The sequence below is a fragment of the Sphingomonas sp. AP28 genome, assembly GCF_056680455.1.
Genome location: NZ_CM155283.1, coordinates 2,959,112 through 3,016,339, shown reverse-complemented (window position 1 = coordinate 3,016,339; position 57,228 = coordinate 2,959,112). Strand labels below are relative to the sequence as shown.

Here is a 57,228-nt window from a genome sequence, read left to right as displayed (position 1 = left end):
GAGGCATAGGCCAAGGCCGCCACCAGCAGGTCGACGCCCCACATCGCCGCAAGCGACAGCATCACGAGCCGGACGCCGCCCCGCGATGTCGGCGCGGCCTGATACAGGTGATGCGTAAGTACGAGCGCGCTCACCGCCCCCATCATGCCGAGCATCGCGCGGGCGGACGCGACTGCGGCGAACGCCTCGTCATGCACCACGGCCATTTCCACGAACGCGAGCAGTGCCGCCGCTCCGGCAAGCGTCATCACCACCAGATACACCGCGTCCAGCGCCCGGTTGCCCGTACGATCGCGCCGCACCATTGCCAGCATGAACCCGAGCCAAGCGACATCGCGAACGCTGGCCGCGACGCGAGTCGCGATGTCCTGCGCCCCGATCCCCGCGACCGCGAGCGCCCAAAGACTCGTCGCGATCAGCCCCGCCAGCAACGCGCGATGCGGCCAATGCCCGCTCGGCCGCCGCATCTGCCCGAGCGCCACCGCGCCGAACAGCAACGCGGCAAGCGCATGGCTCCACAGGACCAAGGTCGTGATCACGCGCGGTCAGCTACAAAAATCACCGCGCGCCCGCCGGCCACAACACCACGCGGAGAGTCTGCAACAGGATCAGCATGTCGAGGAACGGCGAATAATTCTTCGCGTAATACAAATCGTATTCCAGCTTGTGCCGCGCATCCTCGATAGACGCGCCATACGGATAATTGATCTGCGCCCAGCCCGTGATCCCGGGCTTCACCATGTGCCGCTCGGCATAGAATGGCAGTTGCTCCTCGAGCTGCTGGACGAACTGCGGCCGCTCCGGACGGGGGCCGACGAAGCTCATCTCGCCCTTCAGCACGGTCCAGGTCTGCGGCAGCTCGTCGATCCGAACCTTCCGGATGAACCGACCGATACGCGTGATCCGCGGATCGTCCTCCGCCGCCCAGACCGCCTTGCCCGCGACCTCCGCATCCTGCCGCATCGACCGCAGCTTCAGGATGTCGAACCCCTCGTGATAAAGCCCGACACGACGCTGCCGATAGAAAGCGGGACCCTTCGATTCGAGCTTGATCGCGACCGCGGTGATCAGGATGATCGGCAGCGTGACGATCAGCAGCAGCCCGCTGGCGACGATGTCGAACGCGCGCTTGAATACGCTCGACAGCATCCGGCTGGAGGCGAACCCGTCCGAGAAGATCAGCCAGGACGGATTGACGCTCTTCAGGTCGATTCGCCCCGTCTCGCGTTCGAGGAAGCTCGATATCTCGCTCACCTGCACGCCGGTGGTGCGAACCCGGAGCAGATCCTTCATCGGCAGCGCGTTGCGGCGTTCGTCGAGCGCCAGCACGACCTCGCTCGCATTCTGATCGACGATATGCGCGGCGAGATTGGGGATGTCGGCGCGCGGCATCGCGCCTTTGACGACGGGGTCCGCCTCGCCCATCAGGACGAAGCCCGCGACGACGAAGTTCACGCCGGGCTGTTCGGCCAGCATCTCGATCCGCGCGGCACGCGTGCCCGCGCCGAGCACGACGATCCGTCGCTTGAACGTCTCGCCCCCGAGCGTCTTGCCGAGCAAGGCGCGAACCGCAACCATCAGCACCGTCGCGATCACCGTCGCGTACAGCAGGTTCGATCGCCACAGCGCGAGCGGGGGGACGAGGAAGAAGATCAGCGACAGGAACATCACGCCGAGCGACAGCGCCACCGCCAGCCGCGCGGCGGCAAAGCGCAGCGACAGGAACGACGCGACGCCGTACGCCCCGACCGCGACCAACGCGACCTGCAACGCGAGCGCGAACGTCAGCAACTGTGCGATTCGCGTATGGATCGGGGCCACGACCATGCCGATCTGGTGCGCGCGGATGATCCAACCGATCTCCGCCGACGCGATCAACAGCACCGCATCGACAAGGCCGAGCAGGAGGACCGCATAGGGTACGTAATGCTTGAAGAGCCGTATCATCGTTCGCTATCCCGACGCACCAATGTAAACGCTTCCGACACCTGATCGCTACGTTTCGCAGTAAAACACCAAAAAAGCCTGAAGACGGCCTGCCAATCCGATCATTCGGCGATTGGCGCGCGAAATTGCCGCGTTATAGCTCGGCGCCAGCAGGAGGCATCATGACCGCACGTAAGATCGTTCCCGTTATTCTGTCAGGCGGTTCGGGCACGCGCCTCTGGCCGATGTCGCGCCCCGAAATGCCCAAGCAGATGCTGGCGCTGACGGCGGACGAGACGATGCTGCAACTGACCGCGGGTCGCGCGTTCGGCGATCGCTTCGCCGCGCCGATCGTGGTCGCCAATGCCCGTCACGCCGACCTGGTCGAGCAGCAGCTGGCCGAGGCCGGCGCAACGCCGCAGGCACTGATCCTCGAGCCGATCGGCCGCAACACCGCGCCCGCCATCGCGCTCGCCGCGATCGCTGCGGGCGGTGGCGGCGACGCACTGCTGGTGATGCCGTCCGACCACGTCATCGGCGACGTTCCGGCCTTCCACGCCGCGATCGAGGCGGCGATGCCGCTCGTCACGCAAGGCTGGCTCGTCACGTTCGGTATCGCGCCGGACGCACCCGAGACCGGTTATGGCTGGATCCAGATCGGCGACGAGCTCCAGCCCGGCGTCAATCGCGTCGCGCGCTTCGTCGAGAAGCCCCCGCTCGACAAGGCGCAGTCGATGCTGGCGAGCGGCGATCATGCCTGGAACGGCGGCATCTTCCTGTTCCTCGCCGACGCCTATCTCGAAGCACTCGCGCAGTTCGATCCGGGCATCCTGACCGCCACGCAGGAGGCGATGGACAAGGCGCGTACCGAAGGAACTCGCATATACCCCGACGCGGTCGCCTTCGCCGCCTCGCCGGACGATTCGATCGATTACGCGGTGATGGAAAAGGCCGACCGGGTCGCGGTCGTGCCGGTCGCGATGGGCTGGAACGACGTCGGCAGCTGGGATGCGCTCCACGCGATCAGCGACACCGACGACGACGGCAACGCGCACCGCAGCCACGGCGACGGCGATGTGCTCGCGATCGATACGAAGAACTGCTTCGTCCGCAGCGACGGCGTCCGCATCTCGCTGGTCGGGGTCGAGGACCTGATCGTCGTCGCCAGCGGCAACGACATCCTGATCATGCCACGCGGCCGCAGCCAGGAAGTGAAGAAGCTGATCGAGGCGATGAAGAACGCAGTGCCGAAGAGCTGAGAACCGGAAACGGGCATCGGTCCGGTCGCGCGCCGGACCGATCGGACTACGGTTTTTTGCGGGTCTTCGGCACCTGAGACAGCCGCGTCAGCAGCGTCGGGATGTCCTCGGTGATCATCGTGTCGGTCGGCGTCTGCCAGGACGAGCGCAGCGTTTCGCCGACATCGTGCAATCGTGCGCCGGCTTCACGCCTGGATGTCTCGTTTCGCACGTCTACCTCACCTACGCATACACCCGACGGCATCCTTCGGGGGGTAAGGACACCGCCGGGCTCTCGGGTCAAACCGACGATACGCGCTGCGGTTCCGGCGGTTTCGCCATGGCCGACTGTTCCGCGCCGGTTCTTGTCGCAGACGCGCCGGGATCCTGGGTCGGGAAGCGCTGGCGGTCCGCGTGGCGATCGGCTTAGATGCGCGAAAGTTCACGGGAGAGTTCGTCATGGATCGTCGTCAGTTCCTCGCGTCGGGGGGTGTGGCCGCACTCGCCACCACGCTGCTGCCGTCGTCGGCCTTCGCGCAGTCGAGCGGCGACACCGCGCTCAACGCCGATTTCGAGCGGATATTCCAGCGCAGCGTGGCGCGGTCGCCCGAACTCGCGACGTCGCTGGGTCTCGACAAGGGGCCTCTCGCATTGCTGAAGGGGCAACTGTCGCCACGCACACCCGACAAGCGCGCACGCGACATCGCCGAGACGAAGGCGGCGCTCACCAGCCTGGCGCGCTATGACGGCGCGGGCCTGTCGCCTGCCGCCAAGCTGAACCTCGAAGTCGTGCGCTAGTCGCTCGCCACACAGATCGCCGCGCCCGAGAAATTCGGCATGGACAGCCCGATCCGCCCCTACCGGATCTTCCAGCAGGGCGGCGCCTATTTTCAGGTCCCGGACTTCCTCAACACCGCCCATACGATCAACGCGACGCCCGATGCCGAGGCGTATCTGTCGCGGCTCGACCAATTCGGCACGGTCCTGGATCAGGAAAGTGCGATGCAGCAGGCGGAGGCGGCACGCGGCCTGCTCGCGCCCGGTTGGTCGCTCGACCTGACGCTCGGCCAGATGCGCAAACTACGGAGCCAGCCGGCGGCCACGTCGAGCATCGTCCAGTCGCTGGTCAAGCGCGCCGCCGCCAAGGGCCTCACCGGCGACTGGCAGGCGCGCGCCGCCAAGATTGTCGACAGCAAGGTGTATCCCGCGCTCGACCGCCAGATCGCGCTGATCGAGCGATTGAAGCCGACCACCAAGCCCGGCGACGGCATCTGGCGCGTTCCCAACGGCGACGCGATCTACGCGATGGCGCTGAACCAGGCGACCACCACGACGATGAGCCCGGACGAGGTCCACCGCATCGGCCTGGCGCAGGTGGCGGAAATCACCGCGCAGCTCGACACGATCCTGAAGTCGCAAGGCTTCGCGACCGGTACCGTCGGCGAACGGCTCGCCAAGCTGAACGTGACGCCGGACCAGCTCTACGCGAACACCGCGGAAGGGCGCACCGAGCTGATCGCCGGCCTGAACGACGGCATCAAGGCGATGTACGCGAAGCTGCCCCAGGCGTTCTCCGAAGTGCCGACCCAGCCGCTCGAAATCCGTGCGGTCCCGGTCGAGATCCAGGACGGGGCATCGAACGGCTATTACAACCGCGCCTCACTCGATGGCAGCCGTCCGGCGATCTACTTCGTCAATCTGAAGGACGTCGGCGACTGGCCGAAATACACGCTGCCGTCGCTCACCTATCACGAGGGCGTGCCGGGACATCACCTCCAGATCAGCCTCGCGCAGGAATCGAAGGACATCCCGACGCTGCGCAAGATCGGCTTCTTCTCGGCCTATTCGGAAGGCTGGGCGTTGTATGCGGAGCAACTCGCCGACGAACTCGGTGCCTATGCGTCGCCGCTGGAGCGCGCCGGGTATCTCCAGTCGTTCCTGTTCCGCGCGACGCGACTGGTGGTCGATACCGGCATCCACGCGAAACGCTGGAGCCGCGAGAAGGCGACCGATTACATGGTCGCGACGACAGGCTTCGCGCGGCCGCGCACGCAGCGCGAGGTGGAACGCTACTGCACGCAGGCAGGCCAGGCGTGCAGCTACAAGGTCGGCCACATGGCATGGACGCGCGCACGGATGAAGGCGAAGGCCGCATTGGGCGACACATTCGACCTGAAGCAGTTCCACGATATCCTGAAGGAAGGGGCGATGCCGCTCACGATCTTGGAACGCCGCGTGGACGAACGGATCGCAGCGGTTCGCGGGCGGGCGTAAAACGGCGTGAAGGCCGCGATCATCGGGATGGCGGCGGTGCTGTCGGGGGCCGGTGCTCGCGACGATCCCCCGCGGCCATCCCCGTCGGACGCCATTCTCGAGGCCGAACTGATCGACGCGCACGCCCCCTACCCGCAGGCGCACGCCTCGACGATCGTGCAACTCGCCGACGGCAGCCTGATGGCCGCCTGGTTCGCGGGATCGGGCGAAGGCGATGCCGACGTCCGCATCTGGACGTCGCGCAGCAACGGCGGCGCGGGCGGCGAATGGACTGCCCCCAAGCCGGTAGCGTCGGGTGTCGGCCCCCACGGTCGCCGCCTTCCCACCTGGAACCCGGTCCTGTTCCAGCCCGCCCCCGGCGATCTCCGCCTGTTCTACAAGGTCGGGCCGAACCCGCGCGCATGGTGGGGCATGGTGATCCGCTCGACCGACGACGGCCGGAGCTGGAGCAAGCCGGAACGCCTGCCCGACGGCGTCCTGGGGCCGATCAAGAACAAGCCCGTCGTGCTCCGCGACGGCAGCTGGCTTGCACCGTCGAGCCGCGAGGAAGGCACCGCGGAGGCCAATTACTGGTCGCTCCGCATGGAACTTAGCACCGATCGCGGCGCGCACTGGACGGTCGAGCCGCCGATCGCCTCGCCGATGCATATCGAGGCGATCCAGCCCAGCGTGCTGTCCTATCCCGACGGGCGGCTCGAACTGATCGCCCGTACCCGCCAGGGCGCACTCGCGATGAGCTGGTCGAAGGATACCGGTCGGACCTGGTCGCCGCTCGCCGCGATCGACCTTCCCAACCCGAACGCGGGCACCGATGCGGTGACGCTGCGCGATGGGCGACAGCTGATCGTGTACAACCACGCCGGTCATTGGCCCGACCGTCCGGGCGACGGACCGCGCTGGCCGCTCAATCTCGCTTTGTCCGACGATGGCGTGCGGTGGCATCCGGTGCTGACGCTGGAGAGCGAGCCGCTGCCCGACGGCTATGCCTATCCCGCGGTGGTCCAGACGCGCGACGGGCTCGTCCGGATCACCTACACCTATGATCGCAAGCACATCAAATACGTCGTGGTAGACCCGCGCCTGCTGCACTGATGGGGGGCGGCGTTTAACACCGCACCCCAAACATTCAGATGCCGATCACTTGCCGCTCGCGCCGAGCGTCTGCGCGGCCACGCGGACCGTTGCCGTCTGCACGATATCCGCCGCCGACGTCGCCAGCATGACCTTGTAGTCGCCAGCGGCGATCTTCCACCCGCCGCTGGCGACGTCGAACGTCGCGAGCAGCCGCGGATCGATCGTCACCGATACCGTCTGGCTCTTGCCGGGTGCCAGATCGACCTTGCGGAACCCGCCCAGCCGCTTGGGCGCTTCCCAGCCCGCACCCGACACATAGATCTGCGCAACCGCCTTGCCCTGCACCGCACCCGTATTCTGGACGGTAAAGTCCGCCTTGACGCCCTTGCCGGCGGGCGCCGCGGTCAGGCCGGTCATCGCGAAGTTCGTGTAGGAAAGGCCGTAGCCGAACGGGAACAGCGGTTTGGCGCCGGTCTTGTCGAACCACTTATAACCGACCGCGGCGCCCTCGATGTCGTAATTGCCCATCGGATGCGAATCGCGGTCGAGCTTGGGATCGCCTTCGAGCTTCGGGCGCGGGATCTGCGCGAGCGACGCCGGGAAGGTCGCGGGCAGATGCCCCGACGGGTTTACCTCGCCGGTCAGCACGCGCGCAATCGCCTCGCCGCCAGCCGTACCCGGATACCACGCCTCCAGCACCGCGCCGACCTTACTGAGCCACGGCATCACCACCGGCCCGCCCGTTTCGAGCACGACAACCGTCTTCGCGTTCGCCCCCGCGACCGCGTCGATCAGCGCGTTCTGGCCAGCCGGCAGGTTCAGGTCGGGCACGTCGAACGACTCCCCGGTCCACTGCTCGCCGAACACGATGACGACGTCCGCGTTCCGCGCCGCCGCGGCGGCCGCCTTGACGTCCTTGCCGTCGAGATACGTCACGCTCGCGCCGGTCCGCGCCTGCAGCGCCTTCATCGGTGACGACGCGTGATAGGTCTTGGGCCCCGGGAACCCGCTCGGGAACTCGTCCGCCACGATCAAACCGTTGGCCGGGGCATTGTGCGAATAGACCTGGCTCGAACCGCCACCCGACAACACGCCGACATCGGCATGCGCGCCGATCAAAAGGATCGACTTGGCCGACTTGGCGATCGGTAGCAGCCCGGCGGTGTTCTTGAGCAGGACGATGCCCTCTTCCGCATCCGCGCGAGTCACCGCAGCATGCGCGGCATAGTCGATCCTGGTCGCCTGGTCGCCGCTCACGACCGTGTCGAACGCGCCCACGGAGAACATCCCCCACAGCACGCGACGCGCCATGTCGGTCGCGCGCGCTTCGCTGACATGGCCGTTGTTGACTGCCTCGCGCAGCGCATCCGCGAAGTACGCCGAGCGATCGAACGCCCAGCCGGACTGCTGGTCGAGCCCGGCATTGGCCGCCTCGCTGGTCGAGTGCGTCGCGCCCCAGTCGGACATCACATAGCCCTTGAAGCCCCAATCACGTTTCAGGACTTTGTTGAGCAACCAGTCGTTCTCGCACGCATAATGGCCGTTCACGCGGTTGTACGAGCACATCACCGAGCCGGGCTGGCCGACCTCGTTGGCGATCTCGAACGCGAGCAGGTCGGACTGGCGCGCAGCCTGTTCGCCGATCTTGTGATCGATGTTGTTGCGGTTCGTCTCCTGCCCGTTGAACGCGTAATGCTTCATCGTCGACACGACGTGCTGCGACTGGATCCCCTTGATCTCGTGCCCGGTAATGACGCCCGCCAGCAACGGATCCTCACCGCCATATTCGAAATTGCGGCCGTTCCGCGGCTCGCGCGTCAGGTTCATCCCGCCCGCAAGCTGCACGTTGAAGCCCGACAGGAACGCCTCGTTGCCGATCATCGCGCCGCCGGCCTGCGCCAGCTCGGGATTCCAGGTCGCCGCGGTAGCGATCCCCGACGGCAGCGAGGTACGCAGCCGCGGCGTCGGCCCGCGCTGGCTGGCGACACCGACGCCGGCATCCGTCTGCCACTGGCTGGGGATACCGAGCCGCGGGATGCCGGGCACGATCCCGGCGGACGCGGGCAAGCCGTCCTTCGGGTAGACCCAGTTCTTGACCGGCGTCTTGAGCCAGTCGGCATTGGTCGCAAAGTATCCGAAGGTGAGTTGCAGCTTCTCGTCGAGCGTCATCTCTTTCAGCAGGAGGTCGACACGCGCATCGGCGCCCAGCGCGGTGTTCATCCACGGCCGCGCCTTGGGAGCCTCGGTCCGCGCCGCCGCCGCACCGGGTGCGTTGTTGGTCGTCTGCGCCACGGCGGGCGCTGCGATCGCCAGCACCGATCCCGCGAGCAAGCGGACGAACAGGGCGCGGGAACGGAATGCGGTCATGGGCTTCACTTTCACGAGAATCTAGTATGCCGTGTGTGCCGCGTTCGTCGCGTTACCGCAACCAGCCGTCGCACGCCGCGTGTACGCTCACGCCTGGCCAAAGCCACCCCCGCCGGGGGTCCCTATAACGAACACGTCACCCGCGTGCATGTCGACTTTGGCCGTCGAGCCGAGCCGTTCGACGCTGCCATCCGCGCGCTCGACCGTCGCCGAGCCGAGCCCGCCACTGTCACCGCCGGCCATCCCAAACGGCGGGATGCGGCGGCGGTTGGCGAGGATGCAGGCGGTCATGTCCTCGAGGAAGCGCACGCGCCGCGTCGCCCCGTCGCCGCCGTGGTATGCGCCCGCGCCGCCCGAGCCGGCGCGGATCGAGAACTCTTCGAGCAATACCGGGAAGCGCGTCTCGAAGATTTCCGGGTCGGTGAGCCGGCTGTTGGTCATGTGCGTCTGGATCACCGACGCGCCGTCGAAGCCGGGACCCGCACCTGCTCCCCCCGCGATCGTCTCGTAATATTGGTGCGTGTCGTTGCCGAAGGTGAAGTTGTTCATCGTCCCCTGACTCGCCGCGATCGCACCGAGCGCACCGAACAGCGCGTCGGTGACGACCTGGCTGGTTTCGACGTTGCCCGCGACGACCGCGGCCGGATAGCGCGGGTTGAGCATCGAGCCTTCGGGCACGCGGATCGTCACACCGCGCAGGCAGCCGTCGTTGAGCGGTACCGCCTCGTCGATCAGCGCGCGGACGACGTAGAGAACGGCCGCGCGGACGATCGAGACGGGGGCATTGAAGTTGGTCGGGCGCTGGTCGCTGGTACCGGCGAAGTCGACCTCCATCGTCGCAGCCTCGCGATTGACGCGGACTGCCACGCGCACGACTGCGCCGTCGTCCATCTCGTAGGCAAACGCGCCGTCATCGAGCGTTGCTATCAGGCGCCGGACGGCGGCGTCGGCATTGGCCTGGACGTGTTCCATGTAGGCCGCGACGACGTCGGTGCCGTACTCATCGGCCAGTCGCGCGAGCCCTGCCGCCCCGCGCGTGCAGGCTGCCAACTGTGCGGCGAGATCGGCAATGTTCTGGTCGATGTTGCGCGCCGGATAGGGCCCGCCAGCGAACACAGCGCGCAGTTCGGCTTCGAGGAACCGCCCTTCGTCGACCACCAGCACGTCGTCGAGCAGCACGCCTTCTTCCTCGACCGACCGGCTCTCGGGGGGCATCGATCCTGGGGTAATCCCGCCGACGTCCGCGTGATGCCCGCGGGCCGCTACGAAGAACGCGGGCGCATCGCCGTCATCTGCAAAGACCGGCATGATGACAGTGATGTCGGGCAGGTGCGTGCCGCCACGATACGGCGCATTGAGTGCGTAGGCGTCACCGCGGCGGATACCGCGGCCGTCTGCACCGCCGCCCCGCGCGTCGATGATCGTGCGGATGCTCTCGCCCATCGAGCCCAGATGGACCGGGATGTGCGGGGCGTTGGCGACGAGGTTGCCGTGCGCGTCGAACAGCGCGCAACTGAAGTCGAGGCGCTCGCGAATGTTGACCGAGGCGGCGGAGCGCTGGAGCGCGGCGCCCATCTCCTCGGCGATGCTCATGAACAGACCGGCGAATATCGCCAGTCGGACCGGGTCGGTCTCGGTGCCTATGCTCGCGCCGACACGGGGGGCGATGCGGTCGAGGATCAGATTGCCGATCGGATCGACGCGCGCGCGCCAGCCGGGCTCGACGATGGTGGTCGAGACGCTGTCGAGGATCAGCGCGGGGCCGTCGATGGCGTGACCGGCGGGCAGGCCTTCGCGCGCTAGGACGGGCGTGTCGTGCCATACACCGGCCATATAGACGGGGGCGACGGACAGGGGCGCGGCTGGCTCTTCGGGGAGCGCGACGAGCGCGGCGGCAATCGGCGGACTCTCGGCGATGGCTTCGGCAACGATACGGTCGGCGATCAGCGGTGCTTCGCTGGCAAAGCCGAACTGCACGATATGCGCGGCGTCGAACGCGACGATCATTGCTGCCGGGTCGTCGAGATCGAGTTCGATAGTGTGGTCGGTCTGGCCTCGCCGCAGATGCACGCGGAGTTCGATCCGAACGTCGTCCGCCGTGACGCCCTGGGCTACCAGTGCTTCGCGCGCAGCCTCCGCTAGCCCCTCCAACGCTTTGACGATCTCAGCGTAATTCGTGAACGTTGCGCCCGAGGTCGCCTCGCGCAGAACCCGGCGATCGGCCAACCCCATCCCATACGCCGACAGCACACCGGCCAGCGGGTGGATCATCACGCGGTCCATCGCCAGCGCATCCGCGACCAGGCACGCATGCTGCCCCCCGGCTCCACCGAAGCACGCCAGCGTATAGCGCGTCACGTCATGCCCGCGCGCGACGGAAATCGTCCGGATCGCATTCGCCATATTCGCCACCGCGACCGCGACGAACCCTTCGGCGGCGACTTGCGGATCGAGCGGCAACTCCGCGAACCGGGCCGCCACCGCTTCGGCATCGAGGGGCTGGTCTCCTGCCGGTCCGAACAGCGCTGGGAAGAATTCAGGGCGCACTTTTCCGAGCATCACGTTGCAGTCGGTGACGGTCAGCGGCCCACCGCGGCGGTAACACGCCGGCCCCGGCACCGCACCCGCGCTCTCGGGGCCGACGATCAGTCGCTCGCCGTCGAACCGGCAGATCGAACCGCCGCCCGCCGCGACGGTGTGGATCCGCAGCATTGGCGCGCGGATGCGGGCGCCGGCGATCAGCGTCTCGGTGTCGCGTTCGTACGTGCCGGCGTAGTGCGAGACGTCGGTCGAGGTGCCCCCCATGTCGAAACCGATGATGTGCGCGAACCCGGCCTCGCGCGCGGTCGCGGCCATGCCGACGATACCGCCCGCCGGCCCCGACAGGATCGCGTCCTTGCCGCGAAAGCCTGCGCCGTCGACCAGTCCGCCCGACGACTGCATGAACAATGCACCCTGCCCCAGCGCCTCACTAAGTCCCGCGACATAGCGATCGACGACCGGCGACAGATACGCATCGACGACGGTCGTATCACCGCGCCCAATCAGCTTGATCAGAGGTGCGACGCGGTGGCTGACCGAAATCTGCGTGAAGCCGATCTCGGCCGCGATTGCCGCCAGCGCCTCCTCGTGCGCCGTGAAGCGATAGCCGTGCACAAGAACAATCGCGACGGCGCGCAGTCCGCTATCAAAAGCAGCCTGCAAGCCCGCGCGCGCCGCGTCGACGTCGAGCGGCCGGAGCACGTCGCCCTCCGCGCCGACCCGCTCGTCGATCTCCACCACATGCGCGAACAGCGGCGGTGGGCGGTTCACGTCGCGCGCGAAAATATCGGACCGCTCCTGGTGCCCGATCAGCAGCGCATCGCCAAATCCGCAGGTGATCGCGAGACACGTCGGCTCGCCCTTGCGCTCGAGCAGCGCGTTGGTCGCGACCGTAGTCCCGATCCGCAGTTCGAGCGGCACGTCCGCCCCCTCGGTCAGTCGCCGAATCGCCTCGACCGCGGCATCATCATAGCGCTCGGGATCTTCCGACAGCAACTTGGCGGTGACGATCCGTCCGTCGGGTTGCCGCGCGACGACATCGGTGAACGTGCCGCCGCGATCGATCCAGAACTGCCATGTGGTCATCGGTTACTCAGCCCAGAAATTGCGTCATCCGCCCCGCCGCCCCGGTCCACGCGACCCCGCGATCGCCGAGCCATGAATTGTCGTAATAGGTGCAGCCATAGCGATCGCCGCCATCGCACAACAGCGTGACGATGCTGCCCGTCTCACCCGCTGCCGCCATCTCCTCGACGATCTGCGCGCACGCCCAGAGGTTGGTCCCGGTCGAGCCACCGACGCGCCGGCCGAGCCGCTCGGACAGCGCCCGCATCGCGCCGATGCTGTCGGCGTCCTCGACCGCGATCATCCGGTCGATCACGCTCGGCACGAAGCTCGGCTCGACGCGCGGCCGTCCGATCCCCTCGATCCGCGACGCGCACCCTTCCGGCAACGCGACCACCGATCGGTCCTCGAAATGCCGGTGGAAGACCGAGTGGACCGGGTCCGCGACGCACAGTTTGGTGTCGTGACGGCAATAGCGGATGAAGCGCCCGATCGTCGCCGACGTGCCCCCGGTCCCCGCGCCGCAGACGATCCAGGACGGGCACGGATGCTCCTCCTCAGCCATCTGCGCGAAGATGCTTTCGGCGATGTTGTTGTTGCCGCGCCAGTCGGTCGCGCGCTCGGCATAGGTGAACTGGTCGAGATAATGCCCGCTGGTTTCGGCCGCGAGGCGGTGCGAGACCGCATAGACGGTGCGCGGGTCGTCGACCATGTGGATCTCGCCGCCGTGAAAGCGGATCGCGTCAAGCTTGGGCTTGGCGGTCGTCGCGGGGACCACCGCAATGAAGCGCAGCCCGAGCATTTTCGCGAAATACGCCTCCGACACCGCGGTCGACCCCGAGGAGGATTCGATCACCGTCGTCTCCGGCCCGATCCATTCGTTGCACAGCGCGTACAGGAACAGCGACCGCGCGAGCCGGTGCTTGAGGCTGCCGGTCGGGTGCGAACTCTCGTCCTTCAGGTACAGCACGATGCCGGGGTAACGCGGCAGGTCGACGCGGATCAGGTGCGTGTCGGCGGACCGGTTATAGTCCGCCTCGATCCGCCGCACCGCCTCCGACAACCAGCGCCGGTCGACGCGCTTCGTCACCCTTGCAGCCCGTGACGGACCAGCATCGCGGTCGGCTCGGGGTCACGCCCACGGAACGCACGGAAGCTGTCCGCCGCGGGTCGCGTGGCACCGCGCGCGAGCACTTCCTCGCGGAACCGGTCGCCGGTCTTGCGATCGACGAGGCCGGCTTCCGCGAACGCCTCGAAGCCATCCGCCGCCAGTAATTCGGCATAGAGATAGCTGTAATATCCCGAGGCGTATCCGCCTGCGAAAATGTGGCTGAACGCGTGCGGGAAGCGGTGCCATGCGGGCGGGCGGATCACCGCCACCTCGTCGCGCACCGCCTCGATCACCTCGATCGGATCGCTGCCCATCGTGCCGAGATGCAGCAGCAGGTCGAACAGCGCGAACTCGACCTGGCGCAGGATGAACATCCCCGCTTGGAAATGCCGCGCCTTCACCATCCGCTCGAACAGGTCGGCGGGGAGCTTCTCGCCGGTCTTGTAGTGGCCGGACATGCCGGTCAGCACGTCCTTGTCCCAGGCAAAATCCTCCATCAGCTGGCTCGGCAGCTCGATCGCGTCCCATTCGAAGCCATTGGTGCCGGCGATGCTCGGTCGGTTCACCTTAGTGAAGAGCAGGTGGATGCAATGCCCGGTCTCGTGCAGCAGCGTCGTCACGTCGTTGTGGCTCAGCAGCGACGGCGTCTCGCCGCCATCAGGCGCAAAGTTGCAAACGAGATACGCGACCGGCACCGTCACGGTGTTGCCGTCGTGCAACCGCGGCCGCGCCTGCGCCATCCACGCGCCGCCACGCTTGCCGGTGCGCGCATGCAGGTCGAGATACAGCCCGGCGAACACCGTCCCGCTTTCGTCGACCACGTCGAAGAACCGCGCATCGTCGTGATACAGCGACACGTCGTCACGCTCGACCAGCTTGATCCCGAACAGCCGCTGCATCAGCGTCTGCCAGCCCTCCATCACGCGCTCGACCGGGAAATACGCCTTCACCACCTGCGCATCGACCGCATAGCGATCCTGCCGCAACCGGTTCGACGCGAAACCCGCATCCCACGGCTCGAAATCGGCGATCCCAAGCTGTTCGGCGGCAAACGTCTTCAGCTCGGCCAAGTCACGCTCCGCCGCCGGCTTAGCACGGCGCGCCAGATCGCGCAGGAACGCGATCACCTCGGCGCCATTCGGCGCCATCTTGGTCTCCAGCGACCAGGCGACCGGATCGGTGAAGCCGAGCAGCTTCGCGCCCTCGTGCCGCAGTTCGAGGATACGCGCGATCCGCGCGCTGTTGTCGAACTCGCCAGCGTTCGGCCCCTGGTCCGACGCGCGCGTCGCGAACGCGCGGTACATGCGCGCGCGCAGGTCGCGGTTCTCGGCGAAGGTCAGCACCGCGTTGACGCTCGGCTGTTGCAGCGTGACCAACCAGCCCGCCTGCCCCTTCGCCTTGGCGGCATCCGCGAACATCGCCTTGTCCGCATCCGAGATCCCGGCGAGATCCGCCTCGTCCGTCACCAGTTCCGACCACGCATCGGTCGCATCGAGCACCGCGCTACCAAACTCGTTCGACAGCCCCGAAAGCTCGACCGAAATCTCGCTGAACCGATCGCGCGCCTCGGGCTCCAGCGCCACGCCCGACAGCGTGAAGTCGCGGATCGCCTGCTCGACCGCGACCCGGTCTTCGACGGCCAGGTCGGCGAACTCGGGCGACACGCTCAGCGCCACGAACACCTCGTACAAATCGCGGTTCTGCCCGACCTTCATGTCGTTTTCGACGAGCCGCTTCTGCCCTTCCGAATACGCCGCGCGCAGTTCAGGCGTGTCCGCCACCCCGTGCAGATGCGACACCGCCGACCAGATCGCGCCGATCTCGGTATTCGCGCGCTCGTACGGCAGCCACGCGCCCGCGAAATCGGTCGGCCGCGCGGTCGTCAGCGCCTCGACCATCGCTTCATGCCGCGCGATCGACTCGTCCAGCGCAGGCGCAATCTGGTCGGGCGACAGTTCGGCGAAACGGGGCAGCGACAGCGTATCGAGAAGCGGGTTCGTCGGGGCAGTCATGGGAAATCCTTCAGCATTCAACGACGTTGACGGCCAGGCCACCAAGCGACGTCTCCTTATATTGCGAGCGCATGTCCTCACCGGTCTGGCGCATCGTCTCGATCACCGCATCGAGGCTGACGATATGGCGACCGTCCCCCCGCAGCGCCAGATACGCCGCGTTGATCGCCTTGATCGCACCCATCGTGTTGCGCTCGATGCACGGGATCTGGACCAGTCCACCGATCGGATCGCAGGTCAGGCCGAGATTGTGCTCCATGCCGATCTCGGCCGCATTCTCGATCTGTTCGTTGGTCCCGCCAAGCGCCGCGACCAGCGCGCCGGCCGCCATCGAGCACGCGACGCCAACCTCGCCCTGGCACCCCATCTCCGCCGCCGAGATCGACGCGCGTTTCTTGTAGAGGAAGCCGATCGCCGCCGCGGTCAGCAGGAAGTCGTGTGCGCCCTTCGCCGTCGGGTCCTTGGTGAAGGTCTCGTAGAACCGCAGCACCGCCGGCAACACACCCGCCGCGCCATTGGTCGGCGCGGTCACGACACGGCCACCCGCGGCGTTCTCCTCGTTCACCGCGAGCGCATACAGGCTGACCCACTCGAACACCGCGGAGGGGTCGGCCGCGGTATCACGCGCCTGCAACCCCTCGAACAACGCCTTCGCGCGCCGCGGCACCTTCAGCCCGCCCGGCAGGATACCGCCCTGCCGACACCCGCGATCGATCGACGCGAACATCGCACCCCGGACAGCATCGAGGAACGCGTCGGTCTCACTCTCCGGCCGCCAAGCGATCTCGTTCTCGCGGACGATGTCGGCGATCGTCATCCCCGTCGCGTCCCCGGTCGCGAGCAGTTCCGCCCCCGACGAGAACGGCCTAGGCAACAGGATGTTGGCCTTGACCGGCCCCGACCCCGCCTCGACGATCGCGCCGCCGCCAATCGAGAAATAGGTCCGCTCGACACTGCGCCCGTCGCCAAACGAGGCGGTGAAGGTCACCGCGTTGGGATGCCCCGGCAGGAAGGTCTTCGAATGAAACAGAAGGTGCTGGCTCTCCTCGAACCCGATTTCTACCCGCTCGGCCAGGATCAGCCGACCGCTAGACCGGATCGCTGCCAGCCGCACCGGGATCAGGTCCGGATCGATCGTCTCCGGCTGTGCACCGCTCAGGCCCAACATCACCGCACTGTCGGTCGCATGCCCCCGCCCGGTCAGCGCCAGCGAACCATAAAGGTCGACGCGCACCGCCACCGGCTGCTCGTCCGCGACCAGGTCGGCGAACAACCACGCAGCACGCATCGGCCCGACGGTATGCGAACTCGATGGCCCGATCCCGATCGTGAACAGGTCGAGGATGCTGATCGCCTGGTGGCAATCGGGGCGAGCGCGGGTCTGCTCGTCCGGGCGATCAAAGGTCAGCGGAGTCATGCATCGCCGTTACGAGACTATACCCCGCGCCGTCCATCCGAAGCTGACGCAGCGCCTATTCCCCCGCCCATTCCTTGAGCAGCGTGTAAGCGATCGCATAGGGCGGCGGCGCGACGAACGGCCCCTCCTCCCCACGCAACACCGCGCGCACCATTTCGCGCGGTACCCACATCGCATCCTCGAGTTCGTTCACGTCGAGCGTGATCGCATCGTCCTCCGCCTCCGCAACGCACGCCATCATCAACGAAGACGGAAACGGCCAGGGCTGGCTCGCGACATAGCGCACCTTGCCGACCCGAACGCCAGATTCCTCGAGGATCTCGCGCGCGACGGCTTCCTCGATCGACTCGGCCGGCTCGACGAAACCAGCCAAGGCGGAATACCGCCCCGGCGGCCACCCCTTGCCGCGCCCGAGCAGCGCACGCCCGTCATGCTCGGCGATCATGATCACCACCGGATCGACGCGCGGGAAATGCTCGGTCCCGCAGTTCGGGCATTTCCGCGCCCACCCGGCCCGGAACACCTCGGTCGGCGATCCGCATTTCGCACAGAAGCCGTGCCGGACATGCCAGTCGATCACACTCCGCGCACCAGCGTACGTCGCCGCCTCACCGGGCGCGAGCGCAGCGAGCACCGCCATCAGCGCAGGTGACCGCATCGCCGGCGCGTTGTCGACGCGCATGCCCGCCAGCAGCGCCGCGAAATGCGGCCGCCCGGTCTCGTCGAGCCCGAGCAGGATCGGCTCGGCATCGTCCGGCATGTCCGCCATCGACGTCCAGGCCAGGTGTCCGTCGTCGGTCGTGCCCGGCAGCAGCCCGTCGAGCACCAGCAACCGCGCGCGCCAGTCGCGCTGCGCCGCTGCCAGCCCCTCCGGATCGTGCCGCAGCGCATCGGACCGGTCGAGCGTCCCACCGGTAAACCCAGGTGCGTCCATCACACTCATCGGCGCAACCTCGCCGCATCCTGCATCAGCGCCGCGACCACCTGCTGGCGGAGCGGTATCCGGTCCGCCGGGAAGTAATTGACCATCACGTTGCCGCGCGAATGCTTCGACGGATCGACCCATGCGATCGTGCCCGCCGCACCACCCCAGGCATAGGTGCCCTTACCCGGTCCGTTCGGCGTATCCGCGAGCACCACGGAACCGCCCGCGCCGAAGCCCATGTTGCTCCCCTGCGTTCCCCCGGTGCCGCCGCCAACTCCGCCGAACACGACGCCCGCAGGCAGCAGGTTCGACGTCGCCAGCGCGATCGTCTCGGACTTCATCACGCGCACGCCGTCGAGCATGCCGCCGTCCTGGATCATGTGCAGAAACCGGTCGTAATCGCGCGCCGACATCACGAGGCCGGCACCGCCATACGGAAAGCTCGGCTTCTGCAGGAACACCGAGTTTGCTGCCGGATCGAGCGGCGTCCGCGTGTCGCCGACGAACGCATAGTTGGTCGCCAGCCGCCCGACCTCGCTCTGCGGCACCTGCCAGAAGCTCGACCGCATCTTGAGCGGATCGAACAGCCGAGTCTGAACGAACCGCTCGAAGCTCATGCCGCTCGCAACCTCGATAACGCGCCCCATCACGTCGAGCCCGATCGAATAGCTCCACTTCGTCCCCGGCTCGGCGATCAACGGCAGCGTCGCGACGCGGTTGGCGAACTCCTCGAGCGATTTCGGCCGCACGGGCCGCATCTTCTCTTCCATCGCCGCGCTGACCGACAGTGGTAGGATGCCGAGCCGCTCATATTCCTTGAGCAATGGCCCCTTGGTGACGATCGTGTAGCCGAGCCCCGCGGTGTGCGTCAGCAAATTGCGGATCGTGATCGGCCGCACGGCGGGCCGCGTCGCGAGCGACGTGTCGGGGCTGGTCGCGACCTTCATGTCCTTGAACGCCGGGATATATTTGCTGACCGGATCGTCGAGGTCGAGCTTGCCGTCCTCGACCAGCATCATCGCCGACATGCCGGTGATCGGCTTCGACATCGAATAGACGCGCCACAGCGAATCGGGGCCGGCGGCGGGTGCATTCGGGGCGTCGCTTATCTTCCCCGCCGACGGGAACAGCGTGGGACCGTCGCCGGCGCCGAACGCACCGACGATCCCCGGCATCTTGTCCTGCGCGACATAGCTGTCGAACAGCGCGGACGTGGCAGGCAGCAGCGCGTTGACCGGGATCGTCATCCGCGGCGTCGGCCGAGCCTGCGGGCTCACCTGCGGACGCGGCTGCGCCTGCTGGGCATAGGCCGTGGCGGCGGCCAGCGCGGCAAGTCCGCCCGTCGAAATCCAGTGCACCAGTTTCATGCAGCTCTCCGTATGGCCCCGTTCCGAATGGCTTTGCCGGCCTTGGCGAAAACGGTCGGGAGGCCGGCGGTATCCAGCTCGTCGATCGGCCACCATTCGCTTGCCGTTGGAACGCGCGGTTGATGCGCCTCGACCGTCGCCACCGCAAGCGTCAGTTGCAGATCGAAATGCGTAAATCCATGCGCGACGGTGACGTCCAGCATCCGCCATTCCGCCTGCGCCGGTGCATCCTCGAAACCGGGGGGAACATCACCCCAAGGCCCGGTCGGAAACGCCCGCATCCCGCCCAGCAGACCCTTGTCCGGCCGCCGCACCAGCAACACCTGCCCATCGCGCTCCAGCCAGAAGATCGTCCCGTAGCGCTGAGGCTTGGCCGCCTTCTTCGCCTTCACCGGCAACCGCTCGGGCGCACCCTGCTTGAAGCCCTCGCAAAATTCACGGATCGGACACAACAGGCACTTCGGCGCGCGCGACGTGCAGGTCCCCGACCCCAGATCCATCATCGCCTGCGCGAAATCGCCCGCCCGAGCATCCGGCGTGATCGAGTCCGCCGCCACCCGAATCGCAGGACGCGCCGCGGGCAAAGGCGTCTGAATCGCGAACAGCCGCGCAACCACCCGCTCGACATTCGCGTCGACCACCACCGCCCGCTCGCCAAACGCGATCGCCGCCACTGCCGCCGCGGTATACGCACCCAGCCCCGGCAGCGCGCGCAGCTCCACCTCGGTCCCCGGAAACACGCCGTCATGCTCCGCGACGACAGCCTTCGCCGCCTTCACCAGATTGCGCGCCCGAGCATAATAGCCAAGCCCCGCCCAGGCCGCCATCACATCGGCATCATCCGCCGCCGCCAGACTAGCGAAATCCGGCCACCGCGCGGTCCACGCGAGGAACCGCGGCGTCACGGCCGCCACAGTCGTCTGCTGCAACATCACCTCGGATAGCCACACCCGGTACGGATCGACCACCTCGCCCGGCTTCGCGCGCCACGGCAAGTCGCGGCGATGCGCGTCATACCAGTCGAGCAGGGCCCCGGAGACCGAAGAGCGCTTGGCGTTCACGCGTCGCCTATGGCATGGGTTCGCAGATGAGCAAGCCGCCCGTTTCTGTGCCTAAATCTGCGACGCCCAAGCCGGCGACCAAGCGCATTAAAGGCAGGACCGACCCCGACGCCCCGCGCGAGAACCGCTCACGCGCGGTCGCCGAGCTGTTGCCCGCGATCGGCGGCGCGGCATTCCGGCGATTCGGCTTCGTCCAGTCGTCGATCGTCAGCCGCTGGCCCGAGATCGTCGGCGCGAAACTGGCGGGCGCGAGCATCCCCGAATCGATCCGTTTCCCGGTCGGCAAGAAACAGGACGGCGTCCTCACCCTTACCGTCCGCGGCGCGCACGCACCGATGATGCAGCACATCGCGCCCGAGATCATCGAGCGCGTGAACCGCTTCTTCGGTTACGCCGCGATCGTTAAGGTCGCGATCCGCCAGGGCGAGGTCCCCGCCCCCGTGCCGCGCAAAGCCCCGCCTTCGATCCGCCCGGTCCCCGTCGATCTCGGTATGAGCCTGAAGGGCATCGCCGATCCGGAACTGCGCGCCGTCCTCGAATCCCTCGCCGCCGGCGTCGCCTCGACGCACGGCCTTCCCAGGATCAACTGATGCGCGTCCTCTTTGCCGTCTTCGCCCTCTTCCTGCTGACCGGCGCCGCGCCGAAACGCGACTGGTCGCAGACCGCGCGCATCCTCCCCTCGGGCGCGTACCTGATCGGCAACCCCGCCGCGCGCGTGAAGCTCGTCGAATACGCCAGCTACACCTGCTCGCACTGCGCCGACTTCTCGGTGAAGTCCGAACCCGTGCTGAAGCGCCAGATGATCGCATCGGGCTCGACCAGCCTCGAATTTCGTCACTTCATCCGCGACCGGCTCGACCTGTCGGCGGCCATGCTCGCGCGCTGCACCGGCCCGATGGGCTTCTCCGCCACCTCGTCCGCGATCTTCGCCGCACAGCCGCAATGGCTGGAGCGCGGGATCGAATACCAGCAGGGCAACGCCGCGCGCCTGAACATGTACCCGGCCGCCGCCCAGATCCGCGCCAACGCCGACGGCTCCGGCCTGACCGCGTTCGTCAAGGCACGCGGTCTGTCGGACGCGGCGATCAACGCGTGCTTCGCCAACCAGCCCGAGATCGACCGCATCGTCAAACTGACCGCCGACGCGCCGAAGGAGATCGATTCCACCCCGACCTTCTACCTCAACGGCAAGATCGTCCCCCATGTCGGCTGGGAACAGCTCGAACCCGCGCTCCGCAAGGCAGGCGCCCGCTAATTCACGTGATCCACTGGAGTAACCCGATGAAGTTCCTGACCACGCTCGCCGTCCTGCCGCTCGCGCTCGCCGCCTGCTCGAAGAACGATTCGACCGGTAACGTCGACCAGCCCGCCGCCGCGCCGGTAGCAGCCGCCGCAGCCCCCGCCGGCCAGAACTGGACCGAGACTGTCGTGAAGACGCCCGAGGGTTACCTGATGGGCAACCCCAACGCACCGATCAAGCTCGTCGAATACGGCGCACGCTCGTGCCCGACCTGTGGTGCGTTCGGTCGCGAGGCGTACAAGCCGCTGACCGAAAAATACGTCTCGACCGGGAAAGTCAGCTTCGAATTCCGCGACTTCCTCGTCCACGGCGCGCCCGACGTGGCGCTGACTTTGCTCGGCCAGTGCGGCGGCGTCGCGCCGTTCTTCCCGATCCTCGAGCAGATGTACGGCAACCAGATCGCCTTCCTCGACAAGCTCCAGGCGATGACCCCCGACCAGCAAAAGGCGCTCGCCAACCAGCCGCCGACGGTCGTCGCGACCAAGCTCGCCGAGCAGATGGGCGCGATCGATTTCGTCAAGCAGCGCGGGATCCCGGAAGCGAAGGCGCGCGCGTGCCTCGCGGATCAGAAGCAGCTCGAAGTGATGGCCAAGCCGACCGAGAACGCGATGCAGGCGGGGACGGTAACGGGCACGCCGACGTTCCTGATCAACGACAAGAAGCTCGATCAGGTCGTGAGCTGGGATCAGATGGAGAAGGCGCTGAAGGCGGCTGGGGCGTAAGCTAACCGCTCCACAAGTAACTACCACCCCGGCGAAGGCCGGGGCCCAATTGGGGGACGTCGCTGATCAACGCTGCGTTCCGTTACTGCCACCTCTCCAACTGGGCCCCGGCCTCCGCCGGGGAGGTGGAGTTCGGCCTAACGGCAGCTCCTCCTTGTTCTCCCGCGAAGGCGGGAGCCCAGTCTGGGTCCCCGCCTTCGCGGGGAAACAAGGTTTAGGGTTCCGTTCGCGATAGGATCCAACATCAGTCGTCGGGGGGCGCAAGAATGCAGATCAAGCGCCTCCGCATCACCGGCTTCAAGAGTTTCGTCGACCCCGCCGACCTTCGCATCGAACCCGGCCTCACCGGCGTCGTCGGCCCCAACGGCTGCGGCAAGTCCAACCTCCTCGAAGCGCTCCGCTGGACTATGGGCGAGGCCAGCGCGAAATCCCTGCGCGGCGCCGGCATGGAAGACGTTATCTTCGCCGGCACCGCGACCCGCCCCCCGCGCGACTTCGCCGAAGTCTCGATCCTCGCCGAAATAGCCGGCGACGAGCGCGAGATCGTCCGCCGGATCGAACGCGGCGCCGGCTCCGCCTACCGGATCGACGGCCGCGACGTCCGCGCGAAAGACGTCGGCCTGCTCTTCGCCGACGCCGCCACCGGCGCGCACTCCCCCGCGCTCGTCAGCCAGGGGAAGATCGGCGCGGTCATCGCCGCCAAACCCGCCGACCGCCGCGCGATGCTCGAGGAAGCCGCCGGGATCGCCGGCCTCCACGTCCGGCGGAAAGACGCCGAGGGAAAACTCCGCGCCACCGAAGCCAATCTCGCCAAGCTCGACGAGATCATCGCCGATCAGGACGCCCGCGCCGCCACGCTGAAGCGCCAGGCCCGCGCCGCCGAACGCTACCGCCTCATCTCCGTCCAGATCCGCGTCGCCGAAGCGCGCACGCTCTTCGCCCGATGGCGCGAAGCCGCCACCGCAGCCGACGCCGCCAAAGCCGAAGCCACCGCTGCCGAAACCCGCGTCCACGCCACCGCCGAAGCCGAGCGCGCAGCCGCCGCCAACCAGCATCGCGCGATCGAAGCCGTCGCCACCGCCCGCACCGCAGCGCTCGCCGCGCGCGACCTCGTCGGCGATCTCGCCCACCGCCTCGCCGCGCTCAGGACCGAAAAGGCCAGCGTCGAGCGCAGGATCGCCGACCTCACCGACGCCCGCGCCCGCATTGCCGACGACCGCGCCCGCGAAGGATCGCTCGCCAGCGACGCCGCCGCCGCGCTCGCCCGCCTCGCCGACGAGGCCAAGACGCTCGACACTGCGATCGCCGACGCCACCGCCGCGATTCCCGATCTCGACGCCGCACTCGCCGAAACCGAACGCAGCGCCCGCGACGCCGAAGTGGCGCTCGCCCAGGCGCTCGCCACGCAAGCCCGCGACGCCGCCGAAGTCCGTGTCGCCAGCGCAGCGCTCGCCGCCGCCCGCACCCGCGCAGACCGCGCCGATCGCGACGCCGCGCAGATCGCCGCCGCCCTTCGCGCCCTCGGCGACCCCGCCCCGCTAGCCGCAGAGCGCGAGACCGCCGCCGAAGCCCGACGCGCTGCAACCGCCGCAGCAGAGTCCGCCCGCCAGGCCATCACCCAGGCAGACACCGACGAAGCCACCGCGACCAGCGCGCGAGACGCCGCCGAAACCACCCGCGCCACCGCTCGCGCAGACCTCGCCGCGATCGACAGCGAAGTGACCGCGCTTACCAAGGCAACGCAGCGCAGCGGTCGCGACCGGCTGCTCGACCATGTCTCGGCCAACACCGGCTACGAACGCGCGCTAGCCGCCGCGCTCGGCGACGATCTCGACACCGGCCTCGATGCATGGGCAGGCGCCGAGCCCCGCGAAGACGACCCCGCTCCGCCCACCGACGCCGAACCGCTGGCAGAGCATGTCGACGCGCCCCCCGCCCTCGCCCGCAGGCTCGCGCAGGTCTTCGTCGTCGACACCGACGGCCAGCAACACCTCGCCGTCGGCCAGCGCATCGTCACCCGAGACGGCCAACTCCGCCGCTGGGACGGCTTCACCGCAACCGGCACCGGCGCGGCCGCCGCCGAACGCCTCGTCCGCCGCAACCGCCTCGCCGCGCTCCAGGCTGCCCGCCCCGCTGCGGCCAAGGCGCTGGACGACGCCGAACAAACCCGCGCCGCGATCGACGAGCGCATCGCCCAAGCCCGAGGCCAGGCGCAAACCGCCCGCGCCGCCCTGCAACGCGCCGAGACCGCCGCGCGCGACGCCCTCCGCCAGGAAGACCGCGCCGCCGCCGCGCTCGAACGCCTCGCCACCCAGCTCGCAGACCTCGACATCCGCGCGCACCGCATCGCCGACGACGTCGCCGACGCGCACGCCGACCGCATCCGCGCCGAAGCCGCGATGGCCGCCGTCCCCGACGGCACCGCCAACGCGCGTCAGGTCGCCAAGCTCCAATACGACGCCGAACGCGCCCGCACCACCGTCGCACAGGCCCGTGCCGATCGCACCACGCTCGACCGCAGCATCGCCACCTACCGCGAACGCCTGTCCGCCGCGCAAGCCGACACCCGAAGCTGGCGCGCGCGCGCCGGTGAAGCCGCCAAGCGCATCGCCGCCATGGACGCGCGCGAAACGACGCTCGGCACCGACCTCGCCGCGATCGCCGCTCGCCCCGCCGCGCTAGACGCTGAAATCGAGACGCTCGACGCCGAACACCAGGAAGCGCGCACAACCGCCGACGCGCTCCTTGCCACCGAACGCACCGCGGAGACCGCCGCCCGCACCGCCGACGACGCCCACCGCGCCGCCACCGAAGCGCTCGCCGTCGCCCGCGAGGCCCGCGCCGGGGCGATCGCCCGCGTCGAGAACCACGAAGCGCGCCGCCTCGATCTCGGCCGCCTCTCAGGCGAGCGCTTCCAATGCCCCGCCCCCGTCCTCCCCGAACGTCTCGGCTTCGCGGTCGCCGACGTCCGCGCGCCAGCCGAAGAGTCCGCCACACACGATCGCCTCACTACCGACCGAGAACGGATCGGCCCGGTCAACCTCGTCGCCGAGGCCGAACTCGCCGAACTCGAAGAGTCCGCGCGGGGCAACGCGGTCGAGCGCGACGAACTCGGGCAAGCCGTCAACCGCCTGCGCGGCTCGATCGGCACGCTCAACCGCGAAGGCCGCCAGCGCCTGCTTGCCGCGTTCGAGGCGGTCAACGGCCATTTCCAGCGGCTCTTCACCACGCTGTTCGACGGCGGCAGCGCACATCTCGAACTGATCGACTCCGACGACCCGCTCGAAGCCGGCCTCGAAATCATGGCGCAACCACCCGGCAAGCGCCTCCAGTCGCTAACGCTGCTATCGGGCGGCGAGCAGGCGCTGACCGCGGTCGCGTTGATCTTCGGCCTGTTCCTCACCAATCCCGCGCCGATCTGCGTCCTCGACGAGGTCGACGCGCCGCTCGACGATGCGAATATCGAGCGTTTCTGCGACCTGCTCGACCGCATGTCGCGCGACACCGACACGCGCTACCTCGTCGTCACGCACAACGCCGTCACGATGAGCCGCATGCACCGCCTGTTCGGCGTGACGATGATCGAACGCGGTGTCAGCCGTCTCGTCTCGGTCGACCTGCAAGCCGCGACCGGACTCATTGCAACGGCGTAGGGAGACAATCCACGTTCGCGACGTTGACCCTCGATGTTCCTCGACGAATCCAGCATCTGGCCGCGCAAGGAGGACCTGCCTCCCCGCAAGCCCGTGTATCGGCACGAGAAGGCGCTCACCCGCCTGATCTTCGTCTATCTCTTCCTGTTGCTGCTCCTGCCCGTGAGCCTCGGCGGCATGGTCGACCTGATCCGCTATCTGTTCGACTGACTTTCGGGTGTCCTACACAACCCGATCCTGCCACCGTCGTGAATCCGCAATCGTGCTCGTCTGGGCTTAAGTGCAGACATCGGAAAAATGCTCCCAGCGTCTGCACTTTGTGCACTTCCGGCATCGGGGCCGACCCGAAAGTCGGCCAGTACAACGACATAGCGACAAGTTGATCTCCATCACTCGACACCTCTTTTCGCGGAACGTAAGACGAACGAATGGCCCAACTCGACACCCGTGAAAAGCTCGAGATCCTCGCCGATGCAGCCAAATACGACGCGTCCTGCGCGTCGTCGGGTACGACCAAGCGCAATTCGAAGGACGGCAAGGGGCTCGGCTCGACCGAAGGCATGGGCATTTGCCACGCCTATGCGCCAGACGGCCGCTGCATCTCGCTGCTGAAGATCCTGCTGACCAACAGCTGCATCTTCGACTGCCATTACTGCATCAACCGCAAGAGCTCGAACGTGCGGCGTGCGCGGTTCACAGCGAAGGAAGTCGTCGATCTCACGATCGCCTTCTATAAGCGCAACTACATCGAGGGCCTGTTCCTCTCCTCCGGCATCATCGCCTCATCGAACTACACGATGGAGCAGATGGTCGAGGTCGCGCGCTCGTTGCGCGAGGATCACCATTTCCGCGGCTACATCCACCTCAAGACGATCCCCGACGCCGATCCCGAACTCGTCCACCAGGCCGGGCTGTACGCGGACCGCGTCTCGATCAATGTCGAGCTGCCGACAGCGAACGGTCTGAAGCGTCTAGCCCCCGAGAAAGACGGCGTCCGCATCGAGACCGCGATGGCGGAGGTGAAGGCCTCGATCATCGACGGCAAGGACGCCAAGGCCAAGTACAAGTCCGCGCCGAAGTTTGCCCCGGCTGGCCAATCGACGCAGATGATCGTTGGAGCGGATGCCGCGACGGACGGCGATATCGTCCGGAAGGCATCGACCTTGTACGACCGCTTCGGCCTTCGCCGCGTGTATTATTCGGCGTTCAGCCCGATCCCGGATGCGAGCGCAGTGTTGCCGCTGCAACGCCCGCCGCTGATGCGAGAGCACCGATTATACCAGTCCGACTGGTTGATGCGCTTCTACGAGTTCCAGCCGCACGAGGTGGTAGCCGCCGCCAACGACGCGACCGGGATGCTACCGCTCGACATCGACCCCAAGCTCGCCTGGGCGCTCAAATTTCGCGAATCTTTCCCGGTAGACGTCAACCGCGCCCCCCGCGAAATGCTCCTCCGCGTCCCCGGATTGGGCGTGAAGGCAGTCAACGGCATCCTCACCAGCCGCCGCTGGCGCCGCCTGCACCTCGCCGATATCGCACGGTTGACGGTATCCGTCGCCAAGCTCCGCCCCTTCATCATCGCCGAGGATTGGCGCCCGGTAGCTTTAGCGGACAAAGCCGAACTCCGCCCCATGGTCGCCCCAAAACCCAAGCAGATGGAAATGTTCGCGTGAGCCCCGCGCACGACCTGCTCCCCTCCCTGAAAGGGAGGGGTTGGGGGTGGGTCGGCCCGAGGCTCACACAGCATTCCCTCGAAAGCAACCAGCCCCCTCCCTTCCAGGGAAGGAGGTAAAGGTGCGCGTCGTAACCCTCTCCGAACCCGACGACTTCGACGGCTGGCGAGACGCCGCGCGTGGCCTGATCGCCGAAGACGTCCCCCCCGACGACGTCGTCTGGCAAGTCGGCGACGAACCCGTCGATCTGTTCGCAACCGTAGCCGAACCAGCCCCCGCCCCACCCCCAGGCGCGTTCTCCGTCCCCCGCGCCTTCATCGACCTAGCCCGTAGCGCGATCCTCGGCAGCGATCCCGAACGCTTCGCCCTGCTCTACACGCTGCTTTTCCGCCTCCGCCGCGAACAAAAACTGATCGAGGACCGCGCAGACCCGCTCGTCCGCCGCCTCGACCGGATCGCCAAGGACGTCCGCCGCGACATCCACAAGATGCGCGCGTTCCTGCGTTTCCGCGAGGTCGAGGAAGACGGCACGACGCGCTTCGTCGCGTGGTTCGAGCCCGACCATCACATCGTCCGCGCCAACGCAGCCTTCTTCGTCAACCGCTTCGCCAGCATGCGCTGGTCGATCCTGACGCCCGAAGTCTCGATCCACTGGGATGGCAAGGCGCTCAGCGAAGGCCCCGGTGCGAGCAAGGCGGATGCCCCCGACGGCGATCCGACCGAGGAGGTCTGGAAGACCTATTACGCCAGCATCTTCAACCCGGCGCGCGTGAAGATCGGCGCGATGCTAAAGGAAATGCCGAAGAAGTACTGGAAAAACATGCCCGAGACCGCGCTGGTGCCGGGCCTGTTGGCGGCGGCACAGGCGCGGGAGAGCGGCATGATCCAGAGAGCGCGCGACACGGTCGGCGGCAACAGCCAGATCGCATGGGAGGCCCTACGCGACGAGGCGTCGGGCTGCACCCGCTGCCCGCTGTACAAACCGGCAACGCAAACCGTGTTCGGTGAAGGGCCGGTCGATGCGCCGCTCATGTTCGTCGGCGAGCAACCAGGCGATCAGGAGGATATCGCAGGACGCCCGTTCGTAGGCCCTGCCGGCCAGATGTTCGACAAGGCGATGGCGGAGGCGGGCGTCGACCGTTCGCGCGCCTACGTCACCAACGCGGTAAAGCACTTCAAGTTCGAACAACGCGGCAAACGGCGCATCCACGCCAAGCCCGGCGCCGGCGAGATCGACGCCTGCCGCTGGTGGATCGAGCAGGAGCAGATGTTGATCAAGCCGAAGGTAACGGTTGCGCTGGGCGCGACCGCAGCGCGATCGCTGTTCGGCAAGGTCATGACGATCGGCCGAGAACGCGGCCGTGCGTTGCAATTGCCGGATGGCGGCGAGGCCTGGATCACGGTGCATCCTAGCTACCTGCTGCGATTGCCGGATCCCGAACAGGCTGCCGAGGAATATGCGCGGTTTGTCGAGGACCTGCGCGTTGTAGGCGGGCGTATAGGCTGATCTTTCCCGGTACGGGGAGAGTTACCACGCAGCTGGTGGAGGGGGCTAACCGCGAGCGTAATTACGATGGAGAATCCCTTCGACTCGGCCACATCGCGTCTTCGTCCCCCTCCCCAATACGGGGAAAATTACATGCTGCTCGGCTCCGGACCCAAGCGTCCTGCTGCATCGTCGAGCGCTTCAATTGCAGCCATGTCTTCGTCGTCCAAGGTCAGGTCCAAAGAAGCGTGATTGTCGGCAAGATGCTCGGCATCCGACGCCTTCGGTATGACAGAGAAGCCGTTAGCCAAATGCCACGCCAGGATAATTTGTGCCGCGCTTCGCCCATGCTTGCCGGCAATCCTAACGATGGCCTCGTCCTGTAACAGAGTCTTCCCCTGCCCCAACGGGCTCCAGCTCTGCGTCACTATCCCATGCGCCTCGTGATACTTTCGCTGTTCGCGCTGCTGGAAGTTCGGATGCAGTTCGATCTGGTTGACCGCCGGCGTCACGCCGGTCGCCGCGACGATTGCGTCGATATGCTCGGGCAGGAAGTTCGACACGCCGATCGACTTGGTCTTCCCAGCATCCCGCAACGCAATCATAGCCTTCCACGCATCGACAAACTTGTCTTCACTCGGCACTGGCCAGTGCATCAGGTAAAGATCAACCGCCTCGACACCGAGCAAGGCGAGACTTTCGTCCATTGCGGCTTCGGCATCGCCCTGCCGGTCGTTCCACAGCTTGGTCGTCAGGAACGCATCCGAACCCTTGTACCCATCGCCGACGCCGCGCTCGTTCTCGTAGATGGCGGCGGTATCGACAAGCCGGAAGCCGATATCCAGTCCCGAGCGGACGATCGCCGCAACCTGGCTATCCGGGATTTGCCACGTGCCCATGCCGAGCTGGGGCATCGTGCGGCCGTCGTTGAGTGTAAGATCTGTCATGCCGCATCAGCGAACGACGCGCTGGGCGGTTCCGATGCGCCAGTTCGGTTTTGGGCTTCCCTTCGTCGCCCCGTTCGCGCAATCGACCGAGCCATGTTCGAAAAGATTCTGGCCGTGCTGGCCACCTTCACGATCGGCGTCATTTCGTCGGGTGGCTATGTCGGCATCGCGTTGCTGATGGCGATCGAGAGCGCATGCATCCCGCTGCCATCCGAGATCATCATGCCGTTCGCCGGCTACCTCGTCTCGACCGGGCGTTTCGACCTGTACCTCGCCGCGACAGCCGGTGCGATTGGGTGCAATCTCGGCTCGATCGTCGCGTACGAGATTGGCAAGCGCGGCGGGCGCCCGATGGCCGAACGCTGGGGCCGCTACTTGCTGATCGGACCGGGCGAGCTCGATGCCGCGGATCGGTTCTTCGCGCGCTGGGGCTCGATGGCGGTACTGATCGGCCGCTTGCTGCCGGTGATCCGTTCCTTCATCGCCTTCCCCGCCGGCGTCGCGCGAATGAAGCTGGTGCCGTTCCATGTCTACACCTTCGTCGGGTCGTGGCCGTGGTGCTTCGGGCTCGCCTGGGTCGGCATGAAGCTCGGCGACAAATGGGATAGCGATCCCCGCGTCAAGGCTGCGTTCCACAGCGCCGACCTGCTGATCGGCGTCGTCCTGATCGCGCTGGTCTGCTTCTACATTTGGCACCGAGTCCGCGGGCTGAAGCGTCACCCTTAAGTGCCTCGTACGTAACCGCGAGGCTTAGCCAGCGCGAAGATCCTCGTCGCGGGTGGGGTTAGGTTGCGAGGTTCTCCGCTTGACCGCTGCAAGGATGTCAGCACCGACCTTGTCGGGCGCGCTGTCGAATTTCGGCTGCCCCGGGGTAATCTTTGAGACCGGTTATACCGCTTAGGCATGCCCTCGAGGCAACCGGGGACCGACGTGCGCCCCTCTCTGTAAGGAAGGGCGGAAGTAGGGCGCAATCGCTTATAACGGCGTTATGGGAGGACGGGTACTTCCGCCGCGCGCGTCTTGTTTTCCAAACGCGACTCGCGAACACGCTGGCCAAAGCAGCCGGTGGCGCCGCCCGCGCCGACCGCGGAGCAGCTGCCGATCGTGTTGACGCCCGACCCTGCGTCCATCGTGCCCTGTGCCTTCGTGGCCCAGCTTGCGTTCTCGGGCGTGACGACGAACTCGCGGAGCTCCTTGGGGACGCGGTATTGCTCCTGCGCGCTGCGACGAACGCAGACGACGATTTCTTCACCGTTCGCATTTGTTGGGCAGCGTTCGTTGCCGAACAGCGTCAGGACGCCGTTGATCGGCGCGTTGCGCGAGACCTGCGGGGGCGCAACGACTGGCTTCGGCTTGACGGTCGCGCCAGGAAGCGCGGGAGCCTTTGCCGGCAGCTGTGCCAGCGTCGGCCCCGTATTGGCACTCGAAGTTGGTTGCGCCGTCTGTGCGACCGCGGGTCCGGCGACAAGCAACGCCGCCGCAAAAAGCATCTTCATACGCATCACTCCCACAATCCGTATTCTCTTGTCACTGTCGGATCTCAGATCCGCTTGGCGGTAGCGATCGCGACCTTGCAGCCCAGCCGGATCACCGCGCTCAGCACAGGGTAACCCGGCGTTTCCTCGGCACCCGCGGCGATCGCGGTGTTCTTGTGCTCGAGTTCCTCGGCCTGGAAATCGAGGATCGCTGCGGATAGCTCAGGGTCGCTGGCGCCAAGCTGAACGAGTTGTTCCTCGTAATGCTTGTCGATCTCAGTCTCGACCGCCGCGGTGCATGCCATCGCCGCGCGCGGGCTGATCGCCGCCGTCACCGCGCCGAGCGCAAAGCCTGCAACCTTCCAGATCGGTTGCAGTACCGTCGGCCGCACACGGCGCTCGACGATCATCTTGTCAAAGAACGCGCGATGGCGTTCTTCCTGCTGCGCCATGTGATGGATCGATCGCGACGCCGGGTGGCGGTCACCGAGCACGGCCAGCTGCCCTGCGTATATTCGGATCGCACCAAATTCGCCTGCCTGATCGACCCGTATCATCGATTCGACATCGCGCTTCGCCCGGCCTCTGGCGTCGCCCGGCTTCCAGCCGCTCATCTCGTCTTCCTCATGAGTGCGAATATGGTGAACGCACCGACGAGGGAAAAGATGGCGTTGAACCCGGCAAGCGAAATACCTAGCAATTTCCATTGCGGCGAGTCGCAGCGCACCATCGGCGCATTCATGATCGCGGCGAGGCGTTCGGCCGCGGTGGTGCCGGCCATCGAAACGGTCGTCGTGCAGGCGGTGAAGCCGTTCCACCAGTGATATTCGACGCCAGCGTGCGCCACGCCGATCAGCCCGCTGAGCCCGATCAGCAGCCCGGCGATGATAACGAGCGACGCGCGAAGCGATCGTCCGGGGACAAAGAACGCCGCCCCGGCGATCAGCACCGCGGAGTAATGCGGCCAGCGTTGCCAGTGGCACATCTCGCATGGGTACAGCCCGCCGAGATATTGCGAGCCGAGCGCGCCGAGCAGCAGGAACGCCGGCAGCAACAGCGCGATGGCGCGCGCAATCTCTTCGTTCTTCGTCATGCCAAGACCGCGACGCACGCTCACTTGAGGGGCGCCTTGGTTGCATCGGTAGGATCGGGCTTGATCGGCCGTGGCTTGGTCGCAGCAGCAACCTGCACCGGGCCGCCGAGGCGCGCGACGGTCTTCAGCGCGTAATAGAGCTGGAAGTCGTCAATGCCCTGCTTCTTCAGCTGGTCGGGCGTCTGCGAGAAGCGCGGATCGGTCTTGGTATCCTCCTCGAGCACCGCGTTGTCGGCCTTCACCTCGTTGATCAGATGCTTGCGCAGGTCGGCCTCGCGGAACACCGGGCGCGACTTGTAGTCGGGATCGGTGAGTTGCGGCACCTTGACGTCGGGCTCGATCCCGCCCTCCTGCACCGACCGGCCGGACGGCGTGAAGTAGCGCGCGGTGGTCAAGCGGAGCGCGGTCTGGGGCCCGAGCGGAAGCACGGTCTGGACCGAGCCCTTGCCGAAGCTGCGTTCGCCCATGATCAGCGCGCGGTGGTGATCCTGCAGCGCACCGGCGACGATCTCGGACGCGGACGCGGTGCCGGGATCGGTGAGGACGACGACCGGCAGCCCATGTGCGTCGTCGCCGGGCTTGGCGTAATAGCGCTCGATATCGGTCTTCTCGCGACCGCGCTGCGAGACGATCTCGCCGTGATCGAGGAACGCGTCGCTGACTTCGATCGCCTGCGTCAGCAAGCCGCCGCCATTCTCGCGAAGGTCGACGACATAGCCAAGCGGACGGTGGCCGAGCGACTTGTCGATCGCCATGATCGCCGCGCGGGTGTCGGCGCCGGTGTTCTCGCTGAAGGTGTTGATGTTGATATAGCCGACGTCGCCGCGGACTTCCCACTTCACCGGCTTCTGGACGATGATCTCGCGCATCATCGTCACGTCGAGCGGCTTGTCGCGGCCGGGACGGACGAGGCCGAGCGTAATCTTGCTGCCGGGCTTGCCGCGCATCTTGCCGACCGCCTCGTCGAGCGAATCGCCGTAGATCAGCTTGCCGTCGATATGCGTGATGTAGTCGCCGGATTTGACGCCTGCGCGGGCCGCGGGCGAGTCTTCCTGCGGGGCGACGACCTTGATCGCGCCGTCCTCCATCTGCACTGTCAGACCGAGACCTCCGTAATTGCCTTCGGTCATGATCCGCAGGTTCTCGTAGTCGAGCGCGTCGACGTAGCTCGAGTGCGGATCGAGGCTGGCGAGCATGCCCTGGATCGCGCCCTTGATCAGCGTCTTGTCATCGACCTTGTCGACATATTCCGCCTTCACGCGGTTGAACACGTCAAGGAACTGGTCGAACTCGCGGTACGTGTCGGTGTCGACCGCCGCCATCGCCGAGGTGGCAAGCGGGATCAGCGTCAACGCGCCGACGATCGCCGTGGCGGTAAGCATAGGGGTACGCAGTATAGGACGAGGCATCGATGGTCCTGCAACCTGAGAAATGACGTGTCGTACGGTCGTGAAGTGCGTCGTAGCGGTATCCCGCGCGCGGAGCAAAGCCGGGTTGGTGTTAATGGCGGCTGACTGGGGGCCTTCGTCGTTGACGGTTGCTTTCGAGCTGATCGTCCTTGGCGGGGGAGGATTGAAAGCCACCTGCCCAAGGGAATGGTCGATCAGCGCTGCCCTATCAATGCGGCAGCATCGACGGGGCGGCCTTGGCGACGGAGCTCGACGGTGATGCGCGGGTCTTCGCCGGCAGCAGTTCCGATCGGCGTACCTATCGCGACACGGTCGCCGGGTTTCACGATGGTCCTGGCAAGACCCGTGACGAGGCTGGTCCAGCCATCGGCGTGGTCGATGATGACGATCGTGCCGTAGTCGCGGAAGCGACGTGCGTAGCGGATCGTACCGGCGGCAGGTGCAACGACGCGCGCGCGGGGCGCGGTGGCGAAGGTCAGGCCGCGCGATCGGATCCCCGAGTCCGATACCTCGTCGAAACCAGTGACGATCCTCCCCGATACCGGTGTCCGATACACGCCGCGTGGTGGCGCCGGCGGTGTGATGCCGGGCGCGATTGGCCGTGGAACAGGTCCGGCGAGCGCAACAAGGGCCGCGGCGGTCGCCTCGGCATCGATCGTCGCCGCCATACCGTCGACCAGATCACGCGCGCGCTCGCCGAGCGCCAGCGCGCGGTCGGATTCGCTGAGCGCACCGCGGCCCAGCGCCTGGCTGCGCTGGCGATGGCGCGCCTCGAGGGTGGCGAGCGCGATGCGGTCGTTCTCCAGGCGCGCGCGACCATTCGAGAGCGCCTTGGCGGCGAGCGTGGCACTGGCTTGCAGGCGACGCGTCGCGGCGAGTTCGATGCGAACGGCGTCGGTCCGCTGGCGGACGACAGGGAGCGTGCTGCCGAGGACCGCGCGGACATGGACGAGGTCGCCGACCGACCCCGGTTGCGCGACTGCGACGATCGTCGGTCGCCGGGCAAGCGACTCCAGCGCTGCCAGCAGCCGCGCAACGGGCGCCTGGGCGCGACCGAGCTTAGCGCGCTGATCGGCTAGCAACCGGTCGACGAGTGCCACTCGGGCGCTGGCGGTGGCCAGGTTCGCTTCGGCGGCGATAACTTGGGCGGCCTGCGCTTGCTCTTCGCGGCGCGCTTTATCTGCGGCGTTGCGTTCCCGGGTCGCAGCGGCGGCAAGCGTGACGGCGCGGGCGGTGGCGATCGCGGCATCGCGCTTCGCCAGGACCAGACGCTGCTGTTCGTTCGCGAGTTCCGACGCTTTGGGTTGCGCGGTTACCCCGGCCGCTACGCATGGCGCCACAACCAGCAACGCCGCAACGAGACCCCTCCCCATCCTCACGGCATCACCCTTCGCGGTGATAGGGATGGTTGGCAAGGATGCTGGTCGCGCGGAAGAGTTGCTCGGCGAGCATCGCGCGGGCGAGCAGATGCGGCCATGTCGCGCGGCCGAACGAGAACAGCAGATCCGCCTCGTCGCGCGCCGCGTCGTCGAAGCCGTCGGCAGCGCCGATCATGAACCGCGCCTCGCGGATGCCGTCGTCGCGCCACCGCTCGAGGTGTCGCGCGAACTGTGTCGATGAAAGCGTCTCGCCCTTCTCGTCGAGCAGGATGCGCCTGGTCTGCTCGCCGACCAGCGGGATCCTGCCGCCGGTATCGGGCAACTCGCTGACCTTGGTCGGCCAGACGATCCGCTTCAGATAGCGGTCGACGAGATCGGCCTCGGGCGAGCGCCCGATCCGACCACGGGCGACGATGTGGAGCAGCATCGCCGCCGTCCCGACGTGCTTTAGTCTTCGTCGATGAAGGTCGGCACGGGTGGCGGCGCCGGCGCGTCGCCGAATGCCCACATCCGCTCCAGATTGTAGAAGCTGCGGACCTCGGGGCGGAAAAGGTGCACGATGACGTCGGTCGCGTCGATCAGCACCCAGTCGGCGGTCGGCAGGCCTTCGATCTTCACCGGGCGCTTGAACTCGGCCTTGATCCGCTCAGCCAGCTTCTGCGCCATTGAGGCGACCTGGCGGGTCGAACGACCGCTGGCGATCACCATGTAATCGGCGATGCTGGTCTTGCCCGCGAGCGGGATCGAGATGGTCTCGACCGCCTGGTCGTCGTCGAGCGACGCGAGGATCAGGCGATGCAGCGCCTCAACCTCTTCGGGGTCGGTCGCGCGAGGGGCAGTAGGGGAAGTGGCCAAGTCAGCTCCTGGGTAAGACTACCGGACCAGCAACGCGCTGAGCCCAGTCGGGATTTTCGGCGCGCAGGCCGGTTGCGGAGGTCGGGTCGGGTCGGAAGCGCAACAGCACGAGGGCCGGCAATCTCCACGTCGTCCAGCTCTTCGCATGGTCTGTGCGCCGTTGGAAGCGCCGCAGCCAACCCATCGCGGGGGCCGCGAGGGCGCGCCCGTCATATCCCGGACGCGCGATTACCGCAATCGGAACCTCGCGAGCGATCTGCCGCCAGTTCTTCCACCGGTGGAAGTCGGCAAGATTGTCCGCCCCCATCAACCAGATGAAGCGAATTTTTGGGTAACGGCGCTTAAGCTTGCGGATCGTGTCGAGCGTGTAGCGCGTGTGCAGCCGCGTCTCGATATCGGTTGCGCGGATCGGCGTGCGGCGGGCCATCCGTCGCGCCGAGGCGAAGCGCGCGGGGAGCGGCGCCATGTCGTTGGCCGCGTCCTTGAGCGGGTTGCCGGGAGACACCAGCCACCACGCCTCGTCGAGCGCAAGCGCGTCGATCGCCGCCAACGTGATGCCACGATGCCCGCGGTGCGCGGGATTGAACGACCCGCCGAGGATACCGACATGGGTCAAGACTCGATGAACCAATTCTCACGTTCATGATGCACCCGAACGACCTGCCCCACATTGCCGACTATGCGATATCGAATGAGATAGGGCGTATTGAACACGCGCAGGATACGGTAGCCGCCGCTATGCGGGCGTCCCCCTCGCGGAAAATTCTTGAGAAACCTGCACCTGAAGCGGATAGCGACCAATATCCGCAGCGCCCATTCGGGATCGGCTTCGGCAGTCAGCCAGTCATCGATACCTCGCAAATCGTCCAGCGCCGGCGTCGGCCAGTCTATCCGCATCGTGATTTGTGGCGCTCGATCATCTGATCGAGTTCCGCCATTACCACCTCGTGCGGCACGACATCGCCCCGATCCGCGGCATCGATGCCGACCTGAATGAAAGCGTGGTAGTCCGCTTCGCTTTCGGCGACCCGCCTGATCACCTCGGCTGCGAACTCGGCACCCGTGATACCTTTCGACGCTGCCAAGCTGTCGACGATTGCCATCGTGTCGGTGTCGAGTTCTGCCGTAATTCGCATAGAAGCGCCCATAACCGAACGCTACTCCTTCAAAGCCACGGCATCAACCGCGCACCTGGCCGGTGCCACGGCCGATCCATTTGTAGGTGGTGAGGCCTTCGAGCGCGACCGGGCCGCGGGCGTGGAGGCGGCCGGTGGCGATACCGATCTCCGCGCCGAGGCCGAACTCGCCGCCGTCGGCGAACTGGGTGGACGCGTTCCAGAGAACGATCGCACTGTCGATTGAGGTCAGGAAGCGCTCGGCAACGGCGGCGTCTTCGGCGACGATCGCATCGGTGTGGTGCGAGCCGTGGCGGGCGATATGCGCGATCGCCGCGTCGATGCCGTCGACGATCGCGACCGAGGCAATCGCGTTGAGATATTCGGTGTCCCAGTCGGCGGCGTCGGCGGCGGCGATCTCGGGAACGAGCACGCGCGCGCTTGCGTCTCCACGGACTTTACAGCCCGTTGCTGCGAGACTTTGGATTAAGGTGGCTGACTCCGCGTAATCCCGATCGATCAGCAGCGTTTCCATCGAACCGCAGACGCCGGTGCGGCGCATCTTCGCGTCGACGACGACCGCCGCCGCCATCGCAGGATTTGCCGACGCGTCGACATAGACATGGTTGATGCCGTCGAGATGCGCGAGGACAGGCACGCGGGCTTCGTCCTGCACGCGCGCCACGAGGCTCTTGCCGCCGCGGGGGATGATCAGGTCGATCGCCCCGTCAGCCTTGAGCATGGCGCCGACCGCCGCGCGATCGGTGGTCGGCACGAGTTGTACCGCCTCCACGGGCACGCCACCCGCTTTCAGTCCCTCGACCAGCGCTGCATGGATCGCACGGTTGCTCCTCACCGCCTCGGACCCGCCGCGCAGGATCGCTGCGTTGCCGGCCATCACGCACAACGCCGCAGCGTCCGCGGTGACGTTGGGGCGGCTTTCGTAGATAATGCCGATGACGCCGATCGGCACACGGACGCGCGAGAGCTTCAGGCCGTTCGGACGCTCGCTGGAGTCGATCACCTGCCCGACGGGATCGGCGAGCGCCGCTACCGCCGCTACGCCGTCCGCCATCGCCGCGACCCGCGCCTCGTCAAGCCGCAACCGGTCCAGCAGCGCGCCCGACAGACCTGCCTCGGCTGCGCGCGTCATATCTTCGACATTCGCCGCAACGATCGTCGCCGATGCTGCCCGGATCGACCTGGCCGCCGATGCCAGCGCCGCGGCCTTCCGCGTGGACGGCATCGACGCCAGCACCAACGCAGCAGATCGCGCGCGGCGGCCCATTTCGGCGATCAGTTCGGTCGGATTCTCTGCGTCGGCCATGCCGCACGCACTACCATGCGAAGCCTCTCGCGCCAACGTCGCGAACTCGTTACGCTGCCGATATTGCAGGGGGACGCATGACTGGGGATATCGGAGCAGCGGCGGATATCGCCACGGGGACAGTCGTCGGGCGCGCGTTCGAACCAAGCGCGGGTGAGGCACAGGTTGCGCAAACCGGCCACGGTCCGGACGGCGCGCTGTGCCTCAATTGCGGGACGCGGTTGTTAGGCGAGCACTGCCATGCCTGCGGCCAATCGGCGCATGTCCACCGCTCGCTCGGCGGGATCGGGCATGAGATTGCTCATGGGGTTTTCCATTTCGAAGGCAAGATATGGCGGACCTTGCCGCTGCTTGTGCTGCATCCGGGTGCGCTCACGCGGCGGTACGTCAATGGCGAGCGGGCGCGGTTCGTGTCGCCGCTGGCGCTGTTCCTGTTCACCGTCTTCCTGATGTTCGCGACGATCGGCGCGGTCGGCGGGGAAATGACGAAGGACTTCATCCGGGACGATCGCACCGGCAAGACGTCCGACTATGCACACGAGGCCGCCAGGGCTCGCCTCGCGCTGAACAATGTCGAGGCGCAGCAGGAGGTTGCGAAGCGTGCGCCCGCCAAATATTCGAGTGAACAGCTTGCCACGCTCGATCGGCAGGCGAGCACGCTGCGTACTACTGTCCGTGCGCTCGGGGTCGCGGCCGATATGCAGAATGGCGGCGCCAACGGTACGCTGGTCGACCTAGGCGATTTCAAGACCGGCTGGGAACGGCTGGACCACGGCATCGCCAAGGCGAACGGCAATCCGGGCCTTATGTTCTACAAGCTGCAGACCAGCGCGTATAAATACAGCTGGGGCCTGATTCCGTTATCCGTGCCGTTCATGGCGCTTCTTTTCCTCTGGCGACGCCAACATCACCTCTACGACCACGCGATCTTCGTGACCTATTCGCTCGCGTTCATGATGCTGCTGACGATCGTGTTGATCATCGCGGGCGTGATCGGCGTCGCAGAGGGCTGGATCGTGATGGCCGCGATGTGCGTGCCGCCAGTCCATATGTTCGCGCAGCTTCGTGGGGCTTACGAGTTGCGGAAGTGGTCGGCGGCTTGGCGAACGGTGGCGCTGTTGACGTTCGCGTTCACGGTCTTGCTCGCGTTTACCGTGCTGTTGTTGCTGCATGGGCTGACGGACTGAACGTTATCAGGCGGGTTTTGCCAACCCCCGTTCGTGCTGAGCGAGGTCGAAGCACCTGCGTGCGGGGCATGTCCTTCGACTTCGCTCAGGGCGAACGGATGAAAGAAGACCTGCTCAACCTCCCCCAGATACCTCAGCGGCAGGGGTAGAGGTTCGCCAGGACGCGGGCGTAGCCGTCCTTGAGGGGGCGCTTCTGGTAGCTGGCGGGGAGTTCGTTGAGGCCGTCGAGCATGTCCATGATGCCGACGGACTCGCCTTCCGGAACGCAGGCGATCGGTGGCTTGCCGGCGGCGGCGCGGGCGGCGCGTTCTGCCTTCAACTGATTGGTTGCGGCCTTGGCTTCGGCCTTCAGTGCAGGAAGGTCGGGGGACATGAGCGCCATCGGGCCCTGGTCACGCAACGCGTTGGCGCGGGCCAGGAAGGTGCCGACGGTCATCGCCGCGCTCGCCGGCATTGCCGCGCCGACCATAAGTAGCGCTGCGGTCACAGCCTTGGAACGCGAATACGACATGGGCGGCCTTTCCGAGAAAAGACCGCCCATAGAGCTACTTAGGTGACTGCCCGGTGAACCGGATCACGCCCCCAAAGGGGTTGGCGTACCGAATGGTCCCGACGGACGACGGGTCTTGGGGATCGACGTCCCCGCACGCGGGACGGTCGACGCCTTCGCGCCCGGATCCGGACGATCGAGATCCTCGCCGGCGATCAGCCTCTTGATCTCGTCACCGGTCAGCGTCTCGAACTCGAGCAACGCGCCGGCCACGGTGTGAAGCTGGTCGACGTGATCGCTCAGCACCTGCTTGGCGCGGTCGAGACCACCTTCGACGATCCGCTTGATCTCGTCGTCGATCAACTGCGCGGTCTGGTTCGACATGCGCGACGGACGGCTTGACGAGTAACCGAGGAAGGATTCGCCCTCGGGCTCACCGTATTCCAGCGGGCCGACCTTGTCCGACATGCCCCAACGCGTGACCATGTCGCGGGCCAGACCCGTGGCGTACTGAATGTCGCCCGAGGCTCCGCTCGAAACCTTGTCGTAGCCGAAGATGACTTCCTCAGCGACGCGGCCGCCCATCGAGACCGCGAGGTTCGCGTACATCTTGTCGCGGTGATAGCTGTACGAGTCGCGCTCGGGCAGACGCATGACCATGCCCAGCGCGCGACCGCGCGGGATGATCGTCGCCTTATGGATCGGATCCGATGCCGCCTCGTGCATCGCGACGACGGCGTGGCCGGCCTCATGATACGCGGTCATCCGCTTCTCGTCGTCGGTCATGACCATGCTGCGACGCTCTGCGCCCATCATGACCTTGTCCTTGGCCTCCTCGAACTCGGCCATCGCCACCAGACGCTTGCCCTTGCGCGCCGCATGCAGCGCCGCTTCGTTGACGAGGTTGGCGAGATCGGCACCCGAGAAGCCGGGCGTACCGCGTGCGATGACGCGTGCATCGACGTCGGGCGCGAGCGGCACCTTCTTCATGTGGACTTCGAGGATCTTGATACGACCCTCGATATCCGGCCGCGGTACCGTGACCTGGCGATCAAACCGGCCCGGACGAAGCAACGCGGGGTCGAGCACGTCGGGACGGTTGGTGGCGGCGATGATGATGATGCCTTCGTTCGCCTCGAAGCCGTCCATTTCGACCAGCAACTGGTTCAGCGTCTGCTCACGCTCGTCATTGCCGTTGCCGAGACCGGCACCGCGATGACGACCGACTGCGTCGATCTCGTCGATGAAGACGATGCACGGTGCGGACTTCTTCGCCTGCTCGAACATGTCGCGGACACGGCTCGCACCGACACCGACGAACATCTCGACGAAATCGGAACCCGAGATCGTGAAGAACGGCACGCCAGCCTCACCCGCGATTGCGCGGGCGAGCAACGTCTTGCCGGTACCGGGCGAACCGACCAGCAGCGCGCCCTTGGGGATCTTGCCACCAAGACGCGCGAACTTGGTCGGGTCCTTCAGGAACTCGACGATCTCCTCAAGCTCTTCGCGAGCCTCGTCGATGCCAGCGACGTCCTGGAAGGTGACCTTGCCTTCCTTCTGCGTCAGCATCTTGGCACGCGACTTGCCGAAGCCCATCGCACCGGAACCCGAGTTCTTCTGCATCTGCTTCAACACGAAGAACGCGATGCCGAGGAACAGCAGGAACGGCAGCGACTGATACAGGAGCAGCGCAAGCATCGACGGGCCCTCTTCGGGCTTCGCGCTAATCGAGACGCCCTTCTCGCGCAGCTTCGGCACGAGCGTCGAATCCGGGATGGGGTACGACTTGAACTTCTCGCCCGAGGACAACGTCCCCGAGATGATATCGCGCGAGATGTTGACGTCCTTGACGGTGCCCTCGTCGACCTTGTCGAGGAACGCCGAATACGCGATCGTATTGCCACCCGACGCCGCGGTGCGGCCGTCGAACATGGTCACGAACAGCGCCAGCGCGAGCAGGATGCCGACCCATATCAACAGGCTCTTCATCCAAGGATTGCCGCCGCCGTTCTCGGGGCCGCCGTTTCCGGGGCCCTGGGGCTTCTGACCGCGGTTGTCGTTGTCGCTCATGGGTGCACGATACCTTTCAGCGCACAAGATAAGCGCCCGCAGGTTAATGGCAATGGAACAACGCGCGACTTGCGTTGATCAGTGTGAACGGACCGGCACGTTACGCAGTTCTGCGCGGTGGGGCTTCGCGGAACCGCCAGACGTCGCCGCGGACGCTGGCGATGATCCCGGCCTGCGTGGTGCGCTTGCCGGTCATCAGCGAGTCGAGCAGGCTTTCGATATTGGCCGCCTCGGTCCATTCGGGCGCGACGATGCCGGCGTCTTTGCGGACCGTGCCGATCGCGCGGCGCGCGAGGCGGCGGAGGATTTCGCGGGGCAGCTTCTCGACCGCGAGCTTCACCTCGCCGCCACCGACCTTGGCGCGTTCGGTCCAGATCCACTCGACCATCGCGCGGACGTCGGTGTCGGTCTCGGCAAGCGCGGCGGCGGCGCGCGCGAGGTTGGGCGTGCCGAGCCATTCGTTCTGGTCGAGCAACCGACGGAAGCGGGTGCGATCGTGGCGGTCGTCGTGGTTCGAGGGGTCGTCGAAGAACGGCACTTCGGCGCGACGGACGATCGCACGGAGCTCGGCGCGGCGCCAGTCGAGCAAGGGGCGGATGACCGTGACGCCGTGGACTTCGGTGCGGGCGCGGACACCGGCGAGGCCGGCTAAACCCGACCCGCGCGCGGCGCGCATGAGGAAGGTCTCGGCCTGATCGTCGGCGTGGTGGCCGGTGACGAGCGCCCCTGCCCCGATCGCACGGACGTGGTCGGTGAGGAGGGCGTAGCGCGTGGTGCGCGCCTGCGCCTGGATGCTCGCGCCGGTGATCGGTTCGCTGGGGGCGAGCGTGGCGTGTGGAATGCCGAGCGCTGCGCAATGCGCGGCGACCATGGCGGACTCCTCCACCGCTTCGGGACGAAGGCGGTGGTCGATGCTGGCGACCGTGAAGCCGGGCGGCAGGGCTTCGTGCGCGAGGGTGAGCATCGCCATGCTGTCGGGGCCGCCGGAGACGGCGAACAGCGGGTTGACGATGTCGCTGGCGAGGCGCGCGAAGGCGGCGGCGAAGCGGCGTCCTTCTTCGGTCATGCGGCGAGCGTCATCATCGTAAAAAGTCCACCCCGGCGTTGGCCGGGACCCAGTTGGGAAACGTTGCTGATCGAGCGCTGCGATCCGTTACTGCGACCTTTCCAACTGGGCCCCGGCCTCCGCCGGGGTGGGGCCGGTTCGCGAGGTGCAGACACGAACAGGCGGTCACGCTTAACCATAAAGATATCGCTTACTTGCACTTCGCCGCGCTGCGCCCAGCGGCAACCTGCCCCTTCATCGCCGACGCCATCTTCGCGCCGTAGACGTCGTTCAGCTCGTCATACACCTTGCAGGCATCCGCCGGCTTGCTGAGCTTGGTCAGCGCCTGCCCCAGATACAGCAAGCTGTCCGGCGCGCGCTCCCCCTCGGGCATCTTCTTGTAATTGTCGTAGAACGCCATCGACGCGAGGCTCGGCTTGCCCTCGTCGAGATACGACCGGCCGAGCAGGTTCTGCGCGTAGCTGGCACGCTTGCTCTTCGGGTATTCGGCGACGACCTTCTTCAGCTGGGCCTCAGCCTGCGGGTATTGCTTGGCCGCCCAGAGGCGATAGCCGTACATATACTCGTCCTCCGCCGGATCGCCGGTCGAGGGCTTCTCGACCGAGACCCTGGTCGGTGTCGCCGCGCCGGGCTTGCTCGCCGCTTCAGGGCGCGCGGTCGGGCGCGAGGGGCCGCTCGACTGGTCATCGGATTCGATCGGGCCGCCAGTCCCCGCACCCGTCGCGATCGGTGCGGGACCGGTCTCGAGCGTCTTCAGCCGCGCGTCGTTCGAGCGGCGGTAATTGTCGAACGCGTCCTGCAACTGGCGCGTGCGGTTCTGGTTCTGCTCGATCTGCTCGGTGAGCGAGGTCATCTGCTGTTCGAGCGACGTGACGCGCTGGTTCACGTCGGCGAGCGCGCTGGTCGCGGGTGAGCCGGGCCCGGGGCCCTGCTCGCTCTGCGGCGCGCGGACTTCGGGCTGGAGCATCTGGCCCGCACCGCCCGGGAAGACTTTCCGCTGGACCGCGCGCATTTCGCTCTCAAGCTTGCCGACGCGACCCTCGACGTTTTGTGCCTGTACGGCAGCGGGCAACAGCGCCGCGAGGCAGACGCCGACCAGAATTGACTTACGCATGGGTCACACCCCCCGGTGATTGGTTAATCGTCCGGGTATAGCTGCACTACCCATCCTGTCGCCAGCCTTAAGACCCTGGCGCCGGTCTGCCGCCATTATGGATTGGGCGTTGCCGTAGCGGCAGGCGGCGGGTTGGCGGCGGCGTCGAGGTTGGCGCGCTGCGTCTCGCTCAGCCGACGACGTGGCGTACGCGGGCGGTTGGCGGTACGCGATCGCTCGGACGACCGCGTCGACGTCGGCGTCGCTTCGGTCGCGGCAGGCGTCGTCTGAGGCTCGGGCGTGCCGGCGATCCGCGCGGCAATCGCCGGCGCCCCCACGGACACGTCCTTGATCGCGCGCTCGCCGGTGCCGAGCGCAGGGGCAGCGGCGCCGTTAAGCGTCACCGCCAGCTTGTCCGCGCGACCGATGTTGATCTTCGGATCCTTGGCGTCCTTCGGCACGTCGAACTTCTCACCGGGCTTCATCGTGCCTAGGTACAGCGTCTTGTTGTCGGCATCGTAGACGCGCATCCATACCTCGTCCGAGGCGGTCAGCGTGACCTGCCCGTTGGCAGGCGTGGCCGGCGCAGGGACCGGTTGCGCGGTCTGCGCGGCGGGGTTCGGCGCGGTCTCGGCGATCGGCGTCGTGGTCGAGGCGTTGTTCGAACCGCGGAACATGTCGGTTCCGTACCAGAGCCCGACCAGCACCAGCATCGCGATCGCGATCCCCAGCGCGACGATCGCGAGCCCGCGCGAGGGCACGCGCGACGGATCGGTCATCTCGTAGAGTTCGTATTCGGGCTTCTTGCTGCCCAGCTTGGCGACGTCACTACGGACGATGTTCGCGATCTGCACCTCGTCGATGCCCATCGCGCGTGCATAGGCGCGGCTGAACCCGACCGCGTAGGTCGAGGACGGCAGCGTCGAATAATCGGATGCCTCGATCGCTTCGAGGTGACGCAACGGCACGCGGGTACGCGTCGCGATATCCGCGACGGTCAGGCCCTGCGCCTCGCGCGCCTTGCGGAGAATGTCGCCAGCACGCTCTGGTTGAGCCGGTGCTGCGTTCTGGCCGGTTTCGACCTCGTCCATTCTTATCTCCGAGCGCGGGCGCGTAGCGTTGCCCGCCATGGCACCCGTCTTTCAGAGGCCCTTAGCCGTGTCAACGCACCGAACGTCTTAACCGCAGCTTTCCCCGGATCAGACGATTTCGACGCCGTTCTCGGTCGCCCAGGTCGTCAGCGCACCGCGCATGTCGCGCGGCGGGTTGGCCAGCAGTCCTGCCATGTATGCGGTGAGCGCGGCGCGATCGAGCGAGCGAGTCATCGCCTTGATCGGGCCGACCGCGGCGGGGGTGATCGACAGCCGCTCGATGCCGAGCCCGATCAGCGCCATTGCCTCCAGCGGACGCCCACCCATCTCACCGCAGACCGCCAGATCGACCGAGGCATCGCGGACCGGCGCGACCAGCCGTGCGATGAAGCGGAGGATCGACGGGCTGAGCCAGTCGTAGCGCTCGGCGAGCTTTGGATTCGCGCGATCGGCGGCGAACAGGAACTGCGTCAGGTCGTTAGTGCCGATCGACAGGAACTCGATCTTCGGCAGCAGGATGTCGAGCATTTCGGCGAGCGCCGGCACCTCCAGCATCGCGCCGTAGCGGATCGCCAGCGGCATCTTCCGCCCGCGTCCTTCGAGCCAGGTCCGCTGTGCCTCGAACAGCGCGCGCGCCTCGTCGAACTCCCACGGCTCGCTGACCATCGGGAACATCACGTTGAGCGTGCGACCGGCGGCGGCTTCTAGGAGGGCGCGCGCCTGGACCTTCATCAACCCGTCGCGCTCCAGGCCGAGGCGCAGCGCGCGCCAGCCCATTGCCGGGTTCTCTTCGTCGGAATCTTCCTTGTTGAGATACGGCAGCGCCTTGTCGCCGCCGATATCGACGGTGCGGAAGATCACCGGGCGATCGCCGGCCGCGTCGAGGACTTCGCGGTAGAGCCGCTGCTGACGCTCGCGCTGCGGCAGCGTAGCGGAGACGAGGAACTGGAATTCGGTGCGGAACAGGCCGATGCCGTCCGCGCCGGTCACGTCGAGCGCGGCGACGTCGTCGCGCAGGCCTGCGTTGACCATTAGGGTCAGCCGATGGCCGTCCTTGGTGATCGGGGGCACGTCACGCAAAGCCGCGAACGCCGCCTTGCGCTTCTGGCGCATCGCGAGCCGCGCTTCGAACGCTTCCTCCATTGCCGCCGAGGGTCGGGCGAAGACGTTGCTTTCCGCGCTGTCGAGCAACAGCATGTCGCCCTCCGCCACGAGGCGGCGGATGTCGCGCACGCGGCCGAGTACGGGTACGCCCATCGCGCGCGCGACGATCGTGACGTGCGCGGTGAGCGAGCCTTCTTCGAGGATCACGCCCTTCAGCCGGCGCTTGTCATATTCGAGCAGTTCGGCCGGACCGAGGTTGCGCGCGATGAGGATGGTGTCCTGGCGAAGGCCCATTTGCGCGGCGGTGCCCATCTGGCCCGAGACGATGCGGAGCAGCCGGTTCGACAGATCCTCCAGATCGTGCATCCGGTCGGCGAGCAGCGGATCGTCGATCTGGCGCATGCGCTGGCGGGTGCGTTGCTGGACGCGTTCGATCGCCGCCTCTGCGGTCAGGCCGGAGTCGATCGCCTCGTTGATGCGGCGCGCCCAGCCCTCGTCGTACGCGAACATCTTGTAGGTCTGGAGCACTTCGACGTGCTCGCCGCCGACCCCGAATTCCGCCTCGCGCGTCATCCGGTCGATGCCTTCGCGCATCTTGTCGAACGCCGCGTAGACGCGGTGGCGCTCGGCATCGGTGTCCTCGGCAACGGTGTGCTCGATGTGGATGCGCGGCTGGTGGTAGACCGCAAAGCCTGCGCCCATGCCGTCGACGAGCTTCTGGCCGGGGATGCGCATCGCCGCGGTCGACTGCGGCCGGTCCGCGCCGCCGCCAGTGGTGTCGATCAGACCTGCGTTGGCGATCAGTTCGGAGAGCACCATCGCGACCGTCTGCAACGCCTCGATCTCGACGTCGGCATATCGGCGACGGTCGGTGTGCTGGACGGCCAGGACGCCCACGGAGCGTTCGCGGCGGATGATCGGCACGCCGGCGAAACTGTGGAAGCGGTCCTCGCCGGTCTCGGGCTTGTAGGCGAAGTCGGGGTGGCTTGCGGCTTCGTCGAGGTTGAGCACTTCGACATCCTCGGCAATGGTGCCGACGAGGCCTTCGCCGAGCGCGAGCTTGGTGACGTGAACGGCAGCCTGATCGAGGCCGCGGGTCGCGAACAGTTCGAGCACGCCTTCGCGCAACAGGTAGATCGAGCAGACTTCGCTGTCGATCGCGGTGGCGATGATGCCGACGACGGCGTTCAGCTTGGCTTGCGCGGAGGTGCGCGACGCCATCACGTCGTGAAGGCTGGTGAGGATTTCGCGGGCGGAGGCGGCGGCCGAAAGGGGCATTCGCGTTGGCTATCAGATGAAACGCTTGGGTGCCACGCAACAAAAGCAGTGTTGGGGTGAAGTTCGATCGATCTGGCGGTGTGGATTCTTACAAGTGTTTGTTGATTATGGCTTCTCCCCTCCCTGGAAGGGAGGGGTTGGGGGTGGGTCGGCTCGTTTGAGCCACCGCGGTCTCGGTATGCGGAAGCCGACCCACCCCCTGCCCCTCCCTTTCAGGGAGGGGTGAGAAGTCAGGTGTCGAACAGGCCGTCCTGGCTTCCGGCTGGTGGGTTCAGACCCAGATGCTTCCAGCCGCCTGCGTTCAGGAACCGACCACGAGCGGTGCGCGCGATCAGGCCCAACTGGATCAGATACGGCTCGATCACTTCCTCGATCGTGTCACGCGGCTCGCTGAGGCCTGCCGCAAGGGTCTCCACGCCGACTGGGCCACCGCGGTAGATGTCGGCGATCATCATCAGATAGCGGCGGTCCATCGCATCGAGCCCGAGCGAATCGACCTCCAGCCGGTTGAGCGCTGCATCCGCAGCCCGCGCGTCGACCGTCTCGTGTCCAGCGACATTGGCGAAATCACGCACGCGTCGCAGCAGACGCCCGGCGATGCGCGGCGTCCCGCGGGCGCGGCGCGCGATCTCCATCGCGCCGTCCTTGGCGATCCCCAGTCCGAGCAACCCCGCCGCGCGCGTGACGACGCGCTCCAGCTCCTCGACCGTGTAGAATTGCAGCCGCACCGGGATGCCGAAGCGATCGCGCAGCGGCGTCGTCAGCAACCCCTGCCGCGTCGTCGCGCCGATCAGCGTGAACCGCGGCAGGTCGATCCGCACCGATCGCGCGCTCGGCCCCTCGCCGATCATCAGGTCGAGCGCACGGTCTTCCATCGCGGGGTAGAGCACCTCTTCGACCGCGGGCTGCAACCGGTGGATCTCGTCGATGAACAGCACGTCGCCATCCTCGAGATTGGTGAGCAGCGCAGCGAGATCGCCCGACTTGGCGATCACCGGGCCCGAGGTGGCGCGGAAGCCCACCCCCATCTCGCGCGCGACGATCTGCGCGAGCGTCGTTTTACCGAGCCCCGGCGGGCCGAAGAACAGCACGTGATCGAGCGCATCGCCACGCGATTTTGCGGCCTGGATGAAGATGCGCAAATTCTCGCGTGCGGCCTTCTGCCCGACGAATTCGTCGAGCGTCTTCGGGCGCAGCGCGGCGTCGACGTCTTCGGGACGCTTGGCGGCAGTCAGGATGCGGTCTGTATCGGTCACACCCTGCGATAGCGCGCTCGCGGTGAAGGGGGCAAGGCGGCTATAAGTGTAGGATGACCAACGAAACCTCGCATCCCGATTTGTATCTGCTGGGCGGAGTCTCGGCCAAGCTGGAGGCGACGCTCGCCGAGCGCTTTACGCTGCACCGCAAGGATCCGCCGGCGACGACGCGCGCGATCGTCGGTGGCGGGAGCAGCGTGGTGGATGCGGCGCTGCTCGATCGCCTTCCCGCGCTGGAGATCATCGCGATCCACGGCGTCGGTTACAACGGGATCGACCTTGCCGCGACCAAGGCACGCGGCATCGCTGTGACGACGACGCCGGACGTGCTGACCGACGACGTCGCGGACCTTGCGATCGGGCTTATGCTGGCGGTGCAGCGGCGGATCGTCGCGAACGACCGTGCGGTGCGGGACGGCGGGTGGCAGGTCGATCTCGCGCGCCGGGCTAGCGGGCGGCGGATCGGGATCTTCGGGCTGGGCCGGATCGGCAAGGCCATCGCGAGGCGTGCTGCGCCGTTTGCGAGGGAGCTCCATTATACCGCGCGCTCCGCCAAGCCGGATTTCGCGGGCGTGTTCCATGCCGACATCGCTTCGCTTGCGGCGGCGTGCGATGTGCTGATCGTTGCCGCACCCGGGGGTGACGCGACGTCGCATATCGTGGACGCGGATGTTCTCGGGGCGCTTGGCGAGGACGGTATTTTCGTCAACATCGCTCGGGGTAGTCTGGTCGACGAACCGGCGCTGGTGGCGGCGCTTCAGAACGGGACGATCGCTGGGGCGGGGCTCGATGTGTTCGCCGACGAACCTGCGGTTCCCGACGCGCTCAAGGCGCTGGATCAGGTTGTCCTGTCACCGCATCAGGGTAGCGCGACGGTCGATGGGCGGGCGGCGATGGCGGCGTTGGTGGTTGCGAACCTCGATGCGCATTTTGCCGGACGACCGCTGCCGACTGCACTCTGAGACGGGGACTTTTGGGAAACTAAGTCCCCCTTTCGGTTCGCCTTGAACGAAGTCGAAGGGTGTGCCCCAAGAGAAGGTGCTTCGACTTCGCTCAGCACGAACGGAAGGTGGGAGCGAGCGGAGGGTTAAGAGCGGACTGAACGAGTCCGAACCCTACGACTTCGACGCCTTGCGCAGCGCCAGCCGGACCAGCGCGTCGAGTGAGGCCCCCGGCCCCAGCTCCTCGTCCGCTGCGGCCACCGCGACGCTCGCCTCGTTCGGGCGGAACCCGAGGTTGAGTAGCGCCGACACCGCATCCGCGGACGCGCCGGGCGCAGCGTTGACTACCGCCGGTCCGAGACCAAGCGCGATGCCGCCGACCTTGTCCTTCAATTCCATTACGATACGCTGGGCGAGCTTGGGTCCGACGCCGTTGGCGCGCGCGACCATCGCTTTGTCGCCACTGGCGATCGCACGGCTCAAATCGACCGGCTCCAGCGCCGACAGGATCGCCAGCGCAACGCGGGCACCGACCCCCTGCACGCCAGTCAGCAACCGGAACCAGTCGCGCTCGTCCGCGCTGGAGAACCCCACGAGCCGCTGGAAATCCTCGCCCACCAGCAATTCGGTGAACACGGTACAAGCCTCACCTATCGGGCCTAAGGCCGACAGCGTGCGCGCCGAGGCGCCGACCAGATAGCCGACGCCGCCGACGTCGATCACGGCATGGTCGATGCCGGTCGAGTCCAGCCGTCCTTTGAGATGCACGATCATTGGATCAGGCGGTAGAACATCGACGGCGCGACGTCATCCCGTCAAAATACCGGCTTCCCGGCTCGATCGACGCGCACGCCGGTCAGGCGTTCGGTTGCGGACGACCCTGCTCGCCCGTCGGACGGTTCTGGACGGGCGCAGCGGCCTTCGCGGCTTCGTGCAGCGCCTGGGTCGGCGCGCCGATCACCATCGCGCGGGCACGCAGGCTGGCGCGCAGGAATACGGTGTCGGACGCGATGAAGCGGCGCGGGGTCGTGCCGAGAAACGTGCCGGCATCGCGGAGGAAATGCGAGGCGTCGAAATAGCTGCTGTCGATCTTTGAATAGTCCGCCATGCCGTCCGTCCGGATCAGGCTGATGAACGATCGCAGGAACCGCGCGCGCCTCAGCAACAGCTTTGGCGGCATGCCGAAGTGGCGCGTTGCCATGCGCCGCAGTTCATGCGTCGGGATGTCGAGACGGTCGGCGACCTCTTTCATCTCGATCACGCCGTCGGTGACGGTCAACGCGGTGAACGCGCGGATCAGATCCTCGCGCGGGTGCGGACGGGTGAAAAACGCGCCGAACACCGCATCGAGCAACGGCTTGATCATCGTGTCGTCGTCGAGCGCGTCGAGCCCTTCGACCAGCCGCGCGGAGAGATCCGACCTCAGCGCCGAACTGAGCGGCACGACGCGGTTGTGGAACTCGCCCGCCGACCGCGCGGTGAGCCGCGACCAGCCGAGCGCGCTGAGGCCAATGCCCACGGCGATCCCGCCACGCGTCTCGGTCCGGAAGGCGCGGCTGGTCGGGCCGTAGAAGCTCGCACGATCGAGCGGGCCGAAGCGATGGTTGCCGACCGACACGGTCAGCGGCCCGGCGTCGACCAGCACGGAGATCATCGCCGGTGCCGGCAGATACCAGTTGAGCATCGGCGTACGGTCGTTCGAGGCGTAGATCGCATACCCCGTCAAATACTCGGACAGCGCGGGATCGGGCAGATCGTACCGCATCGTCATGCCCGCGGGCATCGCAAACGCCGAGGCCGGAACATTGTTGCTGTTCGTTCCACCTCGTACGTGTTCGACAAGCATCGCGCCGCCCTTAATCTAAATTAATCTTCATGAGCGCGCTGCCACAGCGGTACGGGCTTGGCTATCAAAACTTGATTGATATATACTTTAGGCAGATAGGCTACGATCTCGTCCAAAATGAACCGAATTTGTCCGAGTGGATATTGGCGTGATCTGGGTTCTTCTCACGCGATAAACAATGCTACGGGCGCTCGACCCGAAAGACCCCGTCATCCGTTGGTTGGGCTATGCCAGAAACTCAGGTACCCATACCACTACGACGCGCCAGAGCGGCAGCGCTTGCGACGTGATGGGCATGGGTAATGGCGACCGCCAACGCGTCCGCGGCATCGGGGCCGGCGAGTTTCGCACCCGGTAGCAGCACCGCCATCATCGCCTGGATCTGCTTCTTGTCCGCGCCGCCAGTGCCGACGACGCCTTTCTTGACCGTCGACGGGTGGTATTCGCCGATATGCAGCCCAGCGCCCGCCGCCGCGAGCAGGACGACACCGCGTGCTTGGCCGAGCTTCAGCGTCGACTGCGCGTTGGTGTTGCCTAGCACTTCCTCGACCGCCGCGCCGTCGGGGCGCTCGGTGCGGATGACGTCGATCAGCGCGTTGTAGAGCGCGGTGAGGCGGCGGGGGAGCGCCATCGACGGATCGGTCTTGATCTGGCCGTTGGCGATATGGCTCAGGCGGTTGCCGTCCGCACGGATGACTCCCCAGCCTGTGGTGCCGAGGCCGGGGTCTAGTCCGAGGATGATCACGAGAAAGGAGAAGGTTGGTTCGCGCGGAGACGCGGAGACGCGGAGGGGGTGCGTTCTTGGCGATCGTCTCGCGTCAGCGGGACTTTCAGTTCTCCGGGCCGGCCGGCAGAAATGAGGCCGCTGGCGCGGAGGACATCGCCGCGAAGCACAACTCTCCGCGTCTCCGCGTCTCCGCGTGAACCAACCTTCTTCATCTCAACTGAGCGTTTCCATGATCTCGTCGGAGATTTCGTAATTGCCCCAGACGGTCTGCACGTCGTCGTCGTCGTCGAGCGCGTCGATCAGCTTGAACAGCGTCGCCGCATCGTCCGCACCGACCGCGACCATCACCTGCGGACGCCAGGCGAGCTTCGCGCCTTCGGCCTCGCCGAGCTTGGCTTCCAAGGCCTTGGCCACTTCGTGCAGGTCGCCCTGCGCGGTCCAGACTTCATGGCCGTCCTCGCTCGACGTAACGTCCTCGGCGCCAGCCTCCAACGCCGCTTCGAACACCGTGTCGGCATCGCCTGCGCTCGCCGGATACGAGATCAGCCCGACCCGGTCGAACGCGTGGCTGACCGAACCGCCCGCGCCGAGGTTGCCGCCGTTCTTGCCGACCGCGACACGCACGTTGGTCGCGGTGCGGTTGCGGTTGTCGGTCAGCGCCTCGATGATCAGCGACACGCCGCCGGGGCCGAAGCCCTCGTAGCGGATTTCTTCGTAATTCTCCGCATCGCCGCGGCTCGCCTTGTCGATCGAGCGCTGGATGTTCTCCTTGGGCAGCGACGCCGCCTTGGCCGCGTTGACCGCCGCGCGCAGGCGTGGATTCATGTCGACATCGGGCAGGCCCATCTTGGCCGCGACCGTGATTTCCCGGCTGAGCTTGCTGAACGCCGACGAGCGCTTCTTGTCCTGCGCGCCCTTGCGGTACATGATATTCTTGTATTTGGAATGGCCTGCCATCGGTGCCTCTTTAGCTGATGGCCCCGCTCTTAGGCGTCAGGCGCGGATTTCGCCAGACCGTCGGTTCCCAAGCCCGCAAGGGCGTCGATCTTCGCCTCGATCGCGTCGAGCCGGGCGAGCACCAGATGATCGATCTTGTGATGCACGCGCAAAATGTCGAGCTCGGCGCGCAGGTTGGTCTCGTAGTCGAGGCTCGCCGCGAGCCGGTCCTTCGCCGATTGCCGGTTCTGGCTCATCATGATCACCGGCGCCTGGATCGCGGCCACGGTCGACAGCAGCAGGTTGAGGAAGATGTAGGGATACGGATCGAACGCCCGCCCGAAATGCGCGAGGATGTCCGAATTCAGCAGCATCCAGCCGATCAGCACCGCGCTGAACGCGATGATGAACCCCCATGACCCGCCAATCGCCGCGACGCGGTCCGACAGCCGCTCGCCGAACGTCGATTGCTCGTCCGAGACGTCGGCGGCGTCACGGCTGACGGTGGTCCCCGCCTCGATGCCGGCGAGAACGCGGCGCTCCTCGTCGTCGAGGTCGCCCGGCGCCTTGCCGAGCAGTCGCTGCGAAAGGTCGGCGAGCAGGGATTGTTTCGTGGCCATGAGTCGCGCCCTAGCCGGGATTGCGGATTATGCCAGCGCGCAAAGCCCCCGCTTGCGACGGAAGCGACAAAGACTCCTTGCTCCCATGCGCCCGCACCTGCCAAACGCGCGGCATGACGGTTAGCGTGAATATGGGCACCGACGGCAATGGTACTGCCGTCGGCGTCGACCTGGAGGAACTACTCGCCACCCGCCTGTTGGTGCAGGGCAATTCGGGCTCGGGGAAATCGCATCTGCTGCGCCGCTTGCTCGAGCGATCGGCGGGGCATGTCCAGCAGATCGTGATCGATCCGGAAGGTGACTTCGTGACGCTCGCCGGACCGCATGGTCATGTAGTGATCGAGGCGGGCGACTACAGCGAACGCGAGATTTCGCGGATTGCTACGCGGTTGCGCGAACACCGGACATCCGCCGTGCTGAGCCTTGAGGGGCTTGAGGTCGAGGGCCAGATGCGCTGCGCCGCGTCGTTCCTGTCCGCGCTGTTCGATGCACCACGCGAGCATTGGTACCCGGTGCTGGTGGTGGTCGACGAAGCGCAGATGTTCGCACCGGTGACCGGTGGCGAAGTGTCAGAAGAGGTACGCCGCGCGTCGCTGGCGGCAATGACCAACCTGATGTGCCGCGGCCGTAAACGCGGCCTCGCCGGGGTGATCGCGACCCAGCGCCTGGCGAAGCTGGCGAAGAACGTCGCGGCGGAAGCGTCGAACTTCCTGATGGGCCGCACTTTCCTCGATATCGACATGGCGCGTGCGGCGGATCTGCTCGGCATGGAACGGCGCCAGGCCGAAGCGATTCGCGATCTCCAGCGCGGCACGTTCATGGCGCTCGGTCCGGCGGTGTCGCGGCGTCCGATCACCGTGAAGATCGGCGACGTCGCGACGTCTGCGCGGAGCGGCAGCCCGAAGCTCACCCCCCTCCCCAGCGCCGCGCCGATGGACCTGCAGGACCTGCTGTCCGAACCGGTGGTCGATGCCCCCGAACTCGGCCTGATGTTCGATTCGCGCCCGCGTCGCGTGCCGGCGGAGGAACTGCTCGACGGCATCGCCCGCCCGCCCGAACCGCGCACCGCCGCGCCGCCGCCGCCTGAGAAGACCGACGACGAGGTCGAGGCGGTCTACGCCGACGTCTTCCGCGCGATCGTCGAGGATCCGGAGTCGACGCTGCGTCCGCCATCGGTGCTGTTCCAGGATTTCCAGGTGCGCTGCCGGATGGGGGGCCTCGCCAAGCCGCCGCTCGACCTGCCCGGCTTCGTGCGGCGGCTGAGCTGCGCCCGCGCCGGTATTTTCGACATGACGGACGAGGCGTGGACGGCGGCACTCGACGTGGCGAGCGGCCTGCCCGACGACATGCTCGGCGCGTTCCTTTTGGTGGCCCGCGCGGCACGTGAAGGCGAGCCTTGCCCGTCTGACGCGCGCATCGCAGCGACGTATGGTACGAGTTCGCTTGGCCGGGTGAAGCGGCTGATCGGCTACATAGAGAGCCGCGAACTGATCGTCTGCCGCACCGATCTGGCCGGCAAACGCTCGATCACAATCCCAGGGCTGGGCTGGACGACGCTGCCGGCGGAGGCGGCGTAGGTCGTCATCCGCGGATCGGGGTGAACTGCAACGACACGAACTGCCAGTCGCCCTTGATCCGTCGCGCGACAAAGCCGGCCCGCAGCGCGCGCGTCTGCATCTGACCGTCCTTGCCGGGCATGGTGTAGGCGATCCGCATCGTGACGACGCCGATCGTGCCGGCGGGCCGCGCGACGGTTTCGGTGATCGTCATCGGCGGTGCCGCCGATTTCTTGTCGGCTGCGTAGAACCCGATCACGCGCTCGCGGGAATCGACCTCACCGACGGGCGATACTTCCTGGTATTCGGGCGCCATCATCGCGATCATCGCCGCCTGATCGAACTGGTTGCGGACCCGGACGAACGCCTCGGCACGCTGACCGAGTTTTTGGGTGTCGACCTCAACCGATTGCGCCGCGACAGGAACACTAACCAATGATGCCGCCGCAATCCCCAGAAATACCCGCATTCTTGCCCCCCGATGCAATGTTGCATAACGGCAATACACCTAAGCTTCAGGTGCAGCAATAACGCTGCCGGTTGCCGAACCTAGAATGCGAACGCGATGGCGAGACCTGCGACGACGCCGACTTGTACCATCGCGATGAGCTGGAGCCGACCGACGAATGGTTGCTTCCGTGTCTTGTGCCGGTAGCGATTGCGCGCCCAGAACGCGCCCGGGCTGCCGCCAAGTGCCGCGAACCAGAGCAAGCGGGATTCAGGAATGCGCCACGCGCCAGTCGATGATCGCCGCTTGTCGAGCGCGAACGCGGCGACCGTGATGACGTTGACCAGCACCAGCAAGAGGACGGCCGTGATGACGGCAAGCGCACTATTCGGCGCGGTCAACGGTCCTCGCAACGGATCCGCATTTTAACCATGCGAACCTCTGCACGCTCGCCCGCATTCGCGCGCATCTTGACCATGTGATCTTTCACACCAATCTGGAATTCCGCCGGCCCGGTGACAGTGCATACCATCCCGTTGGCGATGCTGGCACACGCATCGACATATTGGCGTGCGTTAGTGATGACCGAGTCTTCAGCCGGACCGAGCCCCATCGAAACATAGCTCGATCCACCGAACAGCGCGGTACCCAGGCCGCCGAGCGTCTTCAGCTCCCATGCGGCGTGGCCGTCGGACGGTTTCGCC

Annotated in this window: 51 protein-coding genes and 1 pseudogene (2 of these 52 only partly in view); 14 read left to right on the top strand and 38 right to left on the bottom strand. The window is 66.7% G+C overall.

Going from position 1 to position 57,228, the window contains the following annotated elements; genetic code table 11:
• Together prsK and AC1MH0_RS13890 are read right to left on the bottom strand one after the other, a co-directional pair.
• Nucleotides 1-539: the 5' end (the start) of an XrtA/PEP-CTERM system histidine kinase PrsK gene (prsK, locus tag AC1MH0_RS13895; RefSeq protein ID WP_480963265.1), read on the bottom strand. 1,501 nt of this gene lie to the left of the window's left edge; only the first 539 of its 2,040 coding nucleotides appear in the window; it begins with the start codon at nt 537-539; the stop codon falls past the left edge of the window.
• Nucleotides 540-558: 19 nt separating this feature from the next.
• On the bottom strand, nt 559-1,947 hold the full coding sequence (locus AC1MH0_RS13890; protein WP_480963264.1) for a TIGR03013 family XrtA/PEP-CTERM system glycosyltransferase: 1,389 nt from the start codon (nt 1,945-1,947) through the stop codon (nt 559-561).
• A 161-nt stretch (nt 1,948-2,108) separates the two neighbouring features.
• Between AC1MH0_RS13890 and AC1MH0_RS13885 the strand changes: the two genes are divergently transcribed.
• Nucleotides 2,109-3,185 carry a mannose-1-phosphate guanylyltransferase/mannose-6-phosphate isomerase gene (locus AC1MH0_RS13885; protein WP_480963263.1) on the top strand — a complete coding sequence of 359 codons (1,077 nt, stop codon included), beginning with the start codon at nt 2,109-2,111 and terminating at the stop codon, nt 3,183-3,185.
• A 46-nt stretch (nt 3,186-3,231) separates the two neighbouring features.
• On the opposite strand, the gene AC1MH0_RS13880 is transcribed toward AC1MH0_RS13885, so the two are convergent.
• On the bottom strand, nt 3,232-3,396 hold the full coding sequence (locus tag AC1MH0_RS13880; RefSeq protein WP_192975145.1) for a hypothetical protein: 165 nt from the start codon (nt 3,394-3,396) through the stop codon (nt 3,232-3,234).
• A 227-nt stretch (nt 3,397-3,623) separates the two neighbouring features.
• Here AC1MH0_RS13880 and AC1MH0_RS13875 point away from each other — a divergent pair.
• Together AC1MH0_RS13875 and AC1MH0_RS13870 are read left to right on the top strand one after the other, a co-directional pair.
• Nucleotides 3,624-5,438, top strand: a pseudogene (locus tag AC1MH0_RS13875) (DUF885 domain-containing protein).
• A gap of 6 nt (nt 5,439-5,444) precedes the next feature.
• Complete coding sequence (locus AC1MH0_RS13870) at nt 5,445-6,530, top strand: sialidase family protein (RefSeq protein WP_480963262.1); 1,086 nt, start codon at nt 5,445-5,447, stop codon at nt 6,528-6,530.
• A gap of 45 nt (nt 6,531-6,575) precedes the next feature.
• Here AC1MH0_RS13870 and AC1MH0_RS13865 read toward each other — a convergent pair whose 3' ends face one another.
• The 8 genes from AC1MH0_RS13865 to AC1MH0_RS13830 form a co-directional block, all read right to left on the bottom strand.
• A complete protein-coding gene (locus AC1MH0_RS13865) occupies nt 6,576-8,879 on the bottom strand; it encodes a glycoside hydrolase family 3 C-terminal domain-containing protein (protein WP_480963261.1) in 2,304 nt (767 codons plus the stop codon).
• Nucleotides 8,880-8,966: 87 nt separating this feature from the next.
• A complete protein-coding gene (locus AC1MH0_RS13860) occupies nt 8,967-12,506 on the bottom strand; it encodes a hydantoinase B/oxoprolinase family protein (RefSeq protein WP_480963260.1) in 3,540 nt (1,179 codons plus the stop codon).
• A gap of 7 nt (nt 12,507-12,513) precedes the next feature.
• On the bottom strand, nt 12,514-13,575 hold the full coding sequence (locus AC1MH0_RS13855) for a PLP-dependent cysteine synthase family protein (protein ID WP_480963259.1): 1,062 nt from the start codon (nt 13,573-13,575) through the stop codon (nt 12,514-12,516).
• Nucleotides 13,572-15,608 (bottom strand): M3 family metallopeptidase, encoded by a 2,037-nt coding sequence (locus tag AC1MH0_RS13850; RefSeq protein WP_480963258.1) that lies wholly within the window; start codon nt 15,606-15,608, stop codon nt 13,572-13,574. Before AC1MH0_RS13850 ends, AC1MH0_RS13855 begins: the two co-directional genes overlap by 4 nt.
• Nucleotides 15,609-15,618: 10 nt before the next feature.
• A complete protein-coding gene (locus tag AC1MH0_RS13845) occupies nt 15,619-17,025 on the bottom strand; it encodes an L-serine ammonia-lyase (protein ID WP_480963257.1) in 1,407 nt (468 codons plus the stop codon).
• Nucleotides 17,026-17,080: 55 nt separating this feature from the next.
• On the bottom strand, nt 17,081-17,959 hold the full coding sequence (gene nudC / locus AC1MH0_RS13840; protein WP_480963256.1) for an NAD(+) diphosphatase: 879 nt from the start codon (nt 17,957-17,959) through the stop codon (nt 17,081-17,083).
• 5 nt (nt 17,960-17,964) lie between these two features.
• Nucleotides 17,965-19,317 (bottom strand): serine hydrolase domain-containing protein, encoded by a 1,353-nt coding sequence (locus tag AC1MH0_RS13835; protein WP_480963255.1) that lies wholly within the window; start codon nt 19,315-19,317, stop codon nt 17,965-17,967.
• Complete coding sequence (locus AC1MH0_RS13830) at nt 19,314-20,378, bottom strand: A/G-specific adenine glycosylase (protein WP_480963254.1); 1,065 nt, start codon at nt 20,376-20,378, stop codon at nt 19,314-19,316. The genes AC1MH0_RS13835 and AC1MH0_RS13830 overlap by 4 nt, the downstream gene beginning before the upstream one ends.
• Before the next feature lie 26 nt (nt 20,379-20,404).
• Here AC1MH0_RS13830 and AC1MH0_RS13825 point away from each other — a divergent pair, with 26 nt between their 5' ends.
• From AC1MH0_RS13825 to AC1MH0_RS13795, 7 genes are all read left to right on the top strand, one after another.
• On the top strand, nt 20,405-20,968 hold the full coding sequence (locus AC1MH0_RS13825; RefSeq protein ID WP_480963253.1) for a DUF721 domain-containing protein: 564 nt from the start codon (nt 20,405-20,407) through the stop codon (nt 20,966-20,968).
• The gene (locus AC1MH0_RS13820; RefSeq protein WP_480963252.1) at nt 20,968-21,633 is read left to right on the top strand and encodes a thioredoxin domain-containing protein; all 666 of its coding nucleotides are present in this window, start codon (nt 20,968-20,970) and stop codon (nt 21,631-21,633) included. The genes AC1MH0_RS13825 and AC1MH0_RS13820 overlap by 1 nt, the downstream gene beginning before the upstream one ends.
• Before the next feature lie 26 nt (nt 21,634-21,659).
• Nucleotides 21,660-22,400 (top strand): thioredoxin domain-containing protein, encoded by a 741-nt coding sequence (locus tag AC1MH0_RS13815; RefSeq protein WP_056051660.1) that lies wholly within the window; start codon nt 21,660-21,662, stop codon nt 22,398-22,400.
• Between the two features lie 266 nt (nt 22,401-22,666).
• Nucleotides 22,667-26,053 carry a chromosome segregation SMC family protein gene (locus tag AC1MH0_RS13810; protein WP_480963251.1) on the top strand — a complete coding sequence of 1,129 codons (3,387 nt, stop codon included), beginning with the start codon at nt 22,667-22,669 and terminating at the stop codon, nt 26,051-26,053.
• A 33-nt stretch (nt 26,054-26,086) separates the two neighbouring features.
• Complete coding sequence (locus tag AC1MH0_RS13805) at nt 26,087-26,263, top strand: hypothetical protein (protein ID WP_480963250.1); 177 nt, start codon at nt 26,087-26,089, stop codon at nt 26,261-26,263.
• Between the two features lie 218 nt (nt 26,264-26,481).
• Entirely contained in the window at nt 26,482-27,726 is a 1,245-nt protein-coding gene (locus AC1MH0_RS13800) for a putative DNA modification/repair radical SAM protein (protein ID WP_480963249.1), read from the top strand.
• 121 nt (nt 27,727-27,847) lie between these two features.
• Entirely contained in the window at nt 27,848-29,233 is a 1,386-nt protein-coding gene (locus AC1MH0_RS13795; RefSeq protein WP_480963248.1) for a UdgX family uracil-DNA binding protein, read from the top strand.
• Nucleotides 29,234-29,361: 128 nt separating this feature from the next.
• Here AC1MH0_RS13795 and AC1MH0_RS13790 read toward each other — a convergent pair whose 3' ends face one another.
• On the bottom strand, nt 29,362-30,159 hold the full coding sequence (locus tag AC1MH0_RS13790) for an aldo/keto reductase (RefSeq protein ID WP_480963247.1): 798 nt from the start codon (nt 30,157-30,159) through the stop codon (nt 29,362-29,364).
• Between the two features lie 93 nt (nt 30,160-30,252).
• On the opposite strand from AC1MH0_RS13790, the gene AC1MH0_RS13785 reads away from it, so the two are divergent.
• Nucleotides 30,253-30,885, top strand: a complete 633-nt coding sequence (locus AC1MH0_RS13785; protein ID WP_480963246.1) for a DedA family protein — start codon at nt 30,253-30,255, stop codon at nt 30,883-30,885.
• 260 nt (nt 30,886-31,145) lie between these two features.
• Here the strand turns inward: AC1MH0_RS13785 and AC1MH0_RS13780 are convergent, their stop codons facing one another.
• From AC1MH0_RS13780 to AC1MH0_RS13730, 11 genes are all read right to left on the bottom strand, one after another.
• Complete coding sequence (locus tag AC1MH0_RS13780; protein WP_480963245.1) at nt 31,146-31,655, bottom strand: hypothetical protein; 510 nt, start codon at nt 31,653-31,655, stop codon at nt 31,146-31,148.
• A gap of 44 nt (nt 31,656-31,699) precedes the next feature.
• Nucleotides 31,700-32,248, bottom strand: a complete 549-nt coding sequence (locus AC1MH0_RS13775) for a demethoxyubiquinone hydroxylase family protein (protein ID WP_480963244.1) — start codon at nt 32,246-32,248, stop codon at nt 31,700-31,702.
• Nucleotides 32,245-32,727, bottom strand: a complete 483-nt coding sequence (locus AC1MH0_RS13770; protein ID WP_056061213.1) for a disulfide bond formation protein B — start codon at nt 32,725-32,727, stop codon at nt 32,245-32,247. Before AC1MH0_RS13770 ends, AC1MH0_RS13775 begins: the two co-directional genes overlap by 4 nt.
• Before the next feature lie 20 nt (nt 32,728-32,747).
• Nucleotides 32,748-34,136 carry a S41 family peptidase gene (locus AC1MH0_RS13765; protein WP_480963243.1) on the bottom strand — a complete coding sequence of 463 codons (1,389 nt, stop codon included), beginning with the start codon at nt 34,134-34,136 and terminating at the stop codon, nt 32,748-32,750.
• 194 nt (nt 34,137-34,330) lie between these two features.
• A complete protein-coding gene (locus AC1MH0_RS13760) occupies nt 34,331-35,509 on the bottom strand; it encodes a murein hydrolase activator EnvC family protein (RefSeq protein ID WP_480965747.1) in 1,179 nt (392 codons plus the stop codon).
• A gap of 10 nt (nt 35,510-35,519) precedes the next feature.
• A complete protein-coding gene (locus AC1MH0_RS13755) occupies nt 35,520-35,942 on the bottom strand; it encodes a 23S rRNA (pseudouridine(1915)-N(3))-methyltransferase RlmH (protein WP_480963242.1) in 423 nt (140 codons plus the stop codon).
• Between the two features lie 20 nt (nt 35,943-35,962).
• Complete coding sequence (gene rsfS / locus AC1MH0_RS13750; protein ID WP_480963241.1) at nt 35,963-36,370, bottom strand: ribosome silencing factor; 408 nt, start codon at nt 36,368-36,370, stop codon at nt 35,963-35,965.
• Between the two features lies 1 nt (nt 36,371).
• Entirely contained in the window at nt 36,372-36,986 is a 615-nt protein-coding gene (locus AC1MH0_RS13745; protein ID WP_480963240.1) for a nicotinate-nucleotide adenylyltransferase, read from the bottom strand.
• The gene (locus AC1MH0_RS13740; RefSeq protein WP_480963239.1) at nt 36,983-37,267 is read right to left on the bottom strand and encodes a type II toxin-antitoxin system RelE/ParE family toxin; all 285 of its coding nucleotides are present in this window, start codon (nt 37,265-37,267) and stop codon (nt 36,983-36,985) included. The genes AC1MH0_RS13745 and AC1MH0_RS13740 overlap by 4 nt, the downstream gene beginning before the upstream one ends.
• Nucleotides 37,258-37,518, bottom strand: a complete 261-nt coding sequence (locus AC1MH0_RS13735) for a CopG family ribbon-helix-helix protein (protein WP_480963238.1) — start codon at nt 37,516-37,518, stop codon at nt 37,258-37,260. The genes AC1MH0_RS13740 and AC1MH0_RS13735 overlap by 10 nt, the downstream gene beginning before the upstream one ends.
• A 31-nt stretch (nt 37,519-37,549) precedes the next feature.
• A complete protein-coding gene (locus AC1MH0_RS13730; RefSeq protein WP_480963237.1) occupies nt 37,550-38,812 on the bottom strand; it encodes a glutamate-5-semialdehyde dehydrogenase in 1,263 nt (420 codons plus the stop codon).
• A gap of 77 nt (nt 38,813-38,889) precedes the next feature.
• On the opposite strand from AC1MH0_RS13730, the gene AC1MH0_RS13725 reads away from it, so the two are divergent.
• On the top strand, nt 38,890-39,999 hold the full coding sequence (locus AC1MH0_RS13725) for a DUF3667 domain-containing protein (RefSeq protein WP_480963236.1): 1,110 nt from the start codon (nt 38,890-38,892) through the stop codon (nt 39,997-39,999).
• 133 nt (nt 40,000-40,132) lie between these two features.
• Here the strand turns inward: AC1MH0_RS13725 and AC1MH0_RS13720 are convergent, their stop codons facing one another.
• The 7 genes from AC1MH0_RS13720 to ruvB form a co-directional block, all read right to left on the bottom strand.
• Entirely contained in the window at nt 40,133-40,510 is a 378-nt protein-coding gene (locus AC1MH0_RS13720; RefSeq protein WP_480963235.1) for a hypothetical protein, read from the bottom strand.
• Nucleotides 40,511-40,573: 63 nt separating this feature from the next.
• Entirely contained in the window at nt 40,574-42,562 is a 1,989-nt protein-coding gene (gene ftsH, locus AC1MH0_RS13715) for an ATP-dependent zinc metalloprotease FtsH (RefSeq protein WP_480963234.1), read from the bottom strand.
• A 100-nt stretch (nt 42,563-42,662) separates the two neighbouring features.
• The gene (gene tilS / locus AC1MH0_RS13710) at nt 42,663-43,628 is read right to left on the bottom strand and encodes a tRNA lysidine(34) synthetase TilS (protein ID WP_480963233.1); all 966 of its coding nucleotides are present in this window, start codon (nt 43,626-43,628) and stop codon (nt 42,663-42,665) included.
• A gap of 190 nt (nt 43,629-43,818) precedes the next feature.
• A complete protein-coding gene (locus AC1MH0_RS13705) occupies nt 43,819-44,742 on the bottom strand; it encodes a hypothetical protein (protein ID WP_480963232.1) in 924 nt (307 codons plus the stop codon).
• A gap of 95 nt (nt 44,743-44,837) precedes the next feature.
• Complete coding sequence (locus AC1MH0_RS13700) at nt 44,838-45,812, bottom strand: helix-turn-helix domain-containing protein (protein ID WP_480963231.1); 975 nt, start codon at nt 45,810-45,812, stop codon at nt 44,838-44,840.
• Between the two features lie 108 nt (nt 45,813-45,920).
• A complete protein-coding gene (gene ptsP, locus AC1MH0_RS13695; RefSeq protein ID WP_480963230.1) occupies nt 45,921-48,194 on the bottom strand; it encodes a phosphoenolpyruvate--protein phosphotransferase in 2,274 nt (757 codons plus the stop codon).
• Between the two features lie 230 nt (nt 48,195-48,424).
• Nucleotides 48,425-49,450 (bottom strand): Holliday junction branch migration DNA helicase RuvB, encoded by a 1,026-nt coding sequence (gene ruvB, locus AC1MH0_RS13690; protein ID WP_120299517.1) that lies wholly within the window; start codon nt 49,448-49,450, stop codon nt 48,425-48,427.
• A gap of 53 nt (nt 49,451-49,503) precedes the next feature.
• Here ruvB and AC1MH0_RS13685 point away from each other — a divergent pair, with 53 nt between their 5' ends.
• The gene (locus AC1MH0_RS13685) at nt 49,504-50,412 is read left to right on the top strand and encodes a 2-hydroxyacid dehydrogenase (protein ID WP_480963229.1); all 909 of its coding nucleotides are present in this window, start codon (nt 49,504-49,506) and stop codon (nt 50,410-50,412) included.
• Nucleotides 50,413-50,565: 153 nt separating this feature from the next.
• Here AC1MH0_RS13685 and ruvA read toward each other — a convergent pair whose 3' ends face one another.
• From ruvA to AC1MH0_RS13660, 5 genes are all read right to left on the bottom strand, one after another.
• Entirely contained in the window at nt 50,566-51,165 is a 600-nt protein-coding gene (ruvA, locus tag AC1MH0_RS13680; protein WP_107963179.1) for a Holliday junction branch migration protein RuvA, read from the bottom strand.
• Between the two features lie 82 nt (nt 51,166-51,247).
• Nucleotides 51,248-52,162, bottom strand: a complete 915-nt coding sequence (locus AC1MH0_RS13675; protein WP_480963228.1) for a hypothetical protein — start codon at nt 52,160-52,162, stop codon at nt 51,248-51,250.
• A gap of 313 nt (nt 52,163-52,475) precedes the next feature.
• Complete coding sequence (gene ruvC / locus AC1MH0_RS13670; protein ID WP_480963227.1) at nt 52,476-52,982, bottom strand: crossover junction endodeoxyribonuclease RuvC; 507 nt, start codon at nt 52,980-52,982, stop codon at nt 52,476-52,478.
• A gap of 195 nt (nt 52,983-53,177) precedes the next feature.
• A complete protein-coding gene (locus AC1MH0_RS13665) occupies nt 53,178-53,921 on the bottom strand; it encodes a YebC/PmpR family DNA-binding transcriptional regulator (RefSeq protein WP_480963226.1) in 744 nt (247 codons plus the stop codon).
• Between the two features lie 29 nt (nt 53,922-53,950).
• Entirely contained in the window at nt 53,951-54,520 is a 570-nt protein-coding gene (locus AC1MH0_RS13660; RefSeq protein WP_480963225.1) for a DUF1003 domain-containing protein, read from the bottom strand.
• Between the two features lie 113 nt (nt 54,521-54,633).
• Here AC1MH0_RS13660 and AC1MH0_RS13655 point away from each other — a divergent pair, with 113 nt between their 5' ends.
• Nucleotides 54,634-56,097 carry a helicase HerA domain-containing protein gene (locus tag AC1MH0_RS13655; RefSeq protein ID WP_056051716.1) on the top strand — a complete coding sequence of 488 codons (1,464 nt, stop codon included), beginning with the start codon at nt 54,634-54,636 and terminating at the stop codon, nt 56,095-56,097.
• A gap of 4 nt (nt 56,098-56,101) precedes the next feature.
• Here the strand turns inward: AC1MH0_RS13655 and AC1MH0_RS13650 are convergent, their stop codons facing one another.
• The 3 genes from AC1MH0_RS13650 to AC1MH0_RS13640 form a co-directional block, all read right to left on the bottom strand.
• A complete protein-coding gene (locus tag AC1MH0_RS13650) occupies nt 56,102-56,545 on the bottom strand; it encodes a nuclear transport factor 2 family protein (protein WP_480963224.1) in 444 nt (147 codons plus the stop codon).
• Nucleotides 56,546-56,625: 80 nt separating this feature from the next.
• Nucleotides 56,626-56,925: a DUF1294 domain-containing protein gene (locus tag AC1MH0_RS13645; protein ID WP_480963223.1), complete on the bottom strand. Its 300-nt coding sequence runs from the start codon at nt 56,923-56,925 to the stop codon at nt 56,626-56,628.
• Nucleotides 56,922-57,228: the 3' portion of a hypothetical protein gene (locus AC1MH0_RS13640; protein ID WP_353470453.1), read on the bottom strand. The gene runs 122 nt beyond the window's last position; the window shows 307 of its 429 coding nt (coding positions 123-429); the start codon falls outside the window, past its right edge; its stop codon occupies nt 56,922-56,924. The genes AC1MH0_RS13645 and AC1MH0_RS13640 overlap by 4 nt, the downstream gene beginning before the upstream one ends.

What these genes read in the sequence shown, in the direction of transcription:
- AC1MH0_RS13660 (WP_480963225.1), bottom strand. Translation starts at nt 54,520, where the DNA reads ATGGCCACGAAACAATCCCTGCTCGCCGACCTTTCGCAGCGACTGCTC.
- AC1MH0_RS13850 (WP_480963258.1), bottom strand. Translation starts at nt 15,608, where the DNA reads ATGACTGCCCCGACGAACCCGCTTCTCGATACGCTGTCGCTGCCCCGT.
- AC1MH0_RS13720 (WP_480963235.1), bottom strand. Translation starts at nt 40,510, where the DNA reads ATGTCGTATTCGCGTTCCAAGGCTGTGACCGCAGCGCTACTTATGGTC.
- AC1MH0_RS13790 (WP_480963247.1), bottom strand. Translation starts at nt 30,159, where the DNA reads ATGACAGATCTTACACTCAACGACGGCCGCACGATGCCCCAGCTCGGC.
- AC1MH0_RS13785 (WP_480963246.1), top strand. Translation starts at nt 30,253, where the DNA reads ATGTTCGAAAAGATTCTGGCCGTGCTGGCCACCTTCACGATCGGCGTC.
- AC1MH0_RS13780 (WP_480963245.1), bottom strand. Translation starts at nt 31,655, where the DNA reads ATGAAGATGCTTTTTGCGGCGGCGTTGCTTGTCGCCGGACCCGCGGTC.
- ftsH (WP_480963234.1), bottom strand. Translation starts at nt 42,562, where the DNA reads ATGAGCGACAACGACAACCGCGGTCAGAAGCCCCAGGGCCCCGGAAAC.
- AC1MH0_RS13865 (WP_480963261.1), bottom strand. Translation starts at nt 8,879, where the DNA reads ATGACCGCATTCCGTTCCCGCGCCCTGTTCGTCCGCTTGCTCGCGGGA.
- AC1MH0_RS13700 (WP_480963231.1), bottom strand. Translation starts at nt 45,812, where the DNA reads ATGGACGAGGTCGAAACCGGCCAGAACGCAGCACCGGCTCAACCAGAG.
- AC1MH0_RS13810 (WP_480963251.1), top strand. Translation starts at nt 22,667, where the DNA reads ATGCAGATCAAGCGCCTCCGCATCACCGGCTTCAAGAGTTTCGTCGAC.
- AC1MH0_RS13650 (WP_480963224.1), bottom strand. Translation starts at nt 56,545, where the DNA reads ATGCGGGTATTTCTGGGGATTGCGGCGGCATCATTGGTTAGTGTTCCT.
- AC1MH0_RS13815 (WP_056051660.1), top strand. Translation starts at nt 21,660, where the DNA reads ATGAAGTTCCTGACCACGCTCGCCGTCCTGCCGCTCGCGCTCGCCGCC.
- AC1MH0_RS13735 (WP_480963238.1), bottom strand. Translation starts at nt 37,518, where the DNA reads ATGGGCGCTTCTATGCGAATTACGGCAGAACTCGACACCGACACGATG.
- AC1MH0_RS13685 (WP_480963229.1), top strand. Translation starts at nt 49,504, where the DNA reads ATGACCAACGAAACCTCGCATCCCGATTTGTATCTGCTGGGCGGAGTC.
- AC1MH0_RS13800 (WP_480963249.1), top strand. Translation starts at nt 26,482, where the DNA reads ATGGCCCAACTCGACACCCGTGAAAAGCTCGAGATCCTCGCCGATGCA.
- AC1MH0_RS13740 (WP_480963239.1), bottom strand. Translation starts at nt 37,267, where the DNA reads ATGCGGATAGACTGGCCGACGCCGGCGCTGGACGATTTGCGAGGTATC.
- AC1MH0_RS13775 (WP_480963244.1), bottom strand. Translation starts at nt 32,248, where the DNA reads ATGAGCGGCTGGAAGCCGGGCGACGCCAGAGGCCGGGCGAAGCGCGAT.
- AC1MH0_RS13730 (WP_480963237.1), bottom strand. Translation starts at nt 38,812, where the DNA reads ATGGCCGACGCAGAGAATCCGACCGAACTGATCGCCGAAATGGGCCGC.
- tilS (WP_480963233.1), bottom strand. Translation starts at nt 43,628, where the DNA reads ATGACCGAAGAAGGACGCCGCTTCGCCGCCGCCTTCGCGCGCCTCGCC.
- ruvA (WP_107963179.1), bottom strand. Translation starts at nt 51,165, where the DNA reads ATGATCGTGCATCTCAAAGGACGGCTGGACTCGACCGGCATCGACCAT.
- AC1MH0_RS13860 (WP_480963260.1), bottom strand. Translation starts at nt 12,506, where the DNA reads ATGACCACATGGCAGTTCTGGATCGATCGCGGCGGCACGTTCACCGAT.
- AC1MH0_RS13655 (WP_056051716.1), top strand. Translation starts at nt 54,634, where the DNA reads ATGACGGTTAGCGTGAATATGGGCACCGACGGCAATGGTACTGCCGTC.
- AC1MH0_RS13885 (WP_480963263.1), top strand. Translation starts at nt 2,109, where the DNA reads ATGACCGCACGTAAGATCGTTCCCGTTATTCTGTCAGGCGGTTCGGGC.
- AC1MH0_RS13820 (WP_480963252.1), top strand. Translation starts at nt 20,968, where the DNA reads ATGCGCGTCCTCTTTGCCGTCTTCGCCCTCTTCCTGCTGACCGGCGCC.
- AC1MH0_RS13805 (WP_480963250.1), top strand. Translation starts at nt 26,087, where the DNA reads ATGTTCCTCGACGAATCCAGCATCTGGCCGCGCAAGGAGGACCTGCCT.
- AC1MH0_RS13675 (WP_480963228.1), bottom strand. Translation starts at nt 52,162, where the DNA reads ATGACGATGCGGTACGATCTGCCCGATCCCGCGCTGTCCGAGTATTTG.
- nudC (WP_480963256.1), bottom strand. Translation starts at nt 17,959, where the DNA reads ATGGACGCACCTGGGTTTACCGGTGGGACGCTCGACCGGTCCGATGCG.
- AC1MH0_RS13725 (WP_480963236.1), top strand. Translation starts at nt 38,890, where the DNA reads ATGACTGGGGATATCGGAGCAGCGGCGGATATCGCCACGGGGACAGTC.
- AC1MH0_RS13705 (WP_480963232.1), bottom strand. Translation starts at nt 44,742, where the DNA reads ATGCGTAAGTCAATTCTGGTCGGCGTCTGCCTCGCGGCGCTGTTGCCC.
- AC1MH0_RS13825 (WP_480963253.1), top strand. Translation starts at nt 20,405, where the DNA reads ATGAGCAAGCCGCCCGTTTCTGTGCCTAAATCTGCGACGCCCAAGCCG.
- ptsP (WP_480963230.1), bottom strand. Translation starts at nt 48,194, where the DNA reads ATGCCCCTTTCGGCCGCCGCCTCCGCCCGCGAAATCCTCACCAGCCTT.
- AC1MH0_RS13665 (WP_480963226.1), bottom strand. Translation starts at nt 53,921, where the DNA reads ATGGCAGGCCATTCCAAATACAAGAATATCATGTACCGCAAGGGCGCG.
- AC1MH0_RS13845 (WP_480963257.1), bottom strand. Translation starts at nt 17,025, where the DNA reads ATGACTCCGCTGACCTTTGATCGCCCGGACGAGCAGACCCGCGCTCGC.
- AC1MH0_RS13765 (WP_480963243.1), bottom strand. Translation starts at nt 34,136, where the DNA reads ATGCCTCGTCCTATACTGCGTACCCCTATGCTTACCGCCACGGCGATC.
- AC1MH0_RS13755 (WP_480963242.1), bottom strand. Translation starts at nt 35,942, where the DNA reads ATGCTGCTCCACATCGTCGCCCGTGGTCGGATCGGGCGCTCGCCCGAG.
- AC1MH0_RS13835 (WP_480963255.1), bottom strand. Translation starts at nt 19,317, where the DNA reads ATGAAACTGGTGCACTGGATTTCGACGGGCGGACTTGCCGCGCTGGCC.
- AC1MH0_RS13770 (WP_056061213.1), bottom strand. Translation starts at nt 32,727, where the DNA reads ATGACGAAGAACGAAGAGATTGCGCGCGCCATCGCGCTGTTGCTGCCG.
- AC1MH0_RS13890 (WP_480963264.1), bottom strand. Translation starts at nt 1,947, where the DNA reads ATGATACGGCTCTTCAAGCATTACGTACCCTATGCGGTCCTCCTGCTC.
- AC1MH0_RS13760 (WP_480965747.1), bottom strand. Translation starts at nt 35,509, where the DNA reads ATGGGGAGGGGTCTCGTTGCGGCGTTGCTGGTTGTGGCGCCATGCGTA.